63 protein-coding genes, 3 tRNA genes and 1 pseudogene (1 of these 67 only partly in view) are annotated in these 55887 nt (G+C 68.1%); 4 read left to right on the forward strand and 63 right to left on the reverse strand.

What is annotated here, in order from left to right:
* Both KUM39_RS19925 and glmS read right to left on the reverse strand, forming a co-directional pair.
* The coding region (locus KUM39_RS19925; RefSeq protein WP_217787095.1) for a holo-ACP synthase at positions 1-372 on the reverse strand (372 nt) is incomplete at its 3' end.
* Positions 373-570: 198 nt separating this feature from the next.
* Complete coding sequence (glmS, locus tag KUM39_RS19930) at positions 571-2418, reverse strand: glutamine--fructose-6-phosphate transaminase (isomerizing) (protein ID WP_217787096.1); 1848 nt, start codon at positions 2416-2418, stop codon at positions 571-573.
* A 198-nt stretch (positions 2419-2616) separates the two neighbouring features.
* On the opposite strand from glmS, the gene coaA reads away from it, so the two are divergent.
* Positions 2617-3606, forward strand: coding sequence for a type I pantothenate kinase (coaA, locus tag KUM39_RS19935; RefSeq protein ID WP_217787097.1), 990 nt, complete (start codon positions 2617-2619; stop codon positions 3604-3606).
* A gap of 109 nt (positions 3607-3715) precedes the next feature.
* Here coaA and glmM read toward each other — a convergent pair whose 3' ends face one another.
* The 3 genes from glmM to rplM form a co-directional block, all read right to left on the reverse strand.
* Positions 3716-5074 (reverse strand): phosphoglucosamine mutase, encoded by a 1359-nt coding sequence (gene glmM / locus KUM39_RS19940; RefSeq protein WP_217787098.1) that lies wholly within the window; start codon positions 5072-5074, stop codon positions 3716-3718.
* 173 nt (positions 5075-5247) lie between these two features.
* On the reverse strand, positions 5248-5760 hold the full coding sequence (rpsI, locus tag KUM39_RS19945; protein ID WP_217787099.1) for a 30S ribosomal protein S9: 513 nt from the start codon (positions 5758-5760) through the stop codon (positions 5248-5250).
* Positions 5761-5804: 44 nt separating this feature from the next.
* Positions 5805-6248 (reverse strand): 50S ribosomal protein L13, encoded by a 444-nt coding sequence (gene rplM / locus KUM39_RS19950; RefSeq protein ID WP_217787100.1) that lies wholly within the window; start codon positions 6246-6248, stop codon positions 5805-5807.
* 302 nt (positions 6249-6550) lie between these two features.
* Between rplM and KUM39_RS19955 the strand changes: the two genes are divergently transcribed.
* Positions 6551-7426, forward strand: a complete 876-nt coding sequence (locus tag KUM39_RS19955; protein WP_217787101.1) for a hypothetical protein — start codon at positions 6551-6553, stop codon at positions 7424-7426.
* A 25-nt stretch (positions 7427-7451) separates the two neighbouring features.
* Here KUM39_RS19955 and truA read toward each other — a convergent pair whose 3' ends face one another.
* The 50 genes and pseudogenes from truA to KUM39_RS20205 all read right to left on the reverse strand — a co-directional run bounded on the left by truA (position 7452) and on the right by KUM39_RS20205 (position 48336).
* The gene (truA, locus tag KUM39_RS19960; protein ID WP_217787102.1) at positions 7452-8306 is read right to left on the reverse strand and encodes a tRNA pseudouridine(38-40) synthase TruA; all 855 of its coding nucleotides are present in this window, start codon (positions 8304-8306) and stop codon (positions 7452-7454) included.
* 76 nt (positions 8307-8382) lie between these two features.
* On the reverse strand, positions 8383-8883 hold the full coding sequence (gene rplQ / locus KUM39_RS19965; RefSeq protein ID WP_217787103.1) for a 50S ribosomal protein L17: 501 nt from the start codon (positions 8881-8883) through the stop codon (positions 8383-8385).
* 122 nt (positions 8884-9005) lie between these two features.
* Positions 9006-10028, reverse strand: a complete 1023-nt coding sequence (locus KUM39_RS19970) for a DNA-directed RNA polymerase subunit alpha (RefSeq protein WP_003966937.1) — start codon at positions 10026-10028, stop codon at positions 9006-9008.
* A gap of 202 nt (positions 10029-10230) precedes the next feature.
* Positions 10231-10635, reverse strand: a complete 405-nt coding sequence (rpsK, locus tag KUM39_RS19975; RefSeq protein ID WP_003956432.1) for a 30S ribosomal protein S11 — start codon at positions 10633-10635, stop codon at positions 10231-10233.
* Positions 10636-10700: 65 nt separating this feature from the next.
* Positions 10701-11081: a 30S ribosomal protein S13 gene (rpsM, locus tag KUM39_RS19980; protein ID WP_217787104.1), complete on the reverse strand. Its 381-nt coding sequence runs from the start codon at positions 11079-11081 to the stop codon at positions 10701-10703.
* Between the two features lie 196 nt (positions 11082-11277).
* Positions 11278-11391, reverse strand: coding sequence for a 50S ribosomal protein L36 (rpmJ, locus tag KUM39_RS19985; protein ID WP_003974245.1), 114 nt, complete (start codon positions 11389-11391; stop codon positions 11278-11280).
* Positions 11392-11450: 59 nt separating this feature from the next.
* Positions 11451-11672, reverse strand: a complete 222-nt coding sequence (gene infA / locus KUM39_RS19990) for a translation initiation factor IF-1 (RefSeq protein WP_004927214.1) — start codon at positions 11670-11672, stop codon at positions 11451-11453.
* Positions 11673-11873: 201 nt separating this feature from the next.
* Entirely contained in the window at positions 11874-12710 is an 837-nt protein-coding gene (map, locus tag KUM39_RS19995; protein ID WP_217787105.1) for a type I methionyl aminopeptidase, read from the reverse strand.
* A 144-nt stretch (positions 12711-12854) separates the two neighbouring features.
* Positions 12855-13520 carry an adenylate kinase gene (locus tag KUM39_RS20000; RefSeq protein WP_217787106.1) on the reverse strand — a complete coding sequence of 222 codons (666 nt, stop codon included), beginning with the start codon at positions 13518-13520 and terminating at the stop codon, positions 12855-12857.
* The gene (secY, locus tag KUM39_RS20005; protein WP_217787107.1) at positions 13520-14833 is read right to left on the reverse strand and encodes a preprotein translocase subunit SecY; all 1314 of its coding nucleotides are present in this window, start codon (positions 14831-14833) and stop codon (positions 13520-13522) included. Before secY ends, KUM39_RS20000 begins: the two co-directional genes overlap by 1 nt.
* A 234-nt stretch (positions 14834-15067) precedes the next feature.
* Entirely contained in the window at positions 15068-15523 is a 456-nt protein-coding gene (gene rplO / locus KUM39_RS20010) for a 50S ribosomal protein L15 (RefSeq protein ID WP_217787108.1), read from the reverse strand.
* Positions 15524-15525: 2 nt separating this feature from the next.
* Complete coding sequence (gene rpmD, locus KUM39_RS20015; protein WP_052580766.1) at positions 15526-15705, reverse strand: 50S ribosomal protein L30; 180 nt, start codon at positions 15703-15705, stop codon at positions 15526-15528.
* Positions 15705-16310 carry a 30S ribosomal protein S5 gene (rpsE, locus tag KUM39_RS20020; RefSeq protein ID WP_007494753.1) on the reverse strand — a complete coding sequence of 202 codons (606 nt, stop codon included), beginning with the start codon at positions 16308-16310 and terminating at the stop codon, positions 15705-15707. Before rpsE ends, rpmD begins: the two co-directional genes overlap by 1 nt.
* A 39-nt stretch (positions 16311-16349) precedes the next feature.
* Positions 16350-16733, reverse strand: coding sequence for a 50S ribosomal protein L18 (gene rplR, locus KUM39_RS20025; RefSeq protein WP_053661883.1), 384 nt, complete (start codon positions 16731-16733; stop codon positions 16350-16352).
* 3 nt (positions 16734-16736) lie between these two features.
* The gene (gene rplF, locus KUM39_RS20030; RefSeq protein WP_217787109.1) at positions 16737-17276 is read right to left on the reverse strand and encodes a 50S ribosomal protein L6; all 540 of its coding nucleotides are present in this window, start codon (positions 17274-17276) and stop codon (positions 16737-16739) included.
* A 24-nt stretch (positions 17277-17300) separates the two neighbouring features.
* A complete protein-coding gene (gene rpsH / locus KUM39_RS20035; protein ID WP_217787110.1) occupies positions 17301-17699 on the reverse strand; it encodes a 30S ribosomal protein S8 in 399 nt (132 codons plus the stop codon).
* 212 nt (positions 17700-17911) lie between these two features.
* Entirely contained in the window at positions 17912-18097 is a 186-nt protein-coding gene (locus KUM39_RS20040; protein ID WP_003948630.1) for a type Z 30S ribosomal protein S14, read from the reverse strand.
* A gap of 5 nt (positions 18098-18102) precedes the next feature.
* A complete protein-coding gene (rplE, locus tag KUM39_RS20045; protein ID WP_217787145.1) occupies positions 18103-18660 on the reverse strand; it encodes a 50S ribosomal protein L5 in 558 nt (185 codons plus the stop codon).
* Positions 18657-18980 carry a 50S ribosomal protein L24 gene (rplX, locus tag KUM39_RS20050; RefSeq protein WP_033272457.1) on the reverse strand — a complete coding sequence of 108 codons (324 nt, stop codon included), beginning with the start codon at positions 18978-18980 and terminating at the stop codon, positions 18657-18659. Before rplX ends, rplE begins: the two co-directional genes overlap by 4 nt.
* A 2-nt stretch (positions 18981-18982) precedes the next feature.
* Positions 18983-19351: a 50S ribosomal protein L14 gene (gene rplN / locus KUM39_RS20055; RefSeq protein ID WP_003992364.1), complete on the reverse strand. Its 369-nt coding sequence runs from the start codon at positions 19349-19351 to the stop codon at positions 18983-18985.
* A gap of 105 nt (positions 19352-19456) precedes the next feature.
* Positions 19457-19738 (reverse strand): 30S ribosomal protein S17, encoded by a 282-nt coding sequence (gene rpsQ, locus KUM39_RS20060; RefSeq protein ID WP_217787111.1) that lies wholly within the window; start codon positions 19736-19738, stop codon positions 19457-19459.
* Positions 19738-19962 (reverse strand): 50S ribosomal protein L29, encoded by a 225-nt coding sequence (rpmC, locus tag KUM39_RS20065; protein ID WP_018564811.1) that lies wholly within the window; start codon positions 19960-19962, stop codon positions 19738-19740. The genes rpsQ and rpmC overlap by 1 nt, the downstream gene beginning before the upstream one ends.
* Positions 19962-20381, reverse strand: a complete 420-nt coding sequence (gene rplP, locus KUM39_RS20070) for a 50S ribosomal protein L16 (protein ID WP_217787112.1) — start codon at positions 20379-20381, stop codon at positions 19962-19964. Before rplP ends, rpmC begins: the two co-directional genes overlap by 1 nt.
* A gap of 5 nt (positions 20382-20386) precedes the next feature.
* Positions 20387-21211: a 30S ribosomal protein S3 gene (rpsC, locus tag KUM39_RS20075; protein ID WP_217787113.1), complete on the reverse strand. Its 825-nt coding sequence runs from the start codon at positions 21209-21211 to the stop codon at positions 20387-20389.
* The gene (rplV, locus tag KUM39_RS20080; protein WP_217787114.1) at positions 21211-21558 is read right to left on the reverse strand and encodes a 50S ribosomal protein L22; all 348 of its coding nucleotides are present in this window, start codon (positions 21556-21558) and stop codon (positions 21211-21213) included. Before rplV ends, rpsC begins: the two co-directional genes overlap by 1 nt.
* A 43-nt stretch (positions 21559-21601) precedes the next feature.
* Positions 21602-21883 (reverse strand): 30S ribosomal protein S19, encoded by a 282-nt coding sequence (gene rpsS, locus KUM39_RS20085; RefSeq protein WP_003974263.1) that lies wholly within the window; start codon positions 21881-21883, stop codon positions 21602-21604.
* Between the two features lie 12 nt (positions 21884-21895).
* Positions 21896-22732: a 50S ribosomal protein L2 gene (gene rplB / locus KUM39_RS20090; RefSeq protein WP_217787115.1), complete on the reverse strand. Its 837-nt coding sequence runs from the start codon at positions 22730-22732 to the stop codon at positions 21896-21898.
* Positions 22733-22770: 38 nt separating this feature from the next.
* The gene (gene rplW, locus KUM39_RS20095) at positions 22771-23190 is read right to left on the reverse strand and encodes a 50S ribosomal protein L23 (protein ID WP_217787116.1); all 420 of its coding nucleotides are present in this window, start codon (positions 23188-23190) and stop codon (positions 22771-22773) included.
* Complete coding sequence (rplD, locus tag KUM39_RS20100) at positions 23190-23846, reverse strand: 50S ribosomal protein L4 (protein WP_217787117.1); 657 nt, start codon at positions 23844-23846, stop codon at positions 23190-23192. Before rplD ends, rplW begins: the two co-directional genes overlap by 1 nt.
* A gap of 7 nt (positions 23847-23853) precedes the next feature.
* A complete protein-coding gene (gene rplC, locus KUM39_RS20105; RefSeq protein WP_217787118.1) occupies positions 23854-24498 on the reverse strand; it encodes a 50S ribosomal protein L3 in 645 nt (214 codons plus the stop codon).
* Positions 24499-24515: 17 nt separating this feature from the next.
* Positions 24516-24824, reverse strand: coding sequence for a 30S ribosomal protein S10 (gene rpsJ, locus KUM39_RS20110; RefSeq protein WP_003948644.1), 309 nt, complete (start codon positions 24822-24824; stop codon positions 24516-24518).
* A 664-nt stretch (positions 24825-25488) separates the two neighbouring features.
* Positions 25489-26124 (reverse strand): serine/arginine repetitive matrix protein 2, encoded by a 636-nt coding sequence (locus KUM39_RS20115; protein WP_308288183.1) that lies wholly within the window; start codon positions 26122-26124, stop codon positions 25489-25491.
* Positions 26125-26189: 65 nt separating this feature from the next.
* Positions 26190-26708: a hypothetical protein gene (locus tag KUM39_RS20120; protein WP_217787119.1), complete on the reverse strand. Its 519-nt coding sequence runs from the start codon at positions 26706-26708 to the stop codon at positions 26190-26192.
* A gap of 2 nt (positions 26709-26710) precedes the next feature.
* Entirely contained in the window at positions 26711-28729 is a 2019-nt protein-coding gene (locus KUM39_RS20125) for a hypothetical protein (RefSeq protein ID WP_308288184.1), read from the reverse strand.
* A gap of 22 nt (positions 28730-28751) precedes the next feature.
* Positions 28752-29087, reverse strand: a complete 336-nt coding sequence (locus KUM39_RS20130; protein ID WP_217787121.1) for a hypothetical protein — start codon at positions 29085-29087, stop codon at positions 28752-28754.
* A gap of 169 nt (positions 29088-29256) precedes the next feature.
* Positions 29257-30450, reverse strand: a complete 1194-nt coding sequence (gene tuf / locus KUM39_RS20135) for an elongation factor Tu (RefSeq protein ID WP_217787122.1) — start codon at positions 30448-30450, stop codon at positions 29257-29259.
* A gap of 155 nt (positions 30451-30605) precedes the next feature.
* Entirely contained in the window at positions 30606-32732 is a 2127-nt protein-coding gene (gene fusA, locus KUM39_RS20140) for an elongation factor G (RefSeq protein ID WP_217787123.1), read from the reverse strand.
* Positions 32733-32771: 39 nt separating this feature from the next.
* On the reverse strand, positions 32772-33242 hold the full coding sequence (rpsG, locus tag KUM39_RS20145; RefSeq protein WP_003974303.1) for a 30S ribosomal protein S7: 471 nt from the start codon (positions 33240-33242) through the stop codon (positions 32772-32774).
* 2 nt (positions 33243-33244) lie between these two features.
* On the reverse strand, positions 33245-33616 hold the full coding sequence (rpsL, locus tag KUM39_RS20150) for a 30S ribosomal protein S12 (protein ID WP_003948652.1): 372 nt from the start codon (positions 33614-33616) through the stop codon (positions 33245-33247).
* Between the two features lie 354 nt (positions 33617-33970).
* On the reverse strand, positions 33971-37870 hold the full coding sequence (locus tag KUM39_RS20155; RefSeq protein ID WP_217787124.1) for a DNA-directed RNA polymerase subunit beta': 3900 nt from the start codon (positions 37868-37870) through the stop codon (positions 33971-33973).
* Positions 37871-37968: 98 nt separating this feature from the next.
* Entirely contained in the window at positions 37969-41454 is a 3486-nt protein-coding gene (rpoB, locus tag KUM39_RS20160) for a DNA-directed RNA polymerase subunit beta (RefSeq protein WP_217787125.1), read from the reverse strand.
* 570 nt (positions 41455-42024) lie between these two features.
* Complete coding sequence (gene rplL, locus KUM39_RS20165; RefSeq protein ID WP_217787126.1) at positions 42025-42411, reverse strand: 50S ribosomal protein L7/L12; 387 nt, start codon at positions 42409-42411, stop codon at positions 42025-42027.
* 115 nt (positions 42412-42526) lie between these two features.
* On the reverse strand, positions 42527-43057 hold the full coding sequence (gene rplJ, locus KUM39_RS20170) for a 50S ribosomal protein L10 (RefSeq protein ID WP_217787127.1): 531 nt from the start codon (positions 43055-43057) through the stop codon (positions 42527-42529).
* Positions 43058-43360: 303 nt separating this feature from the next.
* Positions 43361-44245 (reverse strand): annotated as a pseudogene (locus KUM39_RS20175) (SCO4651 family lipoprotein).
* Positions 44246-44345: 100 nt separating this feature from the next.
* Positions 44346-45290, reverse strand: a complete 945-nt coding sequence (locus tag KUM39_RS20180) for an SCO4651 family lipoprotein (RefSeq protein WP_217787128.1) — start codon at positions 45288-45290, stop codon at positions 44346-44348.
* A 173-nt stretch (positions 45291-45463) separates the two neighbouring features.
* Positions 45464-46189, reverse strand: coding sequence for a 50S ribosomal protein L1 (gene rplA, locus KUM39_RS20185; protein WP_217787129.1), 726 nt, complete (start codon positions 46187-46189; stop codon positions 45464-45466).
* 94 nt (positions 46190-46283) lie between these two features.
* Positions 46284-46718, reverse strand: a complete 435-nt coding sequence (rplK, locus tag KUM39_RS20190) for a 50S ribosomal protein L11 (RefSeq protein WP_164581833.1) — start codon at positions 46716-46718, stop codon at positions 46284-46286.
* A gap of 170 nt (positions 46719-46888) precedes the next feature.
* Positions 46889-47794, reverse strand: a complete 906-nt coding sequence (gene nusG, locus KUM39_RS20195; RefSeq protein WP_217787130.1) for a transcription termination/antitermination protein NusG — start codon at positions 47792-47794, stop codon at positions 46889-46891.
* An 80-nt stretch (positions 47795-47874) separates the two neighbouring features.
* Positions 47875-48156, reverse strand: a complete 282-nt coding sequence (gene secE, locus KUM39_RS20200; protein WP_217787131.1) for a preprotein translocase subunit SecE — start codon at positions 48154-48156, stop codon at positions 47875-47877.
* Positions 48157-48263: 107 nt separating this feature from the next.
* Positions 48264-48336 (reverse strand) — tRNA-Trp (locus tag KUM39_RS20205).
* Positions 48337-48595: 259 nt separating this feature from the next.
* Here KUM39_RS20205 and KUM39_RS20210 point away from each other — a divergent pair.
* Both KUM39_RS20210 and KUM39_RS20215 read left to right on the forward strand, forming a co-directional pair.
* The gene (locus KUM39_RS20210) at positions 48596-49822 is read left to right on the forward strand and encodes a pyridoxal phosphate-dependent aminotransferase (protein WP_217787132.1); all 1227 of its coding nucleotides are present in this window, start codon (positions 48596-48598) and stop codon (positions 49820-49822) included.
* Positions 49823-49951: 129 nt separating this feature from the next.
* Positions 49952-50992, forward strand: a complete 1041-nt coding sequence (locus KUM39_RS20215; RefSeq protein ID WP_217787133.1) for an adenosine deaminase — start codon at positions 49952-49954, stop codon at positions 50990-50992.
* A gap of 18 nt (positions 50993-51010) precedes the next feature.
* Here KUM39_RS20215 and KUM39_RS20220 read toward each other — a convergent pair whose 3' ends face one another.
* From KUM39_RS20220 to KUM39_RS20255, 8 genes are all read right to left on the reverse strand, one after another.
* On the reverse strand, positions 51011-52066 hold the full coding sequence (locus KUM39_RS20220) for a UDP-N-acetylmuramate dehydrogenase (RefSeq protein ID WP_217787134.1): 1056 nt from the start codon (positions 52064-52066) through the stop codon (positions 51011-51013).
* Positions 52067-52204: 138 nt separating this feature from the next.
* Positions 52205-53659 carry a DHA2 family efflux MFS transporter permease subunit gene (locus tag KUM39_RS20225; RefSeq protein WP_217787135.1) on the reverse strand — a complete coding sequence of 485 codons (1455 nt, stop codon included), beginning with the start codon at positions 53657-53659 and terminating at the stop codon, positions 52205-52207.
* A gap of 90 nt (positions 53660-53749) precedes the next feature.
* Complete coding sequence (locus KUM39_RS20230; protein WP_217787136.1) at positions 53750-54319, reverse strand: TetR/AcrR family transcriptional regulator; 570 nt, start codon at positions 54317-54319, stop codon at positions 53750-53752.
* Positions 54320-54441: 122 nt separating this feature from the next.
* Positions 54442-54870 (reverse strand): MaoC family dehydratase, encoded by a 429-nt coding sequence (locus KUM39_RS20235; RefSeq protein ID WP_217787137.1) that lies wholly within the window; start codon positions 54868-54870, stop codon positions 54442-54444.
* A gap of 7 nt (positions 54871-54877) precedes the next feature.
* Positions 54878-55330, reverse strand: a complete 453-nt coding sequence (locus tag KUM39_RS20240; protein WP_217787138.1) for a MaoC family dehydratase N-terminal domain-containing protein — start codon at positions 55328-55330, stop codon at positions 54878-54880.
* A gap of 123 nt (positions 55331-55453) precedes the next feature.
* Positions 55454-55618: a 50S ribosomal protein L33 gene (gene rpmG, locus KUM39_RS20245; protein ID WP_018834916.1), complete on the reverse strand. Its 165-nt coding sequence runs from the start codon at positions 55616-55618 to the stop codon at positions 55454-55456.
* Positions 55619-55709: 91 nt separating this feature from the next.
* Positions 55710-55782 (reverse strand) — tRNA-Met (locus KUM39_RS20250).
* A 46-nt stretch (positions 55783-55828) separates the two neighbouring features.
* Positions 55829-55887 (reverse strand) — tRNA-Thr (locus KUM39_RS20255); it runs 14 nt beyond the window's last position.

The following is a 55887-nucleotide window of genomic DNA, read 5'->3' on the forward strand; positions in this document are numbered from 1 at the left end:
GCACCCCTCCGCCACCACCACCGCCGAAGCCACCCCCGCGTCGTGACTGAGCGACACATGCCAAGCGCGGACGCCCAGTTCGGCCGCCCGCGCCGCCACCGTCCCCTTCACCCGCAGCCGGGGCTGCCCGCTGGACTCCACCCACACCTCGGCGTCGGTCCACAGCAGCCCCGAGGGCGCGCCCAGCGCCTTGGCCAGCGCCTCCTTGGCCGCGAAGCGTGCCGCCAGCGAGGCGACACCGCGCCGCTCACCACTGGGCAGCAGCAACTCCCGCTCCACGAAAAGCCGCTGCGCCAGTGCGGGCGTACGCTCCAGCGACGCCCCGAACCGCGCGATCTCGGCGACGTCGATCCCGACCCCGATGATGCTCATGCCGGGCAGCCTACGGTCAGGCGGCGAAGCTGTCCGCGCACCGCCACCGCAGCCGCCGAATCAGCGCCGCCCAGCCGCCCGACCACCCTCACCACTCGCCCCACCCGCACCACCACACCCACACCGGCACCGGCACCCGCCAGCGCACCCACCATCGCAAGAACCGCCGCCGGACCCGCCGCCCCCGCGCCCCCCGCCCTACTCCACCGTCACCGACTTCGCCAGATTCCGAGGCTGATCCACCTCGTTCCCCCGTGCCGTGGCCAGCTCGCAGGCGAAGACCTGCAACGGCACGGCCGCCACCAGGGGCTGGAGGAGGGTCGGGGTGGCGGGAATGCGGATGAGATGGTCGGCGTAGGGGACGACGGCCTCGTCACCCTCCTCCGCGATCACCACGGTGCGGGCGCCCCGGGCCCGGATCTCCTGGATGTTGGAGACGATCTTGTCGTGCAGGACGGACCGGCCGCGCGGTGAGGGGACCACCACGACCACCGGCAGATCCTCCTCGACGAGAGCGATCGGCCCGTGCTTCAGCTCGCCCGCCGCGAAGCCCTCGGCGTGCATGTAGGCGAGTTCCTTCAGCTTGAGCGCGCCCTCCAGGGCGACCGGGTGGCCGACGTGCCGCCCCAGGAACAGCACGGTGTCCTTGTCCGCGAGCGAGCGGGCCAGTTCGCGCACCGGCTCCATCGTCTCCAGCACCCGTTCCACCTGCACGGAGATCCGCGAGAGGTCCTTGATGACGGCCTGGATCTCGTCGCCCCACTTGGTGCCGCGCACCTGGCCGAGATAGAGGGCGACCAGGTAGCAGGCGACGAGCTGGGTCAGGAACGCCTTGGTGGAGGCGACGGCCACCTCGGGACCGGCGTGCGTGTAGAGCACGGCGTCCGACTCGCGCGGGATCGTGGACCCGTTGGTGTTGCAGATGGCCAGCACCTTGGAGCCCTGCTCGCGGGCGTGCCGCAGCGCCATCAGGGTGTCCATCGTCTCGCCGGACTGCGAGATGGCGACGACCAGGGAACGCCCGTCGAGGATGGGGTCCCGGTAGCGGAACTCGCTGGCCAGCTCGACCTCGCACGGGATACGGGTCCAGTGCTCGATGGCGTACTTGGCGATGAGGCCCGCGTGGAACGCCGTACCGCACGCCACGATGACGACCTTGTCCACCTCGCGCAGTTCGGCGGCGCCGATCCGCACCTCGTCCAGGGTGAGCGAGCCGGAGGGGTCGATCCGGCCGAGCAGGGTGTCCGCGACCGCCTTCGGCTGCTCGGCGATCTCCTTGAGCATGAAGGAGGCGTAACCGCCCTTCTCGGCGGCGGAGGCGTCCCAGTCCACGTGGTACGGGCGCACCTCGGCCCCGGTGCCGTCGAAGTGCGTCACCCGCACGCCGTCCCGACGGAGTTCGACCACCTGGTCCTGGCCCAGCTCGATCGCGGAGCGGGTGTGGTCGATGAACGCGGCGACGTCCGAGGCGAGGAACGCCTCGCCCTCCCCCACGCCCACCACCAGCGGCGAGTTGCGGCGGGCGCCGACCACCACGTCCGGCGCGTCCGCGTGCACCGCGACCAGCGTGAACGCGCCCTCCAGCCGCCCGCACACCAGCCGCATCGCCTCCGCGAGGTCGGCGCACGCGGAGAACTCCTCGGCCAGCAGGTGCGCGACGACCTCGGTGTCCGTCTCGGAGACCAGATCGTGGCCCCGCTCGGCCAGTTCGGCGCGCAGCACCGCGAAGTTCTCGATGATGCCGTTGTGGACGACCGCCACCCGGCCCGCGTTGTCGGCGTGCGGATGCGCGTTGGCGTCCGTCGGCCCGCCGTGCGTGGCCCACCGGGTGTGCCCGATCCCCGTCGCCCCGGCGGGCAACGGCCGCTCCATGAGCTCCTTCTCCAGATTGACGAGCTTCCCGGCCCGCTTCGCCGCCGCCAGCCCCCCGTCCGCCTGCACCGCGACGCCCGCCGAGTCGTACCCCCGGTACTCCAGCCGCTTCAGCCCCGCCATCACCACGTCGAGCGCCGACTGCGAACCCACGTATCCCACAATTCCGCACATGCCGGGCACCCTACGACCCCGCGGCCGCTCCCCACCCCCACCGCGTGCCCGAAACCGGAAATTCCCACGGGGGTACGAAGCGGTACTCCTCCGGAGGACCGAAATCCGATGCTCCCCGGCGCCGTCGGCCCACGCCCCCGCCCCCACCGTGACGCACCCCACCCCGCGCCCCCGTTCAACCTCCGTTAACAATGGAATGTGATCTCACCGGTCTCCGCCATTCCCCGGAGCGCCCACCGGCACAGGCCGGAGGCGACTCCCTATGTCGATCTCACCCGCGCCGAGTGGAGCGCGCTGCGTGACAAGACGCCGTTGCCGCTCACCGCCGAGGAGGTGGAGAAGCTGCGCGGCCTCGGCGACGTCATCGACCTCGACGAGGTACGGGACGTGTACCTGCCGCTGTCCCGGCTGCTGAACCTCTACGTCGGCGCCACCGACGGACTCAGAGGCGCGCTGAACACCTTCCTGGGTGAGCAGGGCACCCAGACCGGCACCCCCTTCGTCATAGGGGTCGCCGGATCGGTCGCCGTCGGCAAGTCCACCGTGGCCCGGCTGCTCCAGGCCCTGCTCTCCCGCTGGCCCGAGCACCCGCGCGTGGAACTCGTCACCACGGACGGCTTCCTGCTGCCGACCAGGGAGCTGGAGGCGCGCGGCATGATGTCCCGCAAGGGCTTCCCCGAGTCGTACGACCGCCGCGCCCTCACCCGCTTCGTCGCGGACATCAAGGCGGGCAAGGACGAGGTCACCGCACCCGTCTACTCCCACCTGATCTACGACATCGTCCCCGACCGGCGCCTCACCGTGCGCCGCCCGGACATCCTGATCGTGGAGGGGCTGAACGTCCTCCAGCCCGCGCTGCCCGGCACCGACGGCCGTACCCGCGTCGGCCTCGCGGACTACTTCGACTTCAGCGTGTACGTGGACGCGAGCGCCGAGGACATCGAGCGCTGGTACCTCAACCGCTTCACGAAGCTCCGCCAGACCGCGTTCCAGAAGCAGGACTCGTACTTCCGCAAGTACACCCAGGTCTCCGAGGACGAGGCACTGGACTACGCCCGCACCCTGTGGCGGACGATCAACAAGCCCAACCTCGTGGAGAACATCGCCCCCACCCGCGGCCGTGCCACCCTGGTCGTCCGCAAGGGCCCCGACCACAAGGTCCAGCGGCTCCGGCTGCGCAAGCTGTAGCCCACCCCGGCCGAAGCACGGAAGAGGGGCGCGGCGGGGATCAACCCCTGCCACGCCCCTCGTACATCTCAACGCGAGGACACGCGTCCCCTCGTACACGCCAACGCCACTACCCCAGCGCCGACTTCACCGCGTCCGCAAGGCGTCCCGCCACCGACCGGGCCTGGTCGATGTCGGCCGCCTCGACCATGACCCGTACCAGCGGCTCGGTGCCCGAGGGGCGGAGCAGGACGCGTCCGGTGGAGCCGAGCTGGTGCTCGGCCTCCGCGACGGCGGCGGCCAGGTCGGCGGAGGTGCCGACGCGCGAGCGGTCCACGTCCGGGACGTTGATCAGGACCTGCGGCAGCCGCTCCATCACCGCGGCCAGCTCGCGCAGCGGACGCCCGGTCTGCGCGACCCGCGCCGCCAGCAGCAGCCCGGTCAGCGTGCCGTCCCCGGTGGTGGCGTGGTCCAGGACGATGACATGCCCGGACTGCTCGCCGCCGAGGGCGTAGCCGTGCTCCTTCAGCTCCTCCAGGACGTACCGGTCGCCCACGGCGGTCTGCACGAGCCGGATGCCGGACCGCTCCATCGCCAGCTTGAAGCCCAGGTTGGACATGACGGTCGCCACGACGGTGTCCGAGCGCAGCTCGCCGCGCTCGCGCAGCGCGAGGGCGAGGACGGCCAAGATCTGGTCGCCGTCCACCTCCTCGCCGGTGTGGTCCACGGCCAGGCAGCGGTCGGCGTCGCCGTCGTGCGCGATGCCGAAGTCCGCGCCGTGCTCGACGACGGCCGCCTTCAGCACGTCCAGGTGGGTCGAGCCGCACCCGTCGTTGATGTTGAGGCCGTCCGGCTCGGCCCCGATGGTGACGACCTCGGCGCCCGCCCTGGAGAACACCTCCGGCGAGACCCCCGAGGCCGCGCCGTGTGCTTCGTCCAGGACGATCTTCAGACCGTCGAGCCGGTTGGGCAGCACCGCCAGTAGATGGCCCACGTACTGCTCGAAACCCTCGTCGTAGGGGCGGACCCGGCCGACCCCGGCGCCGGTGGGGCGCTCCCAGGGCTCGCCGTGGCGGTGCGACTCGTAGACCGCCTCGATCCGGTCCTCCAGCTCATCGGCGAGTTTGTGGCCGCCGCGCGCGAAGAACTTGACGCCGTTGTCCGGCATCGCGTTGTGGCTGGCGGACAGCATGACGCCGAGGTCCGCGCCGAGCGTGCCGGTCAGGTGGGCGACCGCGGGCGTCGGCAGCACGCCGACGGTGAGCACGTCCACCCCGGCGCTGGCCAGCCCGGCGACGACGGCCGCCTCCAGGAACTCCCCGGACGCCCGCGGGTCCCGGCCGACCACGGCCTTCGGCCGGTGGCCCGCGAAGGTGCCCGTCTCGGCCAGCACATGGGACGCCGCCACCGAAAGACCGAGCGCCATCTCGGCGGTCAGGTCCGCGTTGGCGACACCGCGCACACCGTCCGTGCCGAAGAGTCGTCCCACTTGTCCTCCAGAGGAAGCTTCTTGCCGTCGGGTACCCGGCGGCGGTACATCCGATCACACAAGCCTTTGAGCGTCTTGTGTCGTTATACGCCCCTGCTCGGGATAAACGAACGCCCCGGCGGCACAACTGGCGTGCCGCCGGGGCGTTCGGAGTACGAGCGAGCAGCTGCTGATTAGCGCTTGCTGTACTGCGGGGCCTTACGGGCCTTCTTCAGACCGGCCTTCTTGCGCTCGACCGCACGGTCGTCGCGCTTGAGGAAGCCGGCCTTCTTGAGGGCGCCGCGGTTGTTGTCCACGTCGGCCTCGTTCAGCGCGCGGGCGACACCCAGACGCAGGGCACCGGCCTGGCCGGAGACGCCGCCGCCGGAGATCCGGGCGATGACGTCGTAACGGCCTTCGAGCTCCAGCACCTTGAAGGGCTCGTTGACTTCCTGCTGGTGCACCTTGTTGGGGAAGTAGTCCTCAAGGGTGCGACCGTTGATCTTCCACTTGCCGGTGCCCGGAACGATCCGGACGCGGGCGATGGCGTTCTTGCGACGGCCCAGGCCGGCGGCCGGCTGGGGGTCGCCGAAGCGGGAAGCCATCGACTCGGAGGTGTACTCGCCCTCGACGGGGACCTCCGACTCCGTGGTGTAGCTGTCGATCTCAAGCTCTTCGAGCGGCTGCTCGGCAGTGGTCTCGGCCACGATTCTCCTCAGATTCTGTTCAGTCTTAGGGGGTGTGGCCGGACTTACTGCGCGACCTGGGTGATCTCGAACGGCACCGGCTGCTGGGCGCCGTGCGGGTGCTGGTCACCCTTGTAGACCTTCAGCTTCGAGAGCATCTGACGGCCGAGGGAGTTCTTGGGGAGCATGCCCTTGACGGCCTTCTCGATGGCCTTCTCGGGGTTCTTGTCCAGCAGCTCGTCGTAACGGACGGAGCGCAGACCACCCGGGTAACCGGAGTGGCGGTAGGCCATCTTCTGGGTCCGCTTGTTGCCGGACAGGTGCACCTTGTCCGCGTTGACGATGATGACGAAGTCACCAGTGTCCACGTGCGGCGCGTAGATCGGCTTGTGCTTGCCCCGCAGAAGGGACGCAGCGGTGGTGGCGAGCCGACCCAGGACAACGTCCTGGGCGTCGATGACGTACCACTGGCGCGTCACATCGCCGGGCTTGGGGCTGTACGTACGCACGGTTCGTAGCCTTCGCTTCGAGTGAATGGTCCTGAACAGGTCACCGAAACGATCACGACAGCCTGTACCGCACGGCGGCGACGCATACCGCGTACGTGGGGTCGCTGGTCATCGGCCCGGTGGACCGGTGTAAGGGCCCGTCCCGTGAGAATGAGCAAGCCAATACACAACGAAGAAGCAGGTTACCGGTAGCCCCCCGGACGGGTCAAAACGAGACGTGCCGAGCAGGGACCGGGGGGACAAACCGCACAAGCGGCCGCACGCACCCGGCACCCCCGCGCCCGGCGTCTAGGATGCGCCCCATGAGCTACGGGCAGGGGGGACCCCAGTCCCAGTGGGATCCCTGGAAACCGCATTCCCAGCAGGACTCCTGGAACGGCGCCGGTGACGACGGGACACCGGACTGGGCCGCACTGGCCGAGGCGTCGGAGACACGCAACAAACGCCGCCGACTGCTGTTCATCGGCGGCGGCGTGGTCGTCGCGGCCGGCGTGGGCACGGCCGTCGCCCTGGGCGTCGTCTCCGCCGACGGACCCAAGGGCGGCGCGGGCGCGCCGAACGCGGGCGCCTCGCTGCCCAGCGCGACGGCCGCCGCACCGTCGTTCGCGCCCACCACCGCGCCCCCACCGCTGGACCCGAAGGAGTTCATCTCCAGCGCGCGCAAGGACACCGCGCCGCTGAGCCCCGAGACCCTGTTCCCCGGCACCCGCCTCACCGTGGGCGGCACCGTCTACGCCAAGGGCGCCACGGCGGACAGCAAGGACTGTTCCCAGGGTGCGGGCGGCACGCTGCCCCAGGTGCTCAAGGCGGACGGCTGCACCCGGCTGATGCGGGTGACGTACAGCAAGGACGGCATCGCGGTCACCGTCGGCGTCGCCGTCTTCCAGGACGAGGCCGCCGCCGCGAAGGCCAAGGGCGCCGCCGACAAGAAGAGCATCGTCCGCTCCCTGCCCGGCAAGGGCGTCAAGTCCTTCTGCGACTCCGCGATCTGCCGCTCCACCACCAACGCCTACGGCCGCTACGCCTACTTCACCATCACCGGCTTCACCGACGGCAAGAACGTCACCACCAAGGACACCCCCGTCTTCCGCACCGGCGACGACCTCGCGGAATTCACCTTCCGCCAGATCCGCGCCCGCGGCGAGGCCCAGGCATCGGCCGCGGCGGCGAACGGCTAGGGCCGGACCGGCCCCGAGAGGCCCCTCAGCAGCACCCCGCTCCCGGCAGGGACCGCTTGTTGCGGGCCTCCCTGCTGCGGGCGGCGAGGAGGGCGTCGGCGGGGTAGCCGACCTCCTCCAGGGTGAGGCCGTGGGGGCGGACCACATGGACGGCGGAGTCACGGACCCCAGCGGCGAGGACCTCGCCGGGCCACTCGGGACCCCGGTGGCCGTCACCGACGAACAGCAGGGCGCCGATCAGCGAGCGGACCATGTTGTGGCAGAACGCGTCCGCCCGCACCGTCGCCGTGACGATGCCGTCCGCACCGCGCTCCAGGCTCAGTTGCTGAAGGGTGCGGATGGTCGTCGCCCCCTCGCGGCGCTTGCAGTACGCGGCGAAGTCGTGTTCGCCGAGCAGCGCCGCGGCGGCCTCGTTCATCGCCGCCACGTCCAACGGCCAGTCGTGCCACAGGACATGACCGCGCAGCAGCGGGTCCACCCCGCCCGGCCGGTCGGTGACCCGGTACGCGTAGCGGCGCCAGACCGCGGAGAACCGGGCGTTGAACCCCTCCGGGGCCTCCGCGACCCGCCACACCCGCACATCCCTGGCCAGCCGCCCGGCGAGCCGCTTCAGCAGCTTCTCGCGGTGCTCGGCCCACACCTCCACCGGCAGATCGACGTGCGCCACCTGCCCGCGCGCGTGCACCCCGGCGTCCGTGCGCCCGGCCACGGTCAGCTCGTACGTCTCCCCCGACCGCGTCACCGTGCGCAGCGCGTCCTCGATCTCGCCCTGCACGGTCCGCTTCCCACCGGCCTGCTTGGCCCAGCCGTGGAAGTCCGTGCCGTCGTACGACAGATCGAGGCGGAGCCGGACCCGGCCGGGCTGTACTTCGTCACTCACAGGAGAATCCTCTCAGGTACGCGAAAGCGGGCCCGCCCCGAAGGGCGGACCCGCTCAGCGATCAGGCAGAGCAGCCTCAGGCGTCCTTGGACTCCTCGGCGGGAGCGTCGGCCGGAGCCGCGTCCTCGACCTTGGTCTCCTCGGCGGCCTTGGTGTCGGCCTCCTTGACGGCACGCTTGGTGGCGGCCTCGGCCTCACCCACGGCGTTCTGCTGCACCGTCAGCGCCTCGACCAGCTCGATGACCGCCATCGGCGCGTTGTCGCCGCGACGGTTACCGATCTTGGTGATGCGGGTGTAGCCACCGGGGCGGTTCTCGTAGCGCGGGCCGATCTCGGTGAACAGCGTGTGCACGATGCTCTTGTCCGTGATCACCTGGAGCACCTGACGGCGGTTGTGAAGGTCGCCCTTCTTCGCCTTGGTGACCAGACGCTCCGCGTACGGGCGCAGGCGGCGGGCCTTCGCCTCGGTGGTGGTGATGCGACCGTGCTCGAAGAGGCTCTTGGCGAGGTTCGCCAGCAGCAGCTTCTCGTGCGCGGCACTGCCGCCCAGACGGGCACCCTTGGTGGGCTTCGGCATGGTTCTTCTCCTGTGTGTCTGCCCCGGCCGTATCAGGTACCGGGGTCAGTATCCGAGCGAGCGGTTGCTCGTCGGAGATCCAGGCCCCCGAAGGGACCTGGAAGGGGCGCGTGGACCCGGGCTCAGTACTGCTCGGTCTCCACGAACCCGGCGTCCGCGTCGTCGTCCGCGCCGAACGCGTCGGCGGCGGCGGTCGGGTCGAAGCCGGGAGGCGAGTCCTTCAGCGCGAGGCCCATACCGGCCAGCTTCGCCTTGACCTCGTCGATCGACTTCGCACCGAAGTTGCGGATGTCGAGCAGATCGGCCTCGGAACGGGCGACCAGCTCACCCACGGAGTGGATGCCCTCGCGCTTGAGGCAGTTGTACGACCGAACGGTGAGCTCCAGCTCCTCGATCGGCAGCGCCAGATCGGCGGCCAGGGCGGCGTCCGTCGGGGACGGGCCCATGTCGATGCCCTCGGCGTCGATGTTCAGCTCGCGGGCGAGACCGAACAGCTCCACCAGGGTCTTGCCGGCCGACGCCATCGCGTCACGGGGACGCATGGCCTGCTTCGTCTCGACATCGACGATCAGCTTGTCGAAGTCGGTGCGCTGCTCGACACGGGTCGCCTCGACCTTGTACGTGACCTTCAGCACCGGGCTGTAGATGGAGTCCACCGGGATACGGCCGATCTCCTGGCCCACCTGCTTGTTCTGCACGGCGGAGACGTAGCCGCGACCGCGCTCGACGGTCAGCTCCATCTCCAGCTTGCCCTTGCCGTTGAGCGTGGCGAGGACGAGGTCGGGGTTGTGCACCTCGACACCGGCCGGGGGCGCGATGTCGGCGGCGGTGACCAGACCCGGACCCTGCTTGCGCAGGTACATCACGACCGGCTCGTCGTGCTCCGAGGAGACCACGAGCTGCTTGATGTTGAGGATCAGGTCGGTGACGTCCTCCTTGACACCCGGCACGGTGGTGAACTCGTGCAGGACGCCGTCGATCCGGATCGAGGTGACGGCGGCACCCGGGATCGAGGAGAGGAGCGTGCGGCGCAGGGAGTTGCCGAGGGTGTAGCCGAAGCCCGGCTCCAGCGGCTCGATCACGAACCGGGAGCGGAACTCGTCAACGACCTCTTCGGTCAACGAGGGGCGCTGAGCGATCAGCATGAGTCGATCAGATCCTTCATTCGTGGGCGCCCGCTATTTGACACCCGACGGGACCGCGCCCGGAAAGGCGCGGGTACTGCAAGGGTACGGGCGGCACGACCCTTTCGGGACGTACCGCCCGGACCCACAGTCTTACGAAGACCTGCGGCGGACGCGGCGGCGCGGAACATCCCCGCTCGGGCGGGGACAGCGCCGCACGGGGTCAGACGCGGCGGCGCTTCGGCGGACGGCAGCCGTTGTGCGGGGTCGGGGTGACGTCCTGGATGGAGCCGACCTCCAGACCCGTGGCCTGCAGGGAGCGGATCGCGGTCTCACGACCGGAACCCGGACCCTTGACGAACACATCGACCTTGCGCATGCCGTGCTCCTGCGCGCGACGGGCGGCCGACTCGGCGGCCATCTGCGCGGCGAACGGCGTGGACTTCCGGGAGCCCTTGAAGCCGACGTGGCCGGCGGAGGCCCAGGAGATCACGTTGCCCGACGGGTCGGTGATCGAGACGATCGTGTTGTTGAACGTGCTCTTGATGTGCGCGTGGCCGTGAGCGACGTTCTTCTTTTCCTTGCGGCGCACCTTCTTGGCAGCGCCCTGACGTCCCTTGGGGGGCATCTACTAACTCCTACGGGAGGTGGTCGGTCCTACAGCGAAGACCGTGGACAGGTGTCCGCTGCGGACTACTTCTTGCCCGGCTTCTTCTTGCCGGCGATGGCGCGACGCGGGCCCTTGCGGGTACGAGCGTTGGTGCTGGTGCGCTGACCGCGGACGGGCAGACCGCGACGGTGACGGAGACCCTGGTAGCACCCGATCTCGACCTTGCGGCGGATGTCGGCCTGGATCTCACGACGGAGGTCACCCTCGGTCCTGATGTTGCTGTCTACGTACTCGCGGATCGCGACGAGCTGCTCTTCGCTCAGGTCGCGGACGCGGGTGTTCGGATCGACGCCGGTCGCAGCCAGCGTCGCCTTCGAAAGGGTCCGGCCGATGCCGAACACGTAGGTGAGGGCGACTTCCACGCGCTTTTCGCGCGGAATGTCAACACCGGAAACGCGTGCCATTCAATGGCTCCTGGTGATCTTCGGAGGTCTTCCGCAGAACCGGCTCCCGGCCGCCGTACCAGGTACGAACCGGGTCCCCGGCCTCCGAGCCGGGGGTGTCGAACCGCTTGCGACGGTTCGGGTCCTGCGTATGAACATATTCAGCTCGCGTCGCGCGAAGACTCTGCGATAGCGGTGCAGAGAGGGTGGTCGTGCGTCAGCCCTGGCGCTGCTTGTGGCGCGGGTTGTCGCAGATGACCATGACCCGGCCGTGACGGCGGATCACCCTGCACTTGTCGCAGATCTTCTTGACGCTCGGCTTGACCTTCATGTGATGAGGTTCTCCGGGTCAGTGCCTTCGCCCAGGACAGGCCGGGGCGCGGGCAAGATCTACTTGTACCGGTAGACGATCCGGCCACGCGTCAGGTCGTACGGAGACAGCTCCACCACGACCCGGTCGTCAGGGAGGATGCGGATGTAGTGCATACGCATCTTGCCGCTGATGTGTGCCAGAACCTGGTGGCCGTTCTGGAGCTCGACCCTGAACATGGCGTTCGGAAGAGACTCGACGACAGTGCCCTCGATCTCGATGGCACCTTGCTTCTTGGCCACGCTTCGCCCTTCGAATCGACTACCTTGATCGACTCTCACCCGGCCCCGAGGGGCGGGCTGCGGGGGCATACGGACATGCGGGTGCACGAGAGCCGACGAGTCAGTCTACGTCAGGGCTCCCTGAAACACGAATCGTGAAAGTCTGCCCCGTTCGGAAGATCCTCATGCGGACCGAACGGGGCGTGAAGGAGGCGAAAGGGCTCAGGCGAGCGGATCGGGGGCGGTCGTCACGCCCAGCTCGGCCAGCTTCGCCCGCCCGCAGTCGGGGGCGGTGAGCACCAGCGGGCCCTGCTCGGTGAGCGCCACCGAGTGCTCCCAGTGCGAGGACCAGGTGCCGTCGGTCGTGATGACCGTCCAGTCGTCCTCCAGCACCTCGGTGCGCGGGGTGCCCAGCGACACCATCGGCTCGATGGCCAGGCAGAGACCGGGCACCAGCTTGGGTCCCTTGCCCCGGCGCCGGTCCACGTAGTTCAGCAGGTGCGGGTCCATGTGCATCTCGGTGCCGATGCCGTGGCCGCCGTAGTCCTCGACGATGCCGTACTTGCCGCCGCCAGGCTTCGGCTGACGGCGGATGTACGTCTCGATCGCGCGGGAGACGTCCACCAGCCGGTTGCCCTGCTTCATGGCCGCGATACCGGCCCACATCGACTCCTCGGTGACCCGCGACAGCTCGATCAGCTCCGGGGAGTGACCCGAGCCGACGAACGCGGTGTAGGCCGCGTCACCGTGCCAGCCGTCCACGATCGCGCCGCAGTCGATGGAGATGATGTCGCCGTCCTTGAGGACCACGTCCGCCGAGGGGATGCCGTGCACGACCACGTCGTTGACCGAGGTGCAGATGGTCGCCGGGAAGCCGCCGTAGCCGAGGAAGTTGGAGCGGGCGCCGTGCTCGGCCAGCACCTTGCGGGCGACCTCGTCCAGGTCCTTCGTACTGGCGCCGGGCACCGCGGCCTCACGGGTGGCGGCGTGGATCGCGGCCACGACCAGGCCCGCCGCCCGCATCCTGGCGATCTGCTCGGGCGTCTTGATCTGCACCATCTGGGGCCTGCGCTCTCCGTCGCTCGCGGCTGGCTGTTCTGTACGGCGGTGTTGCTGGGGCGTTGTCACCACGGCGGGTGCCGCCTGGACAACAGTACGGCCGCGGCGCCCTCGGGGGCACCGCGGCCGGGGAAGGGCCGGGTCCTACTTGTTCTCGGCCTTCTCGCCCTTGAGGGCTTCCAGCGCCCGCTCGGTGATCTCGTCCACCGGGCCGAGCGAGGAGATCGTGCGGACCAGGCCCTGCGACTTGTAGTAGTCGATGATCGGCTCGGTCTGCGTGTGGTAGACCTCCAGCCGGGTGCGGACCGTGTCCTCGGAGTCGTCGTCGCGCTGGTACAGCTCGCCGCCGCACACGTCGCACACGCCCTGCCGCTCGGGCGGGCTGTAGGTGACGTGGAAGACGTGCGCCGACTCGTTGCGGCAGACGCGGCGGCCGGCGATGCGCTTGACGACCTCCTCCTCCGGGACCTCCAGGTCCAGGACGGCGTCCAGCGTGATGCCCTCGTCGCGGAGCAGTGCGTCCAGCGCCTCGGCCTGCGAGACGTTGCGCGGGAAGCCGTCGAGCAGGAAGCCGTTCACGGCGTCCGGCTGCTCCATGCGGTCCTTGGCCATCGCGATGGTGACCTCGTCGGGCACCAGGTTGCCGGCATCCATGTAGGACTTGGCGAGCTTGCCCAGCTCGGTCTGCCGGCTGATGTTGGCCCGGAACAGGTCGCCCGTGGAGATGTGCGGGACGGCCAGCTTCTCGGCGAGGCGGACGGCCTGCGTTCCCTTACCGGCGCCCGGCGGCCCGACGAGGACGATACGCATCAGCGGAGGAACCCTTCGTAATTGCGCTGCTGGAGCTGGCTCTCGATCTGCTTCACCGTCTCCAGGCCGACACCCACGATGATGAGGATGCTGGTCCCGCCGAACGGGAAGTTCTGGCTTGCTCCGAAGCCCACCAACGCCATTGTCGGCACGAGAGCGATCAGACCCAGGTACAGCGAACCCGGCCAGGTGATCCGGTTCAGCACGTAGCTGAGGTACTCAGCGGTGGGCCGACCGGCACGGATACCCGGAATGAACCCACCATACTTCTTCATGTTGTCGGCGACTTCTTCGGGGTTGAACGAGATGGCCACGTAGAAGAAGGCGAAGAAGACGATGAGCAGGAAGTACGAAGCGATGTAGATCGGGTGGTCGCCCTTGGTGAGGTTCTGCTCGATCCAGGTCTTCCACCCCGAGGTGCCGCCCGCGAACTGGGCCACCAGCGCCGGGATGTAGAGCAGCGACGAGGCGAAGATCACCGGGATGACACCGGCCTGGTTCACCTTGAGCGGGATGTACGTCGAGGTGCCGCCGTAGGACCGGCGGCCGATCATGCGCTTCGCGTACTGCACCGGGACACGGCGCTGGGCCTGCTCCACGAAGACCACCAGCGCGACCATGACGAGGCCGACCAGGATCACGGTGCCGAACTCGATCCAGCCGTCGGCCAGGGTGCCCTGCTTCTTGATGGCCCACAGCGCGCCCGGGAAGGTGGCGGCGATCGAGATGAACATCAGGATCGACATGCCGTTGCCGATACCGCGGTCGGTGATCAGCTCGCCGAGCCACATCACCACGGCCGTACCCGCGGTCATGCAGATGACCATCGTGATGGTGGTGAAGATCTGCTGGCTCGGGACGATCGAGTTGGCCACCTGGCAGCCGCTGAAGAGCGCGCCGCTGCGGGCGGTGGCGACGAGGCCGGTGCCCTGGAGGATGGCCAGCGCCACCGTGAGATAACGGGTGTACTGCGTGATCTTCGTGGTACCCGCCTGTCCCTCCTTCTTGAGGGCTTCCAGACGGGGGATGACCACGGTCAGCAGCTGAAGGATGATGCTGGCCGTGATGTACGGCATGATGCCGAGCGCGAAGATGGTGATCTGCAGCAGAGCGCCACCGCTGAACATGTTGACCAGTCCGAAGAGGCCCTGGTTGGCGGACGCCTCGTCCATGCACTGCTGGACGGCCTTGTAGTTGACGCCCGGAATGGGTACATGGGTACCCACCCGGTACACCACGATGATGGCCAGCGTGAAGAGGAGCTTCTTACGCAGGTCGGGCGTCCTGAACGCCTGGGCGAACGCGGTGAGCACGGTGCCTCCTGCGACCCCCGCGCAACTGCGTCAAGGGTGACGGTCTTGAGGTTCGACGAATGGATAACGGCCAACTGCCGCTCAGGGTGCCCCATGTGGGGCGTCCTTTGTAAGTGGGCAGTGCTGGCCACCATACCTGCGGGACCGCTGCCCTAGGAACGACCAACCGGGGATACCCCTTTTGTGGGGTATCCCCGGTTGGGATCGCTCATGTCATCGAGGTGTCCGAGGGACTCAGACCAGCTCGGTGACCGTACCGCCGGCGGCGGTGATCTTCTCCTTGGCGGAGCCGGAGACGGCATCGACCGTCACCTGCAGCGCCACGGAGACCTCGCCCTGGCCCAGGACCTTGACGAGGCTGTTCTTGCGAACGGCACCCTTGGCCACCAGACCCTCGACGGTGACCTCGCCACCCTCGGGGTAGAGCGCGGCCAGCTTGTCGAGGTTCACGACCTGGTACTCGGTCTTGAACGGGTTCTTGAAGCCCTTGAGCTTCGGGAGACGCATGTGGAGGGGCATCTGGCCACCCTCGAAGCGCTCCGGAACCTGGTAACGGGCCTTGGTGCCCTTGGTACCACGACCGGCCGTCTTACCCTTCGACGCCTCACCACGACCGACACGGGTCTTGGCGGTCTTGGCGCCGGGGGCGGGACGGAGGTTGTGGATCTTGAGCGGGTTGTGCTCCGCCATGATCAGACCTCCTCAACCGTCACGAGGTGGCGGACGGTGTGCACCATGCCGCGGAACTCGGGGCGGTCCTCCTTGACGACCTGCGTGTTGATGCCCTTGAGACCAAGGGACCGCAGGGTGTCGCGGTGGTTCTGCTTGCTGCCGATGTACGACTTGACCTGCGTGATCTTGAGCTGTGCCATTACGCACCAGCCCCGGCACGCGCACGCAGCAGAGCCGCGGGGGCGACGTCCTCAAGAGGCAGACCGCGGCGGGCCGCGACCTCCTCCGGACGCTGCAGGCCCTTGAGGGCCGCCACGGTGGCGTGCACGATGTTGATCGCGTTGTCGGAGCCGAGCGACTTCGACAGGATGTCGTGGATACCGGCGCACTCGAGCACGGCACGCACCGGACCACCGGCGATAACGCCGGTACCCGGGGACGCGGGCTTGAGCAGCACGACGCCAGCAGCCTTCTCACCCTGGATGGGGTGCGGGATGGTGCCCTGGATACGGGGGACCTTGAAGAAGTGCTTCTTGGCCTCCTCAACACCCTTGGCGATGGCGGCCGGCACCTCCTTGGCCTTGCCGTAACCGACACCGACGGTGCCGTCACCATCGCCCACCACGACCAGCGCGGTGAAGCTGAAGCGACGACCACCCTTCACAACCTTGGCGACGCGGTTGATCGCGACAACGCGCTCAACGTACGCGGTCTTCTCGGCGGCAGCAGCGCCGCCGTCACGGCCCTTCCGGTCCCGCCGCTCGCCGCCACCGGCACCGCCACCGCGGCGCTGGGGTCCAGCCATTGGAATTACCTCTCTCTGTTTCCGCTAGCTACGGCAGGCTCAGAACTTGAGCCCGGCTTCGCGGGCGGCGTCCGCCAGGGCGGCGATGCGCCCGGCGTACTGGTTGCCACCACGGTCGAACACGACAGCCTCGACACCGGCGGCCTTGGCGCGCTCGGCGACCAGGGCGCCGACCTGCTTGGCCTGTGCCGACTTGTCGCCCTCGCCACCGCGAACCGACGCGTCCAGAGTGGACGCGGAGGCCAGGGTGTGGCCCTTGAGGTCGTCGATCACCTGCGCCACGATGTGGCGGTTGGAGCGGGTAACGACCAGACGGGGACGCTCCGCCGTACCGGAAAGGTTCTTACGGATCCGGATGTGGCGGCGCTTGATCGCGGCGCGCTTGTAGGCGTCGCCCTTGAGGATCTTCTGCCCGTATGCCATGTGTTACTTACCCGCCTTTCCGACCTTGCGGCGGATGACTTCGCCCTCGTACTTGACGCCCTTGGCCTTGTACGGGTCGGGCTTGCGCAGCTTGCGGATGTTGGCCGCAACCTCGCCGACCTTCTGCTTGTCGATGCCCTCGACCTGGAATCGGGTCGGGTTCTCCACCTTGAAGGTGATTCCCTCGGGCGCTTCGACGGTGATCGGGTGGCTGTAGCCGAGAGCGAACTCCAGGTTCGAACCCTTGGCGGTCACTCGGTAACCGACACCGCTGATTTCGAGCTTCTTCACGTAACCCTGGGTCACGCCGGTGATCATGTTCGCCACCAGCGTGCGGGACAGGCCGTGCAGGGCCTTGTTCTGACGCTCGTCGTTCGGACGGGTGACGTTCAGAACGCCGTCCTCACCCTTGACGATGTCGATCGGCGCGACGACGGTGTGGGTCAGCGTGCCCTTGGGGCCCTTGACCGAGACCGTACGGCCGTCGATGGTGACGTCCACGCCGGCGGGAACCGTGATGGGGAGCTTGCCAATACGCGACATAGCTGTTTCCTCCGTTCCCTTCCGCTACCAGACGTAGGCGAGGACTTCCCCACCCACGCCCTTCTTGCCGGCCTGCTTGTCGGTGAGGAGCCCGTGCGACGTGGAGATGATCGCCACGCCCAGGCCGCCGAGCACCTTCGGCAAGCTGGTGGACTTCGCGTACACCCGGAGACCGGGCTTGGAGATCCGCTTGATGCCCGCGATGGAGCGCTCACGGTTGGGGCCGAACTTCAGCTCCAGGACGAGGGACTTGCCGACCTCGGCGTCCTCGACCTTCCAGCCCGTGATGAAGCCCTCCTGCTGGAGGATCTCCGCGATGTGAGACTTGATCTTGGACGCCGGCATCGCCACGGAGTCGTGGTATGCCGAGTTCGCGTTCCGCAGACGCGTAAGCATGTCTGCGATCGGATCAGTCATGGTCATGAATTGGCCTTCGGCCTCTCTCGCCGGGGTTTCCTGGTGCGCCATCCCTCTCCCCGATCCGAGACGGGACGGGTGCGGCGCGGTGGACCTACGGCGTAGTAAGTCGTACGGGCGCGGCAGGCGCCCAACCCCACAAGCCTACGGCATGTGGAGCGGGGCCCCTGCCTTGCCCAGATGCTTACCGAGAGTCTCCGGAATCCCTAAAGGGGGGATTACCAGGAGCTCTTGGTCACGCCCGGCAGCTCGCCACGGTGAGCCATCTCACGAAGGCACACGCGGCACAGGCCGAACTTGCGGTACACGGAGTGCGGACGGCCGCAGCGCTGGCAGCGCGTGTAGCCCCGCACCCCGAACTTGGGCTTGCGAGCAGCCTTAGCGATCAGAGCCTTCTTCGCCATCTCGCTCACGCCTCCTTGAACGGGAAGCCGAGGTGACGAAGGAGCGCGCGGCCCTCAGCGTCGTTGGTCGCCGTGGTGACCACGGTGATGTCCATACCCCGGACGCGGTCGATCTTGTCCTGGTCGATCTCGTGGAACATGACCTGCTCCGTGAGACCGAAGGTGTAGTTGCCACGGCCGTCGAACTGCTTGGGGGACAGGCCGCGGAAGTCGCGGATGCGCGGGAGCGCCAGCGACAGGGTGCGGTCCAGGAACTCCCACATGCGGTCGCCACGGAGCGTGACGTGGGCACCGATCGGCTGACCCTCGCGCAGCTTGAACTGCGCGATGGACTTGCGGGCCTTGGTGACGGCCGGCTTCTGACCGGTGATGGTGGTCAGGTCGCGGATCGCGCCCTCGATGAGCTTCGAGTCACGGGCGGCGTCGCCGACACCCATGTTGACCACGATCTTGACGAGGCCGGGGATCTGCATGACGTTCTCGTACTTGAACTCGTCACGCAGCTTGCCCGCGATGTCCTCGCGGTACTTCTGCTTCAGACGCGGAGTGGTGGTAGCCATCAGATGTCCTCACCCGTCCGCTTGGCAACGCGGATCTTGTTGCCCTCGTCGTCGAAGCGGTAACCGACACGCGTGACGACCTTGTTGCCGTCCTTCTCCACGACCAGCTGAACGTTGGACACGTGGATCGGGGCCTCGGTGGTCACGATGCCGCCGGCCTGGGAACCGCTGGCGGTGGGGCCGGCCTTGGTGTGCTTCTTGACCCGGTTGACACCCTCGACCAGGACGCGGTCCTCGCGCGGGAAAGCGGCAATGACCTTGCCCTGCTTGCCCTTGTCCTTGCCGGTGATGACCTGGACCAGGTCGCCCTTCTTGATCTTCATGCTTACAGCACCTCCGGCGCGAGCGAGATGATCTTCATGAACTTCTTCTCGCGCAGCTCACGGCCGACCGGGCCGAAGATACGGGTGCCGCGAGGGTCGCCGTCGTTCTTCAGAATGACGGCGGCGTTCTCGTCGAAGCGGATGTACGAGCCGTCCGGACGGCGGCGCTCCTTGACGGTGCGAACGATGACGGCCTTGATGACGTCACCCTTCTTCACGTTGCCGCCGGGGATCGCGTCCTTGACGGTGGCGACGATGACGTCACCGATGCCCGCGTAGCGGCGACCGGAGCCACCGAGCACACGGATGCAAAGGATCTCCTTCGCACCAGTGTTGTCGGCGACGCGCAGTCGCGACTCCTGCTGGATCACGTCTATCTCCTGATTGTCTGCCGGTTCCCGGCCGGGGTGCCTGTGACGGCACCCCGGCCGAGCCTGGCGGAACTGTCCTGCGGGGCAACTGCCCCGCAGGAATTACTACTTGGCCTTCTCGAGGATCTCGACGACACGCCAGTGCTTCGAGGCGGACAGCTTCCGCGTCTCCATCAGGAGGACGCGGTCACCGATGCCGGCGGCGTTCTGCTCGTCGTGGGCCTTGAGCTTGTTGGTACGGCGCAGGACCTTGCCGTAGAGCGCGTGCTTCACGCGGTCCTCGACGGCGACGACGACGGTCTTGTCCATCTTGTCGCTGACGACCAGACCCTCACGGGTCTTGCGGGCGTTGCGCTCGTTCTGCTCAGTCACGTTCTTCTCGCTCATCAGGCGTTCTCCACCGTCTCGATGCCCAGCTCACGCTCGCGCATCAGGGTGTAGATCCGCGCGATGTCCTTGCGGACCGCCTTCAGACGGCCGTGGTTCTCGAGCTGACCCGTGGCCGCCTGGAAGCGGAGGTTGAACAGCTCTTCCTTGGCCTCGCGGAGCTTGCCAAGAAGCTCCTCGTTGCCCAGCTCGCGCAGCTCGGACGCCTTGGTACCGGCCGACATCACGCTTCACCTGCCTCGCGCTTGACGATCCGGCACTTCATCGGCAGCTTGTGGGCCGCACGAGTCAGCGCCTCACGGGCGATCTTCTCGTTGGGGTACGACAGCTCGAACATGACGCGTCCGGGCTTGACGTTGGCGATCCACCACTCCGTGGAGCCCTTACCGGAACCCATGCGGGTCTCGGCGGGCTTCTTGGTGAGGGGACGGTCCGGGTAGATGTTGATCCAGACCTTGCCGCCACGCTTGATGTGGCGGGTCATCGCGATACGGGCCGCCTCGATCTGGCGGTTCGTCACGTAGGCCGGGGTCAGCGCCTGGATGCCGTACTCGCCGAACGCAACCTGCGTGCCACCCTTGGACATACCGCTGCGCTTCGGGTGGTGCTGCTTGCGGTGCTTGACCCTACGGGGGATCAGCATTTCGGTCAGGCCTCCGTTCCGGTGCTCTCGGCCGGAGCGGCGGCGGCGGGAGCCTCGGCCTTGGGGGCCTCGGAACCAGCAGCCTGCTGCGGCTTGCGACCGCGCCGCTCGCCACCGCGGCCACCACGGGCCGGGCGGTCGGCACCGCCGCGCGCCGGGCGGTTACCCGCACGGGCAGCGGCGTTCTCGGCGCGGACCTCGGCGATGTTCTTCACGTCGCCCTTGTAGATCCAGACCTTCACGCCGATGCGGCCGAAGGTCGTCTTGGCCTCGAAGAAGCCGTAGTCCACGTTCGCGCGGAGCGTGTGCAGGGGCACACGGCCCTCGCGGTAGAACTCCGAGCGGGACATCTCGGCGCCGCCGAGGCGACCGCCGCACTGGATCTTGATGCCCTTGGCGCCGGCCTTCATCGACGACTGCATGCTCTTGCGCATGGCACGCCGGAAGGAGACGCGGGAGGAGAGCTGCTCGGCGACGGCCTGGGCCACCAGCTGAGCGTCCGTCTCGGGGTTCTTGACCTCGAGGATGTTCAGCTGGACCTGCTTGCCGGTCAGCTTCTCCAGGTCGCCGCGGATGCGGTCGGCCTCGGCGCCGCGGCGGCCGATGACGATGCCCGGACGAGCGGTGTGGATGTCCACCCGCACGCGGTCACGGGTGCGCTCGATCTCCACCTTGGAGATACCGGCGCGCTCCATGCCGGACGTCATCATCCGACGGATGGCGACGTCTTCCTTGACGTAGTCCTTGTACAGCTTGTCGGCGTACCAACGCGACTTGAAGTCGGTTGTGATACCGAGCCGGAACCCGTGCGGGTTTACCTTCTGGCCCATTACCGGGTTCCTTCCTTGCTGCTGACGACCACGGTGATGTGGCTGGTCCGCTTGCGGATCCGGTAGGCACGGCCCTGGGCGCGCGGCCGGAACCGCTTCAGGGTCGGGCCCTCGTCAACGTAGGCCTCGGAAATGAAGAGGCTGTCGGCGTCGGAGTGGTCGTAGTTGTGCGCGGCGTTGGCGATGGCGCTGTCCAGCACCTTGCCCACCGGCACCGAGGCTGCCTGCGGAGCGAATCGCAGGACGGCCTGGGCCTCCGTGGCATCCATGCCACGGATGAGGTCCACCACGCGGCGGGCCTTCATGGGCGTGACGCGGATGTACCGCGCCTGGGCCCTGGCTTCCATGGTTGTCCCTTCAGTTTCTTACGTGTCTGAATGCGATCCGCTGTTAGCGGCGCTTCGACTTCCGGTCGTCCTTGACGTGGCCCCGGAAGGTGCGCGTCGGCGAGAACTCGCCGAGCTTGTGGCCGACCATCGACTCGGTGACGAACACCGGGATGTGGGTCTTGCCGTTGTGCACCGCGATCGTGTGACCGAGCATGGCCGGGACGATCATCGAGCGACGGGACCAGGTCTTGATGACGTTCTTGGTGCCGGCTTCGTTCTGCGTGTCCACCTTCTTGATCAGGTGGTCGTCTACGAAGGGCCCCTTCTTCAAGCTACGAGGCATCTCAACCCGTCCTTAGCGCTTCTTGTTCGTCTTGCGGCGGCGGACGATGTACTTGTTCGACGCCTTCTTGGGCGAACGAGTACGGCCTTCCTTCTTGCCCCACGGGGACACGGGGTGACGACCACCGGAGGTCCGGCCCTCACCACCACCGTGCGGGTGGTCCACCGGGTTCATGACCACACCACGGACGGTCGGGCGAACGCCCAGCCACCGCTTGCGACCGGCCTTGCCCCAGTTGATGTTCGACTGCTCGGCGTTGCCGACCTCGCCGATGGTGGCGCGGCAGCGGACATCGACCAGGCGGATCTCACCGGACGGCATGCGGAGGTGGGCCATCGAGCCCTCCTTCGCGAGCAGCTGCACGGAGGTACCGGCGGAGCGGGCGAACTTGGCACCGCCACCGGGACGGAGCTCGATCGCGTGGATCGTGGTACCGACCGGGATGTTGCGGAGCGCCAGGTTGTTGCCCGGCTTGATGTCGGCGCCCGGACCGTTCTCGACGCGGTCACCCTGCTGCAGGTTGCGCGGGGCGAGGATGTAGCGCTTCTCGCCGTCGGCGTAGTGCAGCAGCGCGATGCGCGCGGTGCGGTTCGGGTCGTACTCGATGTGCGCGACCTTCGCCGGCACGCCGTCCTTGTCGTGACGACGGAAGTCGATCACGCGGTAGGCGCGCTTGTGTCCGCCACCCTGGTGGCGAACGGTCACACGACCGGCGTTGTTACGGCCGCCCTTGCTGTGCAGGGGGCGGACCAGCGACTTCTCCGGCGTGGACCGCGTGACCTCGACGAAGTCGGCGACGCTGGCGCCACGACGGCCCGGCGTAGTCGGCTTGTACTTGCGGATTCCCATTTCTCAGTCCTCGTCCGATATCGGACGATCCGACCCGCTTACGCGGCCGGACCGCCGAAGATGTCGATACGGTCGCCCTCGGCGAGGGTCACGATCGCGCGCTTGGTCGCCGCGCGCTGGCCGAAGCCGGTGCGGGTGCGCTTGCGCTTGCCGGCGCGGTTGATCGTGTTGACCCCGGTGACCTTGACCGAGAAGACCGACTGGACGGCCTGCTTGATCTGGGTCTTGTTGGCGTTCGGAGCGACGATGAACGTGTACTTGTTCTCGTCCAGGAGGGCGTAGCTCTTCTCCGAGACGACCGGCTTCAGCAGCACGTCACGGAGGTCCGTGAACGACTTGCTGAGCGGGGTCTCGACAGTGTTCTTGCCCTCGGTGGCGTGGCGCTTCGCCTTGGCGACGCGCGCGGCCTTGGCGGCCTTGGCCGCCTTCGAGGCGATGCTCGGGTGACGCGTGGCCATCAGGCTTCGCTCCCTTCGGTGTCAACGGCCTTGGGGCCAGACACGAAGGACTCGAGTGCGGCCTGGGTGAAGACCACGTCGTCCGAGACGATCACGTCGTACGTGTTCAGCTGGCCCGGCTCCAGGATGTGGACCTGGGGCAGGTTGCGGGCGGACAGCCACGCGGCCTCGTCGGCGCGCTCGACGACCAGGAGCAGGTTCTTGCGCTCCGAGATCTTGCCGAACAGGCTCTTCGCGGCCTTCGTGGAGGGGGTCTCGCCCGCGATCACGCCGGAGACGACGTGGATGCGGTTGGCGCGGGCCCGGTCGGTGAGGGCGTGCCGCAGGGCGGCGGCCTTCATCTTCTTCGGGGTGCGCTGCGAGTAGTCGCGCGGCACGGGACCGTGCACGACGCCACCACCGGCGAACTGCGGCGCGCGGGTCGAGCCCTGACGGGCGCGGCCTGTGCCCTTCTGGCGGTACGGCTTCTTGCCACCGCCGCGGACCTCGCCACGAGTCTTGGTCTTGTGCGTGCCCTGACGGGCAGCCGCGTTCTGCGCGACGACGACCTGGTGGATCAGCGGGATGCTGATCTTCTCCACGCCGAAGATCTCCGCGGGGAGCTCGACGCTACCGGTCTTCTCGCCGGCAGGCGAAAGGATGTCAACAGTGCTCATCGGTACCTCAGGCCCCCTTGGCCGCGGTGCGGACCAGGACGAGGCCGCCGTTCGGACCGGGAACCGCGCCCTTGATGAGCAGCAGACCCTTCTCCGCGTCAACGGCGTGGACGGTCAGGTTCTGGGTGGTGACCCGCTCGTTGCCCATGCGACCCGCCATGCGGAGGCCCTTGAACACGCGGCCCGGAGTGGCACAGCCACCGATGGAACCGGGGGAGCGGTGCTTGCGCTGGGTGCCGTGACCGGCGCCGAGGCCCTTGAAGTTGTGACGCTTCATGACACCGGCGAAGCCCTTGCCCTTGCTCTTGCCGGTCACATCGACCTTCACGCCGGACTCGAACACCTCGGCGGTGATCTCCTGTCCCAGCGTGTACTCGGAGGCGTCCGACGTGCGGAGCTCGACGAGGTGACGGCGCGGCGTGACGTCGGCCTTGGCGAAGTGGCCCTTGAGGGGCTTGTTCACCTTGCGCGGGTCGATCTCGCCGAAGGCGATCTGGACCGACTCGTAGCCGTCCACGTCGTTCGTACGGACCTGGGTGACGACGTTGGGGCCGGCCTTGACGACGGTGACCGGGACGACACGGTTGTTCTCGTCCCACACCTGCGTCATGCCGAGCTTCTCGCCCAGGATGCCCTTGATCTGCTTGGTCATCTTCAGCTCACCGGCCCTCAGAGCTTGATCTCGATATCGACACCGGCCGGGAGGTCGAGTCGCATCAGAGAGTCAACGGTCTTGGGCGTCGGGTCGAGGATGTCGATCAGGCGCTTGTGCGTGCGCATCTCGAAGTGCTCGCGCGAGTCCTTGTACTTGTGCGGCGACTTGATGACGCAGTACACGTTCTTCTCAGTGGGCAGCGGCACCGGGCCCGCGACCGACGCACCAGTGCGGGTCACCGTCTCGACGATCTTCTTCGCCGAGGAGTCGATGACCTCGTGGTCGTAGGCCTTGAGCCGAATGCGGATCTTCTGTCCCGCCATGGCTACTCCGTAGTCCTGTCTCTTCTTACGCTCTGGAACCCGGCGTTCCGTCAGCACCGCTCTCCGACCCACGCGGTCGGGCGTGTCGCGCTCTCGCTGACGTGGATGCCCCTTGTTCGGACATCCCAGCGGGAATGCACACGGCCCTACCGGAACCGCAGACCGGGGGCGGAAGGCCCACCGGGCGCCTGGCCGGCGCTGCACCGCGCTTCCCGGAAGATTCCCGTACGTCCGCCTCAGCGCTGCCACGAAGGCAGTTGGGGCGACGAGTACTGTGGGACTCGCTTCCGGTCCTCCCGGCGGGAGGCGCACAGCATCAACACTCGACCGAGCAACTCGGACAGTCTGCCATATGGGGCACCCCGTCCGCCAATCGAGCCGATGAGATTACCCCGAAGGTGACACAGGTCAAACCGAGGCGGGTCCGCGAGGGGGTTGCAGGCGCCGAGGCCGCCCTGCGCCAGGCCGTTGAACCCGCCGAGCGCGCCTCACCGGGGTCCGCCTGCCGGGCGCCGCTTGCGCGCCCGGCGGTGCCATAGGAGACCACGCCCTGGTCCGATGCCCGCCATGAAGCCCTCCCCCGTCAACCGGCGTTCCCCGTAAGCCCGTCACCGCATCCGCGCGCCGTCGGCGCTTGCGTGCGGCGCGTGGAAGACGACATCCGCTAGGGCAGCGGACCGCCGTAGGGCGAGGAGCCCCACGGGGGCGGGGACGCCCATCCGGCAGCGAGGCGCCGACGATGGCGGCTACGGCGCACCGCGGTGACGACGACGATGGTCACGGCACCGACGACCGCGGCGAGGAGGCAGCCGACAGCGACGGCGATCCGGCCGATCGTGGCTCCCACGTGTGGCGGGTCCCCCAACGCGAACACGGCCGACCGCTCCGAGGTGCAGGTGAGCGCGTAGTCGCCGGTGGCTCCTGGCCGCACCTCGAAGACGCGCTCCCAGGTCCGGGACGACGAGGTGACACGGAAACTGCTGTCCGGCTGGGTCATCGAGCCGGACCACGGCTCCGGGATCGAACACCGGATGTCGCCCTGTCCGGCCTGGGAGACGTAGATCGCCTTCGTCTCTCCCCGCACGAGATGGAACGTCCGCACCTCACCACCGGCGAAACTCCTGCTGGTGTCCACCGAGTTCACCGAGTCCCGTACGGTCGCCACGATGAGCGCGACCCCGATCCCGCCCAGCACGAGCGCTGTCAGCGCGGCCACGAGATACCAGAACCGCCGGGGCCGCAGATCCTTCCCCGCGACACCCGGACTCGGTCCCCACACGTTCGGATTCTGTATCGCCACGGTCGCGCATCGTACGTCACGCTCCACGGCACAGAAACACGAAGCCCGCCGACCGCCCTACACCTTCACCGGCACCCCAGTGTCCTGACCGTCGCCGGAAAATAGGCCCGCATGAACTTCTCGATGTCGGCACGATGGGATTCATCGGCCGGTTTGATACCGGGCAGTTGAAGGGTGAGGGTGAAGTAGTTCCCGCTTTTCGTCCGGCAGGGCGTCTGGGAAATCGCTCCATCGTTCCCGAGAAGCGATGCGGTGCCGAGGTCGATCTTTCGGGGACGGCTGATACCGGAGACCGTGCCCGTACCCGTGGCCAGGTAGGTCAGGTCGGTCGCCACCGGCCGCCAGGAGAACCTGAGACTCAGCACGGTGTGCTGTCCCGCAGAGACCAGGCAGGGGGCGGAGACCGCCGACTCCCGGTCCACTCGGCTGCTTTCGTGCCAGTCCTCGGCCGTCGGGACGAGTTCACGGGTGAGTGCGGGGTCCACGCGGGTCCCGCAGATGACATCCGGCGCCGCATCCTGTGCGGGTCCGGCGCAGGCCGTGAGGAGGAGGGCGAGGCCCAGCCACAGGGCAGTCGGGCGCATGTTCACTTGGGCACCACTCCGGAGATTCCCGTCGCGTGGTCGATACCGTCACTGGCCGACCTGCTGATTTCCGTCTGCGGGTCGAAATGAGAATCCCCATCCGTCCCATGCACTCTCGACCATTCCCGCGCCAGTGCGACCAACTGCTGATTGCGCGCCGAATACGCCTGGACGTTGTCGGCAGACTGCTTCTTGTCCAACCTCTCCTGCTCATCCGCCAACCACTGATCCGTGACGTAATCGAATCCCGCCTGCACATCATCGCTGACCACCGGGATATAGCTGATGGCCGTGTCGAAGAACGGCTTGGTCTCGAACTCGGCGGTCTTGGGGTCGCCCTGGGACTGGATGCGGGCTTCCTCCAGGAAGCCGACCGTGCGGCCGGCGCGGTTCAGGGACTCGCCGGAATGGGCGCCGCCGTCGCCGTGCATTCCGGCGACCATCGCCTGGTTGAGCCCACCGTTGAGCGTCCCGTAGGCACCCTCGTCCTTGGACACCTGCTTGACCACCTCGAAGAGTTCGTCCTGCGCCAGGGGCGAGCGGGAGATGTCGATCTCGCTCATGGAGGCGTGCACGGTGGCCCCGTGATTGACGAGGATCGCGGCTAGGGGGCGCCGCAGGGAGGGCGGGAGATCGTCACCCCGCTCGGAGAGATGGTGCAGCGCGGAGGTGAGGACGGCGGTGTTCCCGGCGCTGTGCGGGACGTAGTGGGCGTGCGGATCTGCCGGATCGACACCGGTGGTCGCGGCCCGCAGCGCGGCGCCGAACCCGGCGCGGTCGTCCCGGTCCGGCGCGGACGTCTCGGAACCGGCCTTCACCCCGTCCTGTCCATGCAGCACGACGTTCCAGTCCCGCTCCCCCGTCAGATACCGCATCCGCTCGTCGGAGCCGAGGTAGGCGGCTGCCGCCTGCGGGTCATGGCTCATGATCCCGAGCATCCCGTCCACCGGATCGTTGGCGAACCATCCCCCGCGCGGGCCCGCGTAGTCGCCCCGGAGCCGCCAGATCCCCGGCTCCCGCCGCTCCGCGCCGATCATGTCGTCGGTGAGATCCCGGAGCATCACGGGCGCGTAGCCGTGCCCGTGGGACATCAGGGTCGCCAGGGACTGGTACCCGACGGCCTTGTCCAGTCGCTCCCCCTGCGCGTCCGTGGCGAAGTACGCGACGCCTGCCTGCCGCATGTCGTCCCGCCACTGCCGGTACCAGGGGGACCGGGTGTCCCGCGTGGCGGTGGCGAGGGTGTCCGCGAGGCCCGCCTCGATCGTGGCGTACGTCCCCGCCCCCGGCCCGCCCCGGACATGGACGAGATCGTTCAGCTCATTGCCGAGGACCAGCGTCCCCGAGGCGCCGAGACCGTCCAGCAGCGTACGGGCGAACACCCGGTCGTCCGCGTTGTCGCGGAACTGCCGCCGCAGCTCGTCCAGTTCACGCCCGGACAGTGTGCCCCCGCCGCTCAGCCGCTTGAGCAGCCCCTCGGCCTCCAGCGCCTCGTACCGTTCGATGTCCCCCTGCGCACGGCCGTTGAAGCCGTGGCCGCCGACCAGCGGGTCCTCGTCGGCCACCACGGCCGCCAGGGCGATCCGGACGCCCGCGTCCGCGTCGGTCACGTCCCGCACCGCGCGGTCGAACCGCTCCTGCCAGCCGTGCACGGCCGCCTCCGTGGGGCCGCCGTCGCCGTGATCGGGATCGGCGCTGACGAAGCCCCGCTCCGAGACCCGTACTCCGGCGGCACGCGCCTCCTGCCGCAACGCGGTCAGCCGACCGGCCAGCTCGGTGAACTGCGCGTGCGCGTCCCGCAGCAGGGAGGCGACCGCCTTCGCCTCCGTCTGCGCGTACGCGAACTCCTTGAGTGTGACGCCGAACCGCCCATGCGCGGCCTCGGCGCTCATCCCCGCCCAGGCGGGCCCGAGCGTGATGCCGTACACCTCCCGGCGGTACGCCTTCTCCTGCCGGGCGAACTCCTTCGCCATGCCCTCCCACCGCTCGGCGGCGGCGGTGAGCGCGGCCAGGTCGGTGCTCACGATCTCGTGGTACGCCGGCATGTCAGTACCGGTCGAAGGCGGAGATGTGCCGGGTCCGCCGGGCCACGGCGAGGTCGGCGCCGGTCAGGACGGTGTTGGTGGCACCCAGCGCGTCCTGCTCGGCGCCGAGCCGGTTCAGCAGCCCCCGTACCTGCGTCTCCCACGCCGTGTGCGCGTCCCGCAGCGCGACCCCGGTCTCCCAGTCCTCGAACGCCCGCACCGCGGCGCGGGTCTCGTCGTCGGCCCACCGCCCGGCGGTCCGGGTGTCCGGCTCGATGTGCGCCCCGATGACCCTGGCCGCGGCCCGCTTCTCCTCGGGAGAGGAGACCAGCGCCGCTCCGGCCCCGCTTCCGCCCACGCCGAACCCCTTCCACACCACCGAGACCTGTCGGTCACCCCAACGGCGACGGATCGGTCCACGTCACGGCGGGGTCAAGGCCGCGCCGCACCGCACACGCGAAAGGGCCCGTACGACCGGAGTCGTACGGGCCCTTCCGAAAGCCACCGGAGCTAAGCCCCGGCAAGGGTCACTTGTTGATCTTGGTGACCTGGCCGGCGCCCACCGTGCGGCCACCCTCGCGGATGGCGAACTTCAGGCCCTCTTCCATCGCGACGGGCTGGATGAGGTCCACCTTCATCTCGGTGTTGTCACCCGGCATGACCATCTCGGTGCCCTCGGGGAGGGTCACGACGCCGGTCACGTCCGTCGTGCGGAAGTAGAACTGCGGGCGGTAGTTGTTGAAGAACGGCGTGTGACGGCCACCCTCGTCCTTGGACAGGATGTACGCCTGCGCCTCGAACTCGGTGTGCGGGGTGACCGAGCCCGGCTTGATGATGACCTGGCCGCGCTCGACGTCCTCGCGCTTGATGCCGCGGAGCAGCAGACCGACGTTCTCACCGGCCTGGCCCTCGTCGAGCAGCTTGCGGAACATCTCGATGCCGGTGACCGTGGTGGTGGTCTTCTCGGTCTTGATGCCGATGATGTCCACGGTCTCGTTGACCTTGAGGACACCACGCTCGATACGACCGGTGACGACGGTGCCACGACCGGTGATCGTGAAGACGTCCTCGATCGGCATCAGGAACGGCTTGTCCACGTCACGCTCGGGCTCGGGGATGTTCTCGTCCACGGCCTGCATGAGGTTGAGGACGGACTGGCCCCACTCCTTGTCACCCTCAAGGGCCTTGAGGGCGGAGACGCGGACGACCGGCAGGTCGTCGCCCGGGAACTCGTACTCGGAGAGCAGCTCACGGACCTCGAGCTCGACGAGCTCCAGGATCTCCTCGTCGTCCACCATGTCGGCCTTGTTCAGGGCGACGACGATGTACGGAACGCCGACCTGGCGGGCCAGGAGCACGTGCTCCTTGGTCTGCGGCATCGGGCCGTCGGTGGCGGCGACCACCAGGATCGCGCCGTCCATCTGCGCGGCACCGGTGATCATGTTCTTGATGTAGTCCGCGTGACCGGGGCAGTCAACGTGGGCGTAGTGACGGGTCTCCGTCTGGTACTCGACGTGCGCGATCGAGATGGTGATACCGCGCTGGCGCTCCTCAGGAGCCTTGTCGATCTGGTCGAAGGCCGAAGCCTCGTTCAGGTCCGGGTACGCGTCGTGCAGCACCTTGGTAATGGCGGCCGTGAGGGTCGTCTTACCGTGGTCGATGTGACCGATGGTGCCGATGTTGACGTGCGGCTTAGTCCGCTCGAACTTCGCCTTCGCCACTGGGGTCCTCCTGTGGAGTGGTTCTGTACGCCTTACTTCATCGGCGCCAGGTGATCTTTGCTGGAAAGCCCGGAACGCGGGGCAAACATCCTGCGATGAGGCTGTTTGCCCCGTGCGGCTCCGGAGTCAAGCCTAAAGCGTGGAAACGCGGTGCGTTACTCGCCCTTGGCCTTCGCGATGATCTCCTCGGCGACGTTCCGCGGAACCTCGGCGTAGGAGTCGAACTGCATCGAGTAGCTCGCGCGACCCGAGGTCTTGCTACGGAGGTCGCCGACGTAGCCGAACATCTCCGACAGGGGCACGAGGCCCTTCACGACGCGGGCACCGGCCCGCTCCTCCATGGCCTGGATCTGGCCACGGCGGGAGTTGATGTCGCCGATGACCTCACCCATGTAGTCCTCGGGCGTGGTGACCTCGACGGCCATCATCGGCTCCAGGAGCACGGGCGAAGCCTTGCGCGCGGCCTCCTTGAAGGCCTGCGAACCGGCGATCTTGAAGGCGAGCTCCGAGGAGTCCACCTCGTGGTAGCCACCGTCGATGAGGATGACACGGACACCGGTCATCTCATAGCCGGCCAGGATGCCGAACTGCATGGCCTCCTGGGCGCCCGCGTCCACCGAAGGGATGTACTCCTTCGGGATGCGGCCACCGGTCACCTTGTTCACGAACTCGTACGAGGCGTCGCCGCCCTCGATCGGCTCGATCGCGATCTGCACCTTGGCGAACTGGCCAGTACCACCAGTCTGCTTCTTGTGCGTGTAGTCCACGCGCTCGACGGCCTTGCGGATCGTCTCGCGGTAGGCCACCTGCGGCTTGCCGACGTTGGCCTCGACCTTGAACTCACGGCGCATGCGGTCAACCAGCACCTCGAGGTGCAGCTCGCCCATACCGCCGATGATGGTCTGGCCGGTCTCCTCGTCCGAGTGGACCTGGAACGACGGGTCCTCCTCGGCGAGCCGCTGGATGGCGACGCCGAGCTTCTCCTGGTCGCCCTTCGACTTGGGCTCGATGGCGACCTGGATGACCGGAGCCGGGAAGTCCATCGACTCCAGGATCACGGGCTGCTTGTCGTCGCACAGCGTCTCACCGGTGGTGGTCTGCTTGAGACCCATCACGGCGATGATGTCGCCGGCGCCCACCGAGTCGATCTCCTCACGCTTGTTCGCGTGCATGCGGTAGATCTTGCCGATGCGCTCCTTCTTGCCCTTGACGGAGTTCAGCACCGCGGTGCCGGACTCCAGGCGGCCCGAGTAGACCCGGACGAAGGTGAGCTTGCCGAGGTGCGGGTCGCTCATGATCTTGAACGCGAGCGCGGACAGCGGCTCGTCGTCCGAGGGGCGGCGCGTGACGACCGTCTCCGGGTCCTTCACGTCGTGGCCCTCGATGGCCTCGACGTCCAGGGGGGACGGCAGGTAGCGCACGACCGCGTCGAGCAGGGGCTGAACGCCCTTGTTCTTGAAGGCCGTACCGCAGAACACCGGGGTGACGGTGATGTCCTTGGACTTGCCGGACGCGATGGTGATACGACGGATCGCGGCGTACAGCTGCTCCTCGGAGGGCTCGGTGCCCTCCAGGTACAGCTCCATGATCTCCTCGTCGTTCTCGGCCACGGCCTCCAGAAGCTTGCCGCGGTACTCCTCGGCAGCCTCGGTGTGCGTGTCCGGGATGTCCACGACGTCGTACATCTCGCCCTTGGTGGCCTCGGCGGACCACACGAGCGCCTTCATGCGGACGAGGTCCACGACGCCCTGGAAGTCGGCCTCGGCACCGATCGGGAGCTGCATGATGATCGGCTGCGCGCCCAGGCGGTCGCTGATCATGTCCACGCAGCGGTGGAACTCGGCACCGGTCCGGTCGAGCTTGTTGACGAAGCAGATGCGCGGGACGCCGTAGCGGTCCGCCTGACGCCACACCGTCTCGGACTGGGGCTCCACGCCGGCGACGCCGTCGAACACCGTCACGGCACCGTCGAGCACGCGCAGCGAACGCTCCACCTCGACGGTGAAGTCCACGTGGCCCGGGGTGTCGATGATGTTGATCGTGTGATCGACGTCTTCCAGCGGCCAGTGACAGGTGGTGGCAGCAGAGGTGATCGTGATGCCACGCTCCTGCTCCTGCTCCATCCAGTCCATCGTGGCGGCGCCGTCGTGGACCTCACCGATCTTGTACGACACACCGGTGTAGAACAGGATCCGCTCGGTGGTGGTCGTCTTGCCCGCGTCGATGTGGGCCATGATCCCGATGTTGCGGACCTTGGCCAGGTCAAGTGAAGTGGTAGCCATAAGGCTTCGGTCTTCTCTCGGTCTCGATGTGGGTAGCGACTACCAGCGGTAGTGCGCGAAGGCCTTGTTGGACTCGGCCATCTTGTGCGTGTCCTCGCGCTTCTTGACGGCCGCACCGAGGCCGTTCGAAGCGTCGAGAAGCTCGTTGAGCAGACGCTCGGTCATCGTCTTCTCGCGACGGGCGCGGGAGTAACCGACGAGCCAGCGCAGCGCCAGGGTGTTGGCACGACCGGGCTTGACCTCGATCGGCACCTGGTACGTGGCGCCACCGACGCGGCGGGACTTGACCTCGAGGGTCGGCTTGATGTTCTCAAGAGCGCGCTTCAGCGTGATGACCGGGTCGTTGCCGGTCTTCTCGCGCAGGCCCTCCATGGCGCCGTAGACGATGCGCTCGGCGGTGGAGCGCTTGCCGTTCAGCAGCACCTTGTTGATGAGGGAGGTCACCAGAGGAGAACCGTAGACCGGGTCGATGATGACCGGGCGCTTCGGGGCGGGGCCCTTACGAGGCATTCTTACTTCTCCTTCTTGGCGCCGTAACGGCTGCGAGCCTGCTTGCGGTTCTTGACACCCTGGGTGTCGAGCGAACCGCGGATGATCTTGTAGCGAACACCCGGCAGGTCCTTCACACGGCCGCCGCGCACGAGCACGATGGAGTGCTCCTGCAGGTTGTGTCCCTCACCCGGAATGTAGGCCGTGACCTCGATGCCGCTGGTCAGACGCACACGCGCGACCTTACGCAGGGCCGAGTTCGGCTTCTTCGGGGTGGTCGTGAACACACGCGTGCAGACGCCACGCCGCTGGGGCGAACCCTCGAGTGCGGGCGTCTTGTTCTTCTCGACCTTGTCCTGCCGGCCCTTCCGGACCAGCTGCTGGATCGTAGGCACTACTTCTCCGGTTTCTGTGTGCCGAATGGTGAAGCTAACCTGGGACTTCTCCGACCCACGCGGTCGGGTGTGTCGGATCCGTCGGACTCCCGCGCAAGACGGGAAAGGCACGGATCACGGTGGCGTAGGGCTCGCCGTGCGGTTAAGACACACACGGGAACCAGGGCACACCCCAGGCACAAGGTATGAGGGTACCTACCTCATACGCTGTGGTCAAAACAAATGCGACAGGGCCGGTACGGCCCCCGCTGAACTGGTGCTTTTCGGCGCGCAGTCGGCGAAACACCGGCACCCCCCGGAACGCCGAAGGGCGGCCACCCCCGCACGGGAGGTGGCCGCCCTTCGCACTACCGCTTACTGGTTGTACGGACCGTAGTCGTAGTCCTCCAGCGGGACGGCCTGGCCGGAGCCGGTGCCGAACGGCGAGTAGTCGATGTCGTCGTAGCCGACGGCCGAGTACATCGCGGCCTTGGCCTCCTCGGTGGGCTCCACCCGGATGTTGCGGTAGCGGGACAGACCCGTACCGGCCGGGATGAGCTTACCGATGATGACGTTCTCCTTGAGGCCGATCAGGGAGTCGGACTTGGCGTTGATCGCCGCGTCCGTCAGAACCCTGGTCGTCTCCTGGAAGGAGGCCGCGGAGAGCCACGACTCCGTCGCCAGCGACGCCTTGGTGATACCCATCAGCTGCGGACGGCCGGAGGCCGGGTGACCGCCCTCCTGGACCACACGACGGTTCTCCTGCTCGAACTTCGAGCGCTCGACCAGCTCGCCGGGCAGCAGCTCGGCGTCGCCGGACTCGATGATCGTCACCCGGCGCAGCATCTGCCGGATGATGATCTCGATGTGCTTGTCGTGGATCGACACACCCTGCGAGTTGTAGACCTTCTGGACCTCGCCGACCAGGTGGACCTGGACGGCACGCTGACCCAGGATGCGCAGCACGTCGTGCGGGTTGGTGGCACCCACGGTGAGCTGCTGGCCGACCTCGACGTGATCGCCCTCGCGGACCAGGACCTTGGCACGCTTGGAGATCGGGAACGCCGTCTCGTCGCTGCCGTCGTCCGGGGTGACGACGATCTTCTTGGTCTTCTCGGTCTCCTCGATCCGCACGCGGCCGTTGGCCTCGGAGATCGGGGCGACACCCTTCGGCGTACGGGCCTCGAACAGCTCGACGACTCGGGGCAGACCCTGGGTGATGTCGTCACCGGCCACACCACCGGTGTGGAAGGTACGCATCGTCAGCTGGGTACCGGGCTCACCGATGGACTGGGCGGCGATGATGCCGACCGCCTCACCGATGTCCACCAGCTTGCCGGTGGCCAGCGAACGGCCGTAGCACATCGCGCAGGTGCCCACGTGCGACTCACAGGTCAGGATCGAACGCGTCTTGACCTCCTCGATGCCGTGGTGCACGAGCTGGTCGATGAGCACGTCGCCGAGGTCCACGTTGGCCGGCGCGATCACCTTGCCGTCGATGACGACGTCCTCGGCGAGCATGCGGGCGTAGACGCTGGTCTCGACGTCGTCGGCCTTGCGCAGCACACCGTCGGCGCCGCGGTCCGCGATCCGCAGCTTCAGACCGCGCTCGGTGCCGCAGTCCTCCTCGCGGATGATGACGTCCTGCGAGACGTCCACCAGACGACGGGTCAGGTAACCCGAGTCGGCGGTACGCAGGGCGGTGTCGGCCAGACCCTTACGGGCACCGTGGGTGGAGATGAAGTACTCCAGCACGGACAGGCCCTCACGGAAGGACGCCTTGATCGGACGCGGGATCGTCTCGTTCTTGGCGTTCGACACCAGACCACGCATACCGGCGATCTGCCGCATCTGCATCATGTTTCCTCGGGCACCCGAGTCAACCATCATGAAGATGGGGTTCGTCTTGGGGAAGTTCGCGTTCATCGCCTCGGCGACCTCGTTGGTCGCCTTGGTCCAGATGTTGATGAGCTCCTGAGTGCGCTCTTCCTTGGTGATCAGACCGCGCTCGTACTGCTTCTGGACCTTCTCGTCCTGCGCCTCGTACCCGCGGACGATCTCCTTCTTCGCCTCGGGGACGACGACGTCGGAGATGGCCACGGTGACACCGGAACGGGTCGCCCAGAAGAAGCCGGCCGCCTTCAGGTTGTCGAGCGTCGCCGCCACGATGACCTTGGGGTAGCGCTCGGCGAGGTCGTTGACGATCTCGGAGAGCTGCTTCTTGCCGACCGAGTAGTCCACGAAGGGGTAGTCCTCGGGCAGCAGCTCGTTGAAGAGCGCGCGGCCCAGCGTGGTGTTCAGGCGGAACGTGTCCCCCTGCTGCCACTCGGGCTCGCCCTCCTCGCGCTCCGGCGGGGTCCAGCCGCGCGGCGGGATGGTGCCCACCGGGAAGCGGATGTCCACGCGGGACTGGAGCGACAGCTCACCGGCGTCGAACGCCATGATCGCCTCGGCCGTGGAGCCGAACGCGCGGCCCTCGCCCTTGACGTCACGCAGCTCGCCGTCGGTGGTGAGGAAGAACAGACCGAGGACCATGTCCTGGGTCGGCATCGTCACCGGACGGCCGTCGGCGGGCTTGAGGATGTTGTTCGAGGACAGCATCAGGATGCGGGCCTCGGCCTGCGCCTCCGCGGACAGCGGCAGGTGCACGGCCATCTGGTCGCCGTCGAAGTCCGCGTTGAACGCGGTGCAGACGAGCGGGTGGATCTGGATGGCCTTGCCCTCGACCAGCTGCGGCTCGAAGGCCTGGATGCCGAGGCGGTGCAGGGTGGGCGCGCGGTTCAGCAGCACCGGGTGCTCGGCGATGACCTCTTCGAGGACGTCGTACACCACGGTCCGGCCGCGCTCGACCATGCGCTTGGCGCTCTTGATGTTCTGCGCGTGGTTCAGGTCCACCAGGCGCTTCATCACGAACGGCTTGAACAGCTCCAGCGCCATCGCCTTGGGCAGACCGCACTGGTGCAGCTTGAGCTGCGGGCCGACGACGATCACGGAACGCGCGGAGTAGTCCACACGCTTGCCGAGCAGGTTCTGACGGAAACGGCCCTGCTTGCCCTTGAGCATGTCGCTCAGGGACTTCAGCGGGCGGTTGCCGGGACCGGTCACCGGACGGCCGCGACGACCGTTGTCGAAGAGGGCGTCAACAGCCTCCTGAAGCATGCGCTTCTCGTTGTTGACGATGATCTCCGGCGCACCCAGGTCGAGCAGGCGCTTGAGACGGTTGTTGCGGTTGATCACGCGGCGGTACAGGTCGTTCAGGTCGGAGGTCGCGAAGCGGCCACCGTCCAGCTGCACCATCGGACGCAGGTCCGGCGGGATGACCGGCACGCAGTCCAGCACCATGCCCTTGGGGCTGTTGGAGGTCTGAAGGAACGCGGAGACGACCTTGAGGCGCTTGAGCGCACGGGTCTTCTTCTGGCCCTTGCCGGTACGGATGATCTCCCGGAGCTTCTCGGCCTCCTCGTCGAGGTCGAAGGACTCCAGCCGCTTCTGCAGCGCGGCGGCGCCCATCGAACCGTCGAAGTAGGTGCCGAAGCGGTCGCGCAGCTCGCGGTAGAGCAGCTCGTCGCCCTCCAGGTCCTGGACCTTCAGGTTCTTGAACCGGGTCCAGACCTCGTCGAGGCGGTCGATCTCGCGCTGCGCGCGGTCGCGCAGCTGCTTCATCTCGCGCTCGGCGCCCTCGCGCACCTTGCGGCGCACGTCCGCCTTGGCGCCCTCGGCCTCCAGCTCGGCCAGGTCGGTCTCGAGCTTCTTGGCGCGGGCCTCCAGGTCGGAGTCACGGCGGTTCTCGACCTGCTGGCGCTCCACCTGGACGTGCGCCTCCAGGGAGGGCAGGTCGCGGGTACGGCGCTCCTCATCGACGTACGTGATCATGTACGCCGCGAAGTAGATGACCTTCTCGAGGTCCTTGGGCGCCAGGTCAAGCAGGTAGCCGAGGCGCGAGGGGACACCCTTGAAGTACCAGATGTGGGTGACGGGAGCGGCCAGCTCGATGTGGCCCATCCGCTCACGGCGCACCTTGGCGCGAGTGACCTCGACGCCGCAGCGCTCGCAGATGATGCCCTTGAAGCGGACACGCTTGTACTTGCCGCAGTAGCACTCCCAGTCCCGGGTCGGACCGAAGATCTTCTCGCAGAAGAGTCCGTCCTTTTCGGGCTTCAGGGTGCGGTAGTTGATGGTCTCGGGCTTCTTGACCTCGCCGTGGCTCCACTGCCGGATGTCGTCAGCGGTGGCCAGGCCGATCCGGAGCTCGTCGAAGAAGTTGACGTCGAGCACTATGCGTCAATCCCTCTCAGGGTCGTTGCGTCTGTGGTCTGAAACGGGGGCCTGGGGGTCGGCGGGCCCTGGTGGATTCCAGGGCCCGCCGGCTCCCGTCAGACCTCTTCGACGCTGCTCGGCTCGCGCCGGGACAGGTCGATGCCGAGCTCCTCCGCGGCGCGGAAGACGTCCTCGTCGGTGTCGCGCATCTCGATGGACATGCCGTCGCTGGACAGCACCTCCACGTTGAGGCACAGCGACTGCATCTCCTTGATGAGCACCTTGAAGGACTCGGGGATGCCGGGCTCGGGGATGTTCTCGCCCTTGACGATCGCCTCGTAGACCTTCACACGGCCGGTGACGTCGTCGGACTTGATCGTCAGCAGTTCCTGGAGGGCGTACGCGGCGCCGTAAGCCTCCAGCGCCCACACCTCCATCTCGCCGAAGCGCTGGCCGCCGAACTGCGCCTTACCACCCAGCGGCTGCTGGGTGATCATCGAGTACGGGCCGGTGGAACGGGCGTGCAGCTTGTCGTCCACCAGGTGGTGCAGCTTCAGGATGTACATGTAGCCGACCGAGATCGGGTCCGGGAACGGCTCACCGCTGCGGCCGTCGAACAGCCGCGCCTTGCCGGTCGGGAGCACCATGCGCTCGCCGTCCCGGTTCGGGATGGTGTGCTGCAGCAGACCCGCCAGCTCGTCCTCGCGGGCACCGTCGAACACCGGGGTGGCGACGTTGGTGCCGGGGGCGACCTGGTCGGCGCCGATGGCCTGGAGGCGCTGGGCCCACTCCTCCGCGAGGCCGGAGACGTCCCAGCCGCGGCTGGCGAGCCAGCCGAGGTGGATCTCCAGGACCTGTCCCGGGTTCATGCGGGACGGGACACCCAGCGGGTTGAGGATGATGTCCACCGGGGTGCCGTCCTCCAGGAACGGCATGTCCTCGATGGGCAGGATCTTGGAGATGACGCCCTTGTTGCCGTGACGGCCGGCGAGCTTGTCACCGTCGGTGATCTTGCGCTTCTGCGCGACGTAGACGCGCACCAGCTGGTTGACACCGGGGGGAAGCTCGTCGCCCTCCTCGCGGTCGAAGACGCGCACGCCGATGATCTTGCCGATCTCGCCGTGCGGCACCTTCAGCGAGGTGTCGCGGACCTCACGGGCCTTCTCACCGAAGATCGCGCGCAGCAGGCGCTCCTCGGGGGTCAGCTCGGTCTCGCCCTTGGGGGTCACCTTGCCGACGAGGATGTCACCGGCGACGACCTCGGCACCGATGCGGATGATGCCGCGCTCGTCGAGGTCGGCGAGGACCTCCTCGGAGACGTTCGGGATGTCCCGCGTGATCTCCTCGGGGCCCAGCTTGGTGTCGCGGGCGTCCACCTCGTGCTCCTCGATGTGGATCGAGGAGAGGACGTCGTCCTGCACGAGGCGCTGCGACAGGATGATCGCGTCCTCGTAGTTGTGACCCTCCCACGGCATGAACGCCACGAGCAGGTTCTTGCCGAGGGCCATCTCGCCGTTCTCGGTGGCCGCGCCGTCGGCCAGGACCTGGCCGGTGATGATGCGGTCGCCCTCGTTGACGATGACCTTCTGGTTGACCGAGGTGCCCTGGTTGGACCGGGAGAACTTGGCCAGGCGGTACGTGATGTACGTGCCGTCGTCGTTGGTCGTGGTGATGTAGTCCGCGGAGACCTCCTGGACCACACCGTCCTTCTCGGCCTTGACCACGTCACCGGCGTCCACGGCGGAGCGGTACTCCATGCCGGTGCCGACGAGCGGGGACTCGGACTTGATGAGGGGCACGGCCTGGCGCATCATGTTCGCGCCCATGAGGGCACGGTTGGCGTCGTCGTGCTCCAGGAACGGGATCATCGCGGTGGCGACGGACACCATCTGGCGCGGCGAGACGTCCATGTAGTCCACGTCCTCGGGGTTGACGTAGTCAACCTCGCCGCCGCGGCGGCGGACCAGGACACGGGCCTCGGTGAAGTGCAGGTCGTCGTTGAGCGTGGCGTTGGCCTGCGCGATGACGAAGCGGTCTTCCTCGTCGGCGGTCAGGTAGTCCACGTCGTCGGTGACGGTGCCCTCGACGACCTTGCGGTACGGCGTCTCGACGAAACCGAACGCGTTGACCCGGCCGTAGGAGGCGAGCGAGCCGATCAGACCGATGTTCGGGCCTTCGGGCGTCTCGATCGGGCACATGCGGCCGTAGTGCGAGGGGTGCACGTCACGGACCTCGAACCCGGCCCGCTCACGGGAGAGACCACCCGGACCGAGCGCCGACAGACGGCGCTTGTGGGTGAGACCCGACAGCGGGTTGTTCTGGTCCATGAACTGCGACAGCTGGCTGGTGCCGAAGAACTCCTTGATGGAGGCGACGACCGGCCGGATGTTGATCAGGGTCTGCGGCGTGATCGCCTCGACGTCCTGGGTGGTCATGCGCTCGCGCACGACGCGCTCCATACGGGCGAGACCCGTACGGACCTGGTTCTGGATCAGCTCGCCGACGCTGCGCAGACGGCGGTTGCCGAAGTGGTCGATGTCGTCGGTCTCGACGACGATCGTGCTGCCGTTGAGGCCCGTGGTCTCGGTCTCACCGGCGTGCAGCTGCACCAGGTACTTGATCGTCGAGATGATGTCCTCGACGGTCAGGACCCCGGCGTCCAGCGGGGCGTCGGCGCCCAGCTTCTTGTTCACCTTGTAGCGGCCGACCTTGGCGAGGTCGTAGCGCTTGGGGTTGAAGTACAGGTTCTCCAGCAGCGTCTGCGCGGCCTCGCGGGTGGGCGGCTCGCCCGGACGCAGCTTGCGGTAGATGTCGAGCAGCGCGTCGTCCTGGCCCTGGGTGTGGTCCTTCTCCAGGGTGGCGCGCATCGACTCGTACTCGCCGAACTCCTCCAGGATCTGCTCGGTGCTCCAGCCGAGCGCCTTGAGCAGCACGGTGACCGACTGCTTGCGCTTGCGGTCGATGCGGACACCGACCATGTCGCGCTTGTCGATCTCCATCTCCAGCCACGCACCGCGGGACGGGATGATCTTGGAGGAGAAGATGTCCTTGTCGGACGTCTTGTCGATGGAGGAGTCGAAGTAGACGCCCGGCGAGCGGACGAGCTGGGAGACGACGACACGCTCGGTGCCGTTGATGACGAAGGTGCCCTTGTTCGTCATGAGCGGGAAGTCGCCCATGAAGACCGTCTGGGACTTGATCTCGCCGGTCTCGTTGTTGGTGAACTCGGCGGTGACGAAGAGGGGGGCCGCGTACGTGAAGTCGCGGTCCTTGCACTCGTCGATGGAGTTCTTCGGCGGCTCGAAGCGGTGGTCCCGGAACGTCAGGGACATCGACCCGGAGAAGTCCTCGATCGGGGAGATCTCTTCGAAGATCTCCTCCAGACCGGACTTGGTGGGGACGTCCTGCCCGTTCTCGAGAGCCGCCTCGACCCGACTCTGCCAGGCGGTGTTGCCGAGCAGCCAGTCAAAGCTCTCGGTCTGCAGCGCGAGCAGGTTCGGAACCTCGAGAGGCTCCTTGATCTTTGCAAAGGAGATGCGCAGCGGGGCGGTGCTGGCAGCGTTGTTCGTATTCGCGGTCGAGGCAGTGCGCGAGGCGGCCAAGAGGGGTCCTTCCGAGGGCTCGGACTCACTACGCGCGTACCGGCCCCTCTCCGACACAGAGACCTGAAACCCCAGGTCAACGGGGTTTGGTCATCGGTGCTTCGGTGAGGGCAGACCCCTGGTGACGGGCAGGGGACAGCTAACAGGCAGCGCAAAGGGTCAGTGTAGCCACTTGGCACACTGATGTCCAGTGCGGGTTCTGCGAGACCCTCGTTGTTCTCGACCGCCCTCGTTAAATCGCCCTCGGCATGCTTGCCCTCAACGCACGTTCATACTGCCCTCTTCGCCGCCGATCCATGCCTCGGATTCGGATCGTTGTGACGACGCGTCCTGAGAATTGCGCGCTGCGTGCGGTTCGTCAAGGCCCCTCAGCCGGAACGGGGCTGTCCGGAGACACGACGAAGATCACCATACCCCTCGCCCTCACGAGCGCAAGGCAACCGTGGCCGGGCCCCGGATACGCCCAAGAGCGACCACCCGGATGGATGATCGCTCTTGGCTGCGTTCGCGTTACAGCCCTACGGGGCGGCAACTCTCACACGGGGAGTCCCGGAGGAACTCCGAGAGGTCTTACTTGACCTCGACAGCCGCACCGGCGGCCTTGAGGGACTCGGCGGCCTTCTCGGCGGCCTCCTTGGTGACCTTCTCGAGGACCGGCTTCGGGGTGCCGTCCACGAGGTCCTTGGCCTCCTTCAGACCCAGCGAGGTCAGCTCACGCACGACCTTGATGACCTGGATCTTCTTGTCACCGGCGCCGGTGAGGACGACGTCGAACTCGTCCTGCTCCTCGACGGCCTCGGCAGCGCCACCGGCGGCACCGCCGGCGACGACGACCGGGGCGGCAGCGGCGGCGGTGACGTCGAACTTGTCCTCGAAGGCCTTCACGAACTCGGAGAGCTCGATGAGGGTCATCTCCTCGAACTGCGCGAGCAGGTCTTCCTGGCTGAGCTTCGCCATGATGGCGGTCCTTCCACTAATTCGGCAGGTGCCGGATGTACATGAGAGGCGGGCGTACGGTGGCCCGCTGCGACCCGGGCCGCGTCACGCGGCCCGGATCAGAAAGCGAGCCGAATTACTCGGCACCGCCCTGCTCGGCCTGCTTGGCGCGAAGGGCGTCCACGGTGCGGACGAGCTTCGACGGCAGCGCCTGGAAGAGGGAGGCAGCCTGGGACTGCTTGCCCTTCATGGCACCGGCCAGCTTGCTGAGCAGAACCTCGCGGGACTCGAGGTCCGCAAGCTTCTTGATCTCGTCGGCGGAGAGCGCCTTGCCGTCAAGGACACCGCCCTTGATGACGAGATTCGGGTTGTCCTTGGCGAAGTCACGGAGACCCTTCGCGGACACCACCGGGTCACCGGTGACGAAGGCGACAGCCGTCGGACCGTTGAACAGGTCGTCCAGCGTGGAGATCCCGGCCTCGTTGGCCGCAATCTTGGTCAGCGTGTTCTTCACCACGGCGTACTGGGCGTTCTCACCGAGCGATCGGCGCAGCGTCTTGAGCTGCGCCACGGTGAGACCGCGGTACTCGGTCAGCACGGCAGCGTTGGAGTTGCGGAACTGCTCCGTCAACTCGGCCACTGCGGCAGCCTTGTCGGGCGTCGCCATAGAGCCTCGGCCTCCTTCCGGGTGATTCTGACCGCGCGGGCCCGAAGGAGGACTGAGGAAAACGAAACGCCCCGGCGCAGGCGCTCGGGGCGGACTCGACCGGCCGCACACACGTCGAGCGCGTGTACTCCGGGAGTTCTTCCACTGACACCTGCGCGGGTCGTCCACTTCGCAGTGAATCCTTCGGTCGCCGGACCCTCGTGGGAGAGCACGGCAACGACCAGCGGTCTTTGGCTTCGGTGGAAGCGTACGGGAACGGGCGGTCGCCAGGCAAATCCGCCCGTTCGGCGGCTACCGGACGGATCAGCCCTGGGCCCGGGCGTCCTTCATCATCTGCGCCAGGTCGTACGTGTCCTTGGCCGGGGGGACGTCGATGGTGACAGGCTCGTTGTACTCCAGGAACGTCACCTTGGTGTCCAGCGGGCCCTTGTCGGTGTCGCCGCGCATGCGGAACTGCTTGGTGCGGTCGCCGTCGCCGACCCAGATGTCCATGTCGAGCTTGGTCAGGCCCATCGCCTTGAGGGCGTCGAGGCTCTTCTTGCGCTCCCCGCCGACGTCCTGCTTCTTGTCGATGGTCTTCGCCAGTTCGTCCACGGTGGCGGTGCCCGCGTAGTGGACGGTCTTCTCGCCGTCCACGGTCTCGGTGCCGACCCGCTTCACGTCCCGGGCACCGGCCAGGAACGTGGACTGCGCGGCCGGGTTGCTGTTGACCTGGGAGGCGGTGCCGCCGCCCATCTGGTCCAGGCTCTTCTCCGCGTCGCTGCCGGAGAGGTCGAACTTGAGCTAGTGCTTGCCGCCCATCTCCTTGGCCATCGCGGCGTTGCCGCCCATGTACATGACCTTCTTGACGAGCCGGATCTCGACGCTGCCGTCGGCGCCCTCGTCCAGCGCCGAGGTCTTCATGGACATCGCCAGGTCGGGCTTCATCCGCATCCGCGCGTCGGCCTCGATACGGCCCGCCTGCGGGACCTTGCCGGTCATCCGGTAGTGCAGCGAGGTGATCTGCTCGGCGTTCGCCGCCGCCTTGGCGACCGCGGCGGCCGGGGTCATCCGGAGCCCGGTGACCGGCTTGCCCTGCGCGCCGTCCTTGCTCTGCGCGCCGTCGCCCTTCGCGCAGCCCACGGCACCGGCGGCGAGCAGCAGCGCGGCCATGCCGACGGCGGGTATGCGGACGTGGGACTTGTTCATGATTCCCCCCAAGAGAACATGATGTATATGCCAAGTAATGGCAAGCGGACGATCTTAACTCGGGCCGGAACGTGCGTGCACACGGATTCCCGGCGGTCGTTCAGGAAGTGCCGGACACTCCGCCGCCCGTCTTCATCAGGTCGGTGAAGTCGGTGGTGTCGGCGGGCGGGGGCGCTTCGGTGGTGGTGCGCACGCCGTAGTCGGTGTAGACGGCGGTGGTGGTGAAGGTGCCGGTGGCGGGGCCCTCGGTGACGTCGGCCCGCTCGGTCTTCTTGACCAGCAGATTCCGCCCGTCCACCCAGAGGTCGATGCGCTCGGTGCCGATGCCGGAGCGCCGGAGCTGCTGCTTCAGCTCGGCGAGCTGGGCGGCGGTCAGGCCCCGGCCCGTGCGGGCGGCGAGGTCGGAGACGCGGACGGTGCCCGCGTAGTGCGTGGTGCGCGTCCCGGCCACCCGCTCGGTGCCCATCTCACGGACGTCACCGGAGGCGAGCAGCAGCTTCACGGACTGGTTGGGCGAGGAGTCCCGCATCTGGTCCGAGACGTACGCCCCCGAACCCCCGGCCGCGGCAAGGGCCTTGTAGGAATACCGGACCCAGTGCCTGCCCCCGGCCCTCCGGGCGAAGTCGTCGCTCATGCGCACGTAGTAGGCGTCCGGCAGATAGCGGGCCCGCATGGTCGCCGTACCGGCCGCGCGCAGGGTGTCCGCGAGACGGCCGCCGGTGTAGGTGAGCGTCAGGTCGCCGCGGATGCCGTGGTCCCAGGCGAGGGTGCCCTCGGCGGTCATCGACATGAGGTCGCCCATCGAGGTGGTCGAGCGCACGCGGGCGGACTCGGCGCGGTCGGTGGAGTGCGCGGCCGTGCGCAGCGCGGCGAGCGGGTCGAAGCGCCCGGCGCCCCCGCCGCCCGCCGTGCCGTCCGCCTTTCCGTCCGCCTTTCCGTCCGGCGCCGGTGCGGTGGACGCGCCGCAGCCCGCCAGGGTCAGGAGGGCGGCCAGCGCGGCGGCGAGCACCGCCCCGCGTGTCGTCGTACGCCTCGTGGCGCGCATCGTGTCCCCCCGCTGTGCCGTTGCTGTGGGGGAACCGTAGCGCGGACCACTGACAACGGGAGGGGAAAAGCGGGACGGCGAAACGGAGCGGACCCCGCGCCCTCGGAGGGGTGCGGGGTCCGCTCGGTGCTGCTGCGCGCGCCAGGACGCGGCTACCGGAGTGAGCGCGGGGCTCAGACGGCGGCCGGGTCCTCCTCGACGAGGAGGTTGCGGGTGCGGTTGGGGTCAACGGGAATGCCGGGGCCCATCGTGGTGGTGATGGCGGCCTTCTTGATGTAGCGACCCTTGGCGGCGGACGGCTTCAGACGGAGGATCTCCTCCAGCGCGGCGCCGTAGTTCTCCACCAGCTTGGTGTCGTCGAAGGACGACTTGCCGATGATGAAGTGCAGGTTCGAGTGCTTGTCCACGCGGAACTCGATCTTGCCGCCCTTGATCTCGGTCACGGCCTTGGCGGTGTCCGGGGTCACGGTGCCGGTCTTCGGGTTCGGCATCAGACCACGCGGGCCGAGGACGCGGCCGAGGCGGCCGACCTTGCCCATGAGGTCCGGGGTGGCGACGACGGCGTCGAAGTCCAGACGGCCCTTCGCCACCTCGTCGATCAGCTCGTCGGCGCCGACGATGTCGGCGCCCGCGGCACGCGCGGCCTCGGCACGGTCACCGGTCGCGAAGACCAGGACCCGGGCGGTCTTGCCGGTGCCGTGCGGAAGGTTCACGGTGCCACGGACCATCTGGTCGGCCTTGCGCGGGTCAACGCCCAGGCGGAAGGCGACCTCGACGGTGCCGTCGAACTTGGTGGTGGTGGTCTCCTTGGCGAGACGGACGGCCTCGAGCGGGGCGTAGAGCTTGTCCCGGTCGATCTTGGCGTCCGCAGCGCGGAGAGCCTTGCTGCGCTTGCTCACAACTGCTCCTGTGTGGTCTGGAAGGAGGCGTGGTACGGGCCGAGCAGGCCCTGCCACGTGCGACCTCGAAGGCCGCGTGAAGGCGAGGGGAAGGTCAGCCCTCGACCGTGATGCCCATCGACCGCGCGGTGCCGGCGATGATCTTCGCGGCGGCGTCGAGGTCGTTGGCGTTCAGGTCGGGGAGCTTCGTCTGGGCGATCTCGCGGACCTGCGCGTCGGTGATCTTCGCGACCTTGGTCTTGTGGGGCTCGCCGGAGCCCTTCTCGACACCAGCGGCCTTGAGGATCATCTTCGCGGCCGGCGGCGTCTTGGTGACGAAGGTGAAGGAACGGTCCTCGTAGACCGTGATCTCCACCGGGATCACCCAGCCACGCTGCGACTCGGTCGCGGCGTTGTAGGCCTTGCAGAACTCCATGATGTTGACGCCGTGCTGGCCCAGCGCGGGGCCGACCGGCGGAGCCGGGTTCGCCGCACCGGCGTTGATCTGGAGCTTGATGAGCCCCGTGACCTTCTTCTTCTTGGGAGGCATAGCTCTCCGGGTCCTTTCGATTCGGGTCCTGCCCGCTTCCGGGACCACCCGGACGCGGGCATACCGCACAACGATAACGGGTATAGATGCGCGGCCAAAAACCGAGCAGGTCAGCCCGGCTGCGAACAGCCGACCTGACCTGCTGCGGAGGCGATGGGGTCCGTCGGAACCTAGTTCTTCTGGATCTGGTCGAAGCTCAGCTCGACCGGCGTCTCGCGGCCGAAGATCTCCACCAGGCCCTTGACCTTCTTGGAGTCGGCGTTGATCTCGTTGATGGTCGCCTGGAGGGTGGCGAACGGGCCATCGGTGACGGTGACCGAGTCGCCGACCTCGAAGTCCAGCACCTGGACCTCGACCTTGCGCTGCGGAGCGGGCTTGCCCTCGGCCTCGGCGGCCTCGCGGGCGGCCTTCTCCTCGGCCTCCGGGGCGAGCATCTTGACGATCTCGTCCAGGGTCAGCGGGTACGGGTCGTAGGCGTTGCCGACGAAGCCGGTGACACCGGGGGTGTTGCGGACGACGCCCCAGGACTCGTTGGTGAGGTCCATGCGGACGAGGACGTAACCCGGCAGCTTGTTCTGCTTGATCGTCTTGCGGTCGCCGTTCTTGATCTGGACGACCTCTTCCTGCGGCACCTCGGCCTGGAAGATGTAGTCCTCGACGTTCAGCGAGACGGCGCGCTGCTCCAGGTTGGTCTTCACGCGGTTCTCGTAACCGGCGTAGGTGTGGATGACGTACCACTCGCCGGGCAGGGTGCGCAGTTCCTCGCGCAGGGCGGTGACGGGATCGACCGGCTCGGCGGGCTCCGCCTCGGCCTCCTCGACGGCGTCCTCGGCCTCGTCGGACTCGCTGTCGTCGTCGGACGCGGTGTCCTCGACGGATTCGTCGGACTCGCCGTCCGTGGACTCGCTGTCCTCGACGTGCAGCGCGGTCTCCTCGACCGGCTCACCCAGTTCGGCTTCCGCAGCCTCGAACTCGTCCGTCTCGTCCGCGCCTTCGACGATGTCGAGCTCGTCGTCCACCGTCTCGGCGGCACTCTCCCGAGGCTCAGTGGCGTCGTTCAGGTTCGGGTCAGACACGATGGCTGCTTCTTCCTGGATACATAGGGGTGGAACATGCGAAAAAAGGCGCCGGTACCACGGCGCCCTTCGCTCTGGACTCAGCCGAAAACGTACTTGGCGGCGTGGTTGAGCCCGTAGTCAATCACGGTGACCAGGCCGATCATGATCGCTACGAAGACGATCACGACGGTGGTGTACGACGTCAGCTGATTGCGGCTCGGCCAGACGACCTTGCGGAGTTCCGCCACGACCTGGCGGTAGAAGGTGGCGAGGCGCTTCAGCGGGCCCTTCTTGGCACGCTTGCCGCCCTTGCGGGCCTTCTTCTCCGGTACCTCGTCCTGGGCATCAGGCGTGTCGATGGAGCCCACGGCGTCCGTCATGCTTCCTCACCTGATTCCGGGTCGTGGCCGTGCCGCGCCCGGTTTCTGAGCCGCACGGCGGTGCATTGCTGTACGTACATGCGCACACATCCTGGCGGTGTGTGTAGCAGGGCCGGAGGGACTTGAACCCCCAACCGCCGGTTTTGGAGACCGGTGCTCTACCAATTGAGCTACGACCCTTTGTGTGCCCCCAACGTACCGCATGCCGCCGGGTGCTTGGTGTGCACCGGGTTCCGCGGGCCGCCGGAGACCGACGAGGAGTGAGTGTACGTGCTCACCGGCCCGGCGTCGAACAGAAAGTGTCGGCCCTGAGCTGCGCGACCGAAGATCGTCCAGGCCGGAGCGGGGATTCGGACCCGTGTTCAGGGTCCGACCCGTTGGCCGTTCAGTCTGTGAAACCCGTGTGCCGGGCTCGTTTCCGGTCTGGAACGATGGGGTCATGAGCGCTGCAACCCCTCCCACCGAGCGCCGGGTCTCCGCCCGAGTCGGCGCGATCTCCGAGTCCGCGACCCTCGCCGTGGACGCCAAGGCGAAGGCCCTCAAGGCCGCCGGGCGTCCGGTGATCGGCTTCGGCGCCGGTGAACCCGACTTCCCGACCCCGGACTACATCGTCGAGGCGGCCGTCGAGGGCTGTCGTAACCCGAAGTACCACCGCTACACCCCGGCCGGCGGGCTGCCGGAGCTGAAGGCCGCGATCGCCGCGAAGACGCTCCGCGACTCCGGCTACGAGGTGGACGCCTCCCAGATCCTGGTGACCAACGGCGGCAAGCAGGCCATCTACGAGGCGTTCGCCGCGATCCTCGACCCCGGTGACGAGGTCATCGTCCCGGCGCCGTACTGGACGACGTACCCGGAGTCGATCCGGCTGGCCGGTGGTGTGCCGGTGGAGGTCGTCGCGGACGAGACCACCGGTTACCGGGTGGGTGTGGAGCAGCTGGAGGCCGCGCGCACCGAGCGGACCAAGGTCGTCCTCTTCGTCTCGCCGTCCAACCCGACGGGCGCCGTCTACCCCGAGGCCGAGGCGGAGGCCATCGGCCGCTGGGCCGTCGAGCACGGTCTGTGGGTGCTCACCGACGAGATCTACGAGCACCTGGTCTACGGCGACGCGCGGTTCACCTCGCTGCCCGCGCTGCTGCCCGAACTGCGCGACAAGTGCGTCGTGGTGAACGGCGTGGCGAAGACGTACGCCATGACCGGCTGGCGGGTGGGCTGGGTGATCGGCCCGAAGGACGTGGTCAAGGCCGCGACCAACCTCCAGTCGCACGCCACCTCCAACGTCTCCAACGTCGCCCAGGCCGCGGCGCTCGCCGCGGTCTCCGGCGACCTGAAGGCGGTCGCGGAGATGCGCGAGGCGTTCGACCGGAGGCGGCGCACGATCGTGCGGATGCTGAACGAGATCGACGGGGTGCTCTGCCCGGAACCCGAGGGCGCGTTCTACGCCTACCCGTCGGTGAAGGCGCTGCTCGGCAAGGAGATCCGGGGCAGGCGCCCGCAGGACACCGTCGAGCTGGCCGCGCTGATCCTGGAGGAGGCCGAGGTCGCGGTCGTCCCCGGTGAGGCGTTCGGCACGCCGGGCTATCTGCGGCTGTCGTACGCGCTCGGTGACGAGGACCTCGTCGAGGGCGTGAGCCGACTGCAGAAGCTGCTGGCCGAGGCGCGCGACTGACGTTCCGGTTTCCGGTCCCGTGCGCGGGCCGTCTCCCTGCCGGGGAGACGGCCCGTTCGCCTGTGCGAGCAAGACCACGTTCGGGGAAAGACCTTCCGGGACGGCGCGCCGTTGCGGCAGGATCCTGGGATGGAGCGTGTACGTGATCTCTCTGGGCTGCCGAAGGCCCACCTGCATCTGCACTTCACCGGCTCGATGCGGCCGTGGACCGTCCTGGAGCTGGCCGACAAGCACGGCGTGCGGCTGCCCGACTCCCTGACCGAGGCCCTGACCAGCGGGGAACCGCCGAGACTGCGCGCGACGGACGAGCGCGGCTGGTTCCGCTTCCAGCGGCTGTACGACGCGGCGCGCTCCTGCCTGCGCGAGCCGGACGACATCCGGCGGCTGGTCCGCGAGGCTGCCGAGGAGGACGTGCGGGACGGCTCGGGCTGGCTGGAGATCCAGGTGGACCCGACCTCGTACGCGCCCCGGCTCGGCGGGCTGATCCCGGCGCTGGAGATCATCCTGGACGCGGTGGAGACGACCGCGAGGGAGACCGGGCTCGGGATGCGGGTGCTGGTCGCGGCGAACCGGATGAAGCACCCGCTGGACGCGCGCACGCTGGCCCGGCTCGCGGTGCGGTACGCGGACCGGGGCGTGGTCGGCTTCGGCCTCTCCAACGACGAACGCCGGGGCATGGCACGGGACTTCGACCGGGCGTTCGCCATCGCACGGGAGGGCGGGCTGCTCTCCGCGCCGCACGGCGGTGAGCTGACCGGCCCGGCGTCGGTGCGCGACTGCCTGGACGATCTGCACGCCTCCCGGATCGGGCACGGGGTGCGGGCCGCGGAGGACCCCCGGCTGCTGAAGCGGCTGGCGGACCGGCAGATCACGTGCGAGGTGTGCCCGGCGTCGAACGTGGCGCTGGGGGTGTACGAGAAGTTCGAGGACGTGCCGCTGCGCACGCTGTTCGAGGCGGGCGTGCCGATGGCACTGGGCGCGGACGACCCGCTGCTGTTCGGCTCCCGGCTGGCCGCGCAGTACGAGATCGCCCGTGCCCATCACGGTTTCTCGGACGCCGAACTGGCCGAGCTGGCCCGGCAGTCGGTACGGGGTTCGGCGGCGCCGGAGGAGACGAAGCAGCGGCTGCTGGCGGGTGTGGACGCGTGGCTGGCGGCACCGGCCGAGTGAGCGGCTGCGGCTGGGCTATTAGAGGCTGACGCCCACGGTCACCGGCTCGTTGACCAGGGTGACGCCGAACGCCTCGTGGACCCCGGCGACGACCTCGCGGGCGAGGGCGAGCAGGTCCTCGGTGGTGGCGTCGCCCCGGTTGGTGAGGGCGAGGGTGTGCTTGGTGGAGATGCGGGCAGGGCCGGTGCCGTAGCCCTTGGTGAAGCCGGACCTGTCGATCAGCCAGGCCGCCGAGGTCTTGGTGCGGCCCTCCCCCGCCGGGTAGGCGGGCGGTTCGGTGTCGGCGCCGAGGCGGTCGTGGACACGGTCGAGGAACTCGGCGAACCGCTCGTCGTCGAGGATCGGGTTGGTGAAGAAGGACCCGGCGGACCAGGTGTCGTGGTCGGCGGCGTCCAGGACCATGCCCTTCCCGGCACGCAGCCTCAGCACGGTCTCGCGGGCGTGGGCCAGCGGCACGCGGTCGCCCTGCTCGACGCCGAGGGCGCGGGCCGTCTCGGCGTAACGGACGGGCGCGGAGAGGCCGTCGGCGTCCTCCAGGCGGAAGCGGACGCGGAGGACGACGTACCGCTCGGGGTGTTCCTTGAGGCGGCTGTGCCGGTACGAGAAGGCGCACTCCTCGCCGGTGAGGGTGACGGTCTCGCCCGCGCGGCGGTCGTAGGCGATCACCTCGGTGATGGTGGAGGAGACCTCCTGGCCGTAGGCGCCGACGTTCTGCACGGGGGTGGCACCGGCCGAGCCGGGGATACCGGCCAGGCACTCGATCCCGGCGAGTCCGGCCTCGACGGTGCGGGCGACGGCGTCGGACCAGACCTCTCCGGCGGCCAGTTCCAGGGTGGTGCCGGTGAGTTCGAAGCCGGTGGTGGCGATGCGCAGGGCGGTGCCGTCGAAGCCCTTGTCGCCGATGACGAGGTTGGAGCCGCCGCCGACGATCAGCAGGGGCGTGCCGCTGTCGTCGGCCGCGCGCACGGTGTCGATCACCTCGGCGTCGGTCGTCGCGGTGACCAGCCGGGTGGCGGGGCCGCCCAGCCGGAAGGTGGTCAGCGGGGCGAGGGGGGCGTCGTGGAGTTCCTGCACGCGCCCAAGCGTACGAGACGGCACCGACAACGCCGGGCACGGGCGCGGCGGATCGTCCCGGGGCGGGGCCGCGCGTACGGGTACGGCCCCGCCCGGTGCCGGGGCGGGGCCGTACGCGCGAGGGCGGGTCGGGCGGGGTCAGGAGGCGGCGGTCTCCAGCACCGGTTCGGAGCCGGGCGTCCCGGTCGGTGCGGAGCTGCGGCGGCGGGACGGGACGAACAGGGCGGCGATCCCGGCGAGGCCGACCACCCCGGCGCCGACGGCGACGGCGGGACGGAGTCCGTCCACGAAGGCGGTGGCGCTCTCGTAGCCGCCCCACGAGGCGAAGATCGAGGACATCACGGCGATGCCGAGCGCGCCGCCGACCTCGCGCAGCGCGTTGTTGGCGCCGGAGGCGATGCCCTGCTCGTGCGGCCGGACGCTGGACATCACGAGGTTGAAGGCGGGCGCGAAGAACAGCGCCATGCCGACACCGCTGATGATCAGCGCGGGCAGTTGTTCGGCGTAGGAGACGTCGGCGGAGGCGATGGCGGCCAGGTAGCCGAGGCCGATGGCCTGGAGGAACAGGCCGGTGGCGACGACGGGTCGGCCGCCCACGCGGTCGGAGAGGATTCCGGCGATCGGCGCGACCAGCATGGGCATGCCGGTCCAGGGCAGCATCCGCAGCCCCGCCTGGGTGGGCGAGTAGCCGAGCACGCCCTGCATGAACTGGCTGAGCAGGAAGATCGAGCCGAACATGCCGAGGAACATCAGCAGGCTGGCCGCGTTGATGCCGGAGAAGGCGCGGGAGCGGAACAGCCGCATGGGGAGCATGGGGTTCTTGGCGCGGGTGCTGTAGAGGACGAACCCGGCGAGCAGCGCGGCGCCCGCGAACAGTGAGATCAGCACACCGGTGCCGTCCCAGCCGTCCACCGGGCCGCGCACCAGGCCGTAGACGATGCCGAAGAGGCCGCCGCTGACGAGCAGGGTGCCGGGTACGTCGAGCGGGGCGCCGGTGCCGTGCGACTCGGAGAGGCGGAGCCGGGCGAGGGGCAGCAGGGCGACACCGAGCGGGACGTTCAGCCAGAAGATCCAGTGCCAGGAGATGTGTTCGGTGAGGCTGCCGCCGATGAGCGGCCCGGAGGCGACGGCGAGGCCGTTGACGGCGCCCGAGATGCCGAACGCGAGCCCGCGCCTGGCGGCGGGCACGGCGGCGGTGAGCAGGGTGAGGGTGAGCGGCATCATCACGGCGGCTCCGGCGCCCTGGACGGCGCGGGCGGCGATCAGGGAGCCGATGCCGGGCGCCGTCGCGGCGGCGGCGGAGGCGAGCGTGAAGACGGTGAGGCCGGTGAGGAACATCCGGCGGCGGCCGAAGCGGTCGCCGAGCGCGGCGCCGAACATGAGCAGGACGGCGAAGGTGAGCGTGTAGGCGCTCACGGTCCATTCCAGGTCGCTCAGCGCGCCGCCGAGGTCCTTGCGGATCGAGGGCAGCGCGGTGGTGACGACGAGGTTGTCGAGGGCCGCCATGAAACCGGCGACGCTGGTGATGACGATGGCCCAGACGGTGCCCGCTCTGCTGGACGCGGTGCCCGATGCCTCGGTCTGTTCGGTCATCTCTCCCCCAGAGGATGAGTGATTCTCGCGTAGTGAGTGCTTACTAACTTTCGTGCCCGCGAAAACGGCCGCCCTTGCGGGCCACTTCCGCTACTCCCCCGCGGGCGTCGGAATCCTGGCCGCGGGATACATGCCCTCCCACACCCGGTGGCCGGGCGGGAACCCCATCGCGGCAAGGGTGTTGATGAGCATGCCGTAGGCCATGAAGACCGTCGTCTCGTTCTCGTCGCAGCCGAGCGGCCCGTGCACGGTCTCCCACAGTCGCAGCCAGGCGGCCCGCACGTCCTCGCCGAACTGCGCGTCACCGGCGGCCTCGGCCGCGGCGACCGCCGCGCAGATCTGGATCTGCATCTGGAGCAGTTCGGGCTGCTCCTGGATCATGAGCACGTACGACTGCGCCATCGCCCGGAGCGCCTCCTCACCGGCCAGCCCGTCGGCCGCCCCCTCGAAGACCCGGCACATGCAGTCGATGCAGCGCAGCGCGGCGGCGGCGAACATCGCCTTCTTGCCCGGAAAGAGCCGGAACAGATACGGCTGTGACACGCCGACCCGCCGGGCGATCGCCTCGGTGGAGGTGCCGTAGTACCCCCGCTGCGCGAACTCCGAGATGGCCGCGCGGATGACACTCTCGCGGCGCTCTTCGGCACTCATTCTGGGCATGCGGCTAAGTTAGTACGCAATCACTAACTTGCGCAAGCGGATGCGTGGGTGGGCGCTGTGCATGGGGCGGCGATGGGTAAGGGGCGACCGCAATGGCAGCCGCCCCTTACCCGCCGCGCCGCTCAGGCCAGTCGTACGACGGCCCTGGACATGCCCAGGACCTTCTGGCCGCCGCTGGTGGCGGTGAGGTCCACGCGGACGGTGTTGTCGTCGAGCTTGGCCGCGACCTTGGCGGCGACCTCGATCAGCGCGCCCCGGTCGTCGTTGGGGACGACGACGGGCCGGGTGAAGCGGACGCCGTACTCCACGACCGCGCCGGGGTCACCGGTCCAGTCGGTGACCACCCGGACCGCCTCGGCCATCGTGAACATGCCGTGCGCGATGACGTCCGGCAGCCCGACCTCCTTGGCGAACTTCTCGTTCCAGTGGATCGGGTTGAAGTCACCGGAGGCACCGGCGTACCGCACGAGGGTGGCACGGGTCACCGGGAAGGTCCGCGAGGGCAGTTCGGTGCCGACCTCGACGTCGTCGTATGCGATCTTCGCCGTCATCGGGGGCTCATCCCTCCTCGGCCGCGCGGGCCACGAGCTTGGTCCAGGCGGTCACGACGTGCTCCCCGGCCTCGTCGTGCACCTCGCCGCGGATGTCGAGTACGTCGTTGCCCGCGAGGGACTTGATGCTCTCGATGGTGGAGGTGACCGTGAGCCGGTCACCGGCCCGCACCGGGCGGGTGTAGGCGAACTTCTGGTCGCCGTGCACCACGCGGCTGTAGTCCAGGCCCAACTGCGGGTCCTCGACGACCTGTCCGGCGGCCCGGAAGGTGATGGAGAACACGAACGTCGGCGGCGCGATCACATCGGAGTGACCGAACGCCTTGGCGGCCTCCGGGTCCGTGTACGCGGGGTTGGTCTCCCCGACCGCCTCGGCGAACTCGCGGATCTTCTCCCGGCCCACCTCGTAGGGCGCGGTGGGCGGATAGGTCCGCCCGACGAAGGACTGGTCGAGCGCCATGCCCGATACCTCCTGGTCAGGGTTTGAGAGAAGGGACGAAGAGAAGATACGGGTGACGCGGAGAGACGGAAACGACGTGAGGCCGCCCCCTCAAGAGGGGACGGCCTCACGTACGAGCCTGAATTATCGCGTTTCGCGGTGCGCGGTGTGCGCGTTGCAACGCGGGCAGTGCTTCTTCATCTCCATGCGATCCGGGTTGTTACGCCGGTTCTTCTTGGTGATGTAGTTCCGCTCCTTGCACTCCACGCAGGCCAGCGTGATCTTCGGGCGGACGTCGGTGGCAGCCACGTGAGTGCTCCTAAGACGAACGGATGGACTTGATTCAACGCAAGAAAGAGTAGCCGATCGAAGGACCGACCCCACAATCGGCTACTGTCAGTAGCGGTGACCGGACTTGAACCGGTGACACAGCGATTATGAGCCGCTTGCTCTACCGACTGAGCTACACCGCTTTGATGCGATCGGCTCCCGCCTTTCGACGGGAACCTCACCCACCAGAGCCCCAAAACGGAATCGAACCGTTGACCTTCTCCTTACCATGGAGACGCTCTGCCGAC

It is taken from the genome of Streptomyces corallincola (assembly GCF_019104725.1).
GTDB classification, from domain to species: Bacteria; Actinomycetota; Actinomycetes; order Streptomycetales; family Streptomycetaceae; genus Streptomyces; species Streptomyces corallincola.

Coding starts and splice junctions, on each gene's coding strand:
- rpmD (WP_052580766.1), bottom strand. CDS start 15,705: ATGGCACAGCTCAAGATCACGCAGGTCAAGTCGTACATCGGCAGCAAG.
- rplW (WP_217787116.1), bottom strand. CDS start 23,190: ATGGCCACGCGTCACCCGAGCATCGCCTCGAAGGCGGCCAAGGCCGCC.
- rpsK (WP_003956432.1), bottom strand. CDS start 10,635: ATGCCCCCCAAGGGACGTCAGGGCGCTGCCAAGAAGGTGCGCCGCAAG.
- rplL (WP_217787126.1), bottom strand. CDS start 42,411: ATGGCGAAGCTCAGCCAGGAAGACCTGCTCGCGCAGTTCGAGGAGATG.
- rplK (WP_164581833.1), bottom strand. CDS start 46,718: ATGCCTCCCAAGAAGAAGAAGGTCACGGGGCTCATCAAGCTCCAGATC.
- rplO (WP_217787108.1), bottom strand. CDS start 15,523: ATGGCGGAGCACAACCCGCTCAAGATCCACAACCTCCGTCCCGCCCCC.
- KUM39_RS20225 (WP_217787135.1), bottom strand. CDS start 53,659: ATGACCGAACAGACCGAGGCATCGGGCACCGCGTCCAGCAGAGCGGGC.
- rplV (WP_217787114.1), bottom strand. CDS start 21,558: ATGGAAGCCAGGGCCCAGGCGCGGTACATCCGCGTCACGCCCATGAAG.
- KUM39_RS20000 (WP_217787106.1), bottom strand. CDS start 13,520: ATGCGTATCGTCCTCGTCGGGCCGCCGGGCGCCGGTAAGGGAACGCAG.
- rpsQ (WP_217787111.1), bottom strand. CDS start 19,738: ATGAGCGAGAAGAACGTGACTGAGCAGAACGAGCGCAACGCCCGCAAG.
- rplQ (WP_217787103.1), bottom strand. CDS start 8,883: ATGCCGAAGCCCACCAAGGGTGCCCGTCTGGGCGGCAGTGCCGCGCAC.
- KUM39_RS20120 (WP_217787119.1), bottom strand. CDS start 26,708: ATGCGCCCGACTGCCCTGTGGCTGGGCCTCGCCCTCCTCCTCACGGCC.
- KUM39_RS20210 (WP_217787132.1), top strand. CDS start 48,596: ATGAGCGCTGCAACCCCTCCCACCGAGCGCCGGGTCTCCGCCCGAGTC.
- KUM39_RS20040 (WP_003948630.1), bottom strand. CDS start 18,097: ATGGCGAAGAAGGCTCTGATCGCTAAGGCTGCTCGCAAGCCCAAGTTC.
- fusA (WP_217787123.1), bottom strand. CDS start 32,732: ATGGCTACCACTTCACTTGACCTGGCCAAGGTCCGCAACATCGGGATC.
- rpsE (WP_007494753.1), bottom strand. CDS start 16,310: ATGGCTGGACCCCAGCGCCGCGGTGGCGGTGCCGGTGGCGGCGAGCGG.
- rplD (WP_217787117.1), bottom strand. CDS start 23,846: ATGAGCACTGTTGACATCCTTTCGCCTGCCGGCGAGAAGACCGGTAGC.
- KUM39_RS19970 (WP_003966937.1), bottom strand. CDS start 10,028: ATGCTGATCGCTCAGCGCCCCTCGTTGACCGAAGAGGTCGTTGACGAG.
- rpsH (WP_217787110.1), bottom strand. CDS start 17,699: ATGACCATGACTGATCCGATCGCAGACATGCTTACGCGTCTGCGGAAC.
- rpmC (WP_018564811.1), bottom strand. CDS start 19,962: ATGTCGGCCGGTACCAAGGCGTCCGAGCTGCGCGAGCTGGGCAACGAG.
- KUM39_RS20180 (WP_217787128.1), bottom strand. CDS start 45,290: ATGCGCGCCACGAGGCGTACGACGACACGCGGGGCGGTGCTCGCCGCC.
- rplB (WP_217787115.1), bottom strand. CDS start 22,732: ATGGGAATCCGCAAGTACAAGCCGACTACGCCGGGCCGTCGTGGCGCC.
- rplP (WP_217787112.1), bottom strand. CDS start 20,381: ATGCTGATCCCCCGTAGGGTCAAGCACCGCAAGCAGCACCACCCGAAG.
- rplF (WP_217787109.1), bottom strand. CDS start 17,276: ATGTCGCGTATTGGCAAGCTCCCCATCACGGTTCCCGCCGGCGTGGAC.
- rplC (WP_217787118.1), bottom strand. CDS start 24,498: ATGACCAAGCAGATCAAGGGCATCCTGGGCGAGAAGCTCGGCATGACG.
- KUM39_RS20235 (WP_217787137.1), bottom strand. CDS start 54,870: ATGACGGCGAAGATCGCATACGACGACGTCGAGGTCGGCACCGAACTG.
- map (WP_217787105.1), bottom strand. CDS start 12,710: ATGGTGCAGATCAAGACGCCCGAGCAGATCGCCAGGATGCGGGCGGCG.
- KUM39_RS19955 (WP_217787101.1), top strand. CDS start 6,551: ATGAGCTACGGGCAGGGGGGACCCCAGTCCCAGTGGGATCCCTGGAAA.
- glmS (WP_217787096.1), bottom strand. CDS start 2,418: ATGTGCGGAATTGTGGGATACGTGGGTTCGCAGTCGGCGCTCGACGTG.
- rpmJ (WP_003974245.1), bottom strand. CDS start 11,391: ATGAAGGTCAAGCCGAGCGTCAAGAAGATCTGCGACAAGTGCAGGGTG.
- rpsS (WP_003974263.1), bottom strand. CDS start 21,883: ATGCCTCGTAGCTTGAAGAAGGGGCCCTTCGTAGACGACCACCTGATC.
- rpsM (WP_217787104.1), bottom strand. CDS start 11,081: ATGGCACGCGTTTCCGGTGTTGACATTCCGCGCGAAAAGCGCGTGGAA.
- KUM39_RS20215 (WP_217787133.1), top strand. CDS start 49,952: ATGGAGCGTGTACGTGATCTCTCTGGGCTGCCGAAGGCCCACCTGCAT.
- secE (WP_217787131.1), bottom strand. CDS start 48,156: ATGACGGACGCCGTGGGCTCCATCGACACGCCTGATGCCCAGGACGAG.
- KUM39_RS20240 (WP_217787138.1), bottom strand. CDS start 55,330: ATGGCGCTCGACCAGTCCTTCGTCGGGCGGACCTATCCGCCCACCGCG.
- rpsC (WP_217787113.1), bottom strand. CDS start 21,211: ATGGGCCAGAAGGTAAACCCGCACGGGTTCCGGCTCGGTATCACAACC.
- rplJ (WP_217787127.1), bottom strand. CDS start 43,057: ATGGCGACGCCCGACAAGGCTGCCGCAGTGGCCGAGTTGACGGAGCAG.
- rpsG (WP_003974303.1), bottom strand. CDS start 33,242: ATGCCTCGTAAGGGCCCCGCCCCGAAGCGCCCGGTCATCATCGACCCG.
- rplR (WP_053661883.1), bottom strand. CDS start 16,733: ATGGCATACGGGCAGAAGATCCTCAAGGGCGACGCCTACAAGCGCGCC.
- rpsJ (WP_003948644.1), bottom strand. CDS start 24,824: ATGGCGGGACAGAAGATCCGCATTCGGCTCAAGGCCTACGACCACGAG.
- KUM39_RS20230 (WP_217787136.1), bottom strand. CDS start 54,319: ATGCCCAGAATGAGTGCCGAAGAGCGCCGCGAGAGTGTCATCCGCGCG.
- rplX (WP_033272457.1), bottom strand. CDS start 18,980: ATGAAGATCAAGAAGGGCGACCTGGTCCAGGTCATCACCGGCAAGGAC.